The 56,096-nt window shown below is 66.7% G+C and carries 51 protein-coding genes (1 of these 51 running past the window's edge); 31 read left to right on the forward strand and 20 right to left on the reverse strand.

Annotation, left to right across the window (positions count from 1 at the left end):
- Positions 1–124 precede the first annotated feature (124 nt).
- The 5 genes from ACTJI4_RS17390 to ACTJI4_RS17410 all read right to left on the reverse strand — a co-directional run bounded on the left by ACTJI4_RS17390 (position 125) and on the right by ACTJI4_RS17410 (position 4,891).
- Positions 125–1,003, reverse strand: coding sequence for a polyprenyl synthetase family protein (locus tag ACTJI4_RS17390; protein WP_440870065.1), 879 nt, complete (start codon positions 1,001–1,003; stop codon positions 125–127).
- Positions 993–1,253, reverse strand: coding sequence for an exodeoxyribonuclease VII small subunit (locus ACTJI4_RS17395; RefSeq protein ID WP_392920181.1), 261 nt, complete (start codon positions 1,251–1,253; stop codon positions 993–995). Before ACTJI4_RS17395 ends, ACTJI4_RS17390 begins: the two co-directional genes overlap by 11 nt.
- A 36-nt stretch (positions 1,254–1,289) precedes the next feature.
- A complete protein-coding gene (gene tilS, locus ACTJI4_RS17400; RefSeq protein WP_440870066.1) occupies positions 1,290–2,576 on the reverse strand; it encodes a tRNA lysidine(34) synthetase TilS in 1,287 nt (428 codons plus the stop codon).
- Positions 2,577–2,642: 66 nt separating this feature from the next.
- Positions 2,643–3,179 (reverse strand): WG repeat-containing protein, encoded by a 537-nt coding sequence (locus ACTJI4_RS17405; RefSeq protein WP_440870067.1) that lies wholly within the window; start codon positions 3,177–3,179, stop codon positions 2,643–2,645.
- Complete coding sequence (locus ACTJI4_RS17410) at positions 3,179–4,891, reverse strand: alkaline phosphatase (RefSeq protein WP_440870068.1); 1,713 nt, start codon at positions 4,889–4,891, stop codon at positions 3,179–3,181. The genes ACTJI4_RS17405 and ACTJI4_RS17410 overlap by 1 nt, the downstream gene beginning before the upstream one ends.
- A gap of 150 nt (positions 4,892–5,041) precedes the next feature.
- On the opposite strand from ACTJI4_RS17410, the gene ACTJI4_RS17415 reads away from it, so the two are divergent.
- From ACTJI4_RS17415 to ACTJI4_RS17445, 7 genes are all read left to right on the forward strand, one after another.
- A complete protein-coding gene (locus ACTJI4_RS17415; protein ID WP_440870069.1) occupies positions 5,042–6,370 on the forward strand; it encodes a dicarboxylate/amino acid:cation symporter in 1,329 nt (442 codons plus the stop codon).
- Between the two features lie 301 nt (positions 6,371–6,671).
- On the forward strand, positions 6,672–7,214 hold the full coding sequence (locus ACTJI4_RS17420) for a hypothetical protein (RefSeq protein WP_440870070.1): 543 nt from the start codon (positions 6,672–6,674) through the stop codon (positions 7,212–7,214).
- Positions 7,211–7,849, forward strand: a complete 639-nt coding sequence (locus ACTJI4_RS17425; RefSeq protein WP_392920164.1) for a hypothetical protein — start codon at positions 7,211–7,213, stop codon at positions 7,847–7,849. Before ACTJI4_RS17420 ends, ACTJI4_RS17425 begins: the two co-directional genes overlap by 4 nt.
- Before the next feature lie 43 nt (positions 7,850–7,892).
- Positions 7,893–9,392: an adhesin gene (locus ACTJI4_RS17430; RefSeq protein ID WP_392920161.1), complete on the forward strand. Its 1,500-nt coding sequence runs from the start codon at positions 7,893–7,895 to the stop codon at positions 9,390–9,392.
- A 137-nt stretch (positions 9,393–9,529) separates the two neighbouring features.
- A complete protein-coding gene (locus tag ACTJI4_RS17435) occupies positions 9,530–10,231 on the forward strand; it encodes a C39 family peptidase (RefSeq protein ID WP_392920158.1) in 702 nt (233 codons plus the stop codon).
- A gap of 8 nt (positions 10,232–10,239) precedes the next feature.
- Positions 10,240–11,022 carry a hypothetical protein gene (locus ACTJI4_RS17440; protein ID WP_392920155.1) on the forward strand — a complete coding sequence of 261 codons (783 nt, stop codon included), beginning with the start codon at positions 10,240–10,242 and terminating at the stop codon, positions 11,020–11,022.
- Positions 11,023–11,067: 45 nt separating this feature from the next.
- Positions 11,068–12,378 carry a transporter gene (locus ACTJI4_RS17445; protein WP_392920152.1) on the forward strand — a complete coding sequence of 437 codons (1,311 nt, stop codon included), beginning with the start codon at positions 11,068–11,070 and terminating at the stop codon, positions 12,376–12,378.
- Positions 12,379–12,499: 121 nt separating this feature from the next.
- Here ACTJI4_RS17445 and ACTJI4_RS17450 read toward each other — a convergent pair whose 3' ends face one another.
- From ACTJI4_RS17450 to ACTJI4_RS17460, 3 genes are all read right to left on the reverse strand, one after another.
- Entirely contained in the window at positions 12,500–13,837 is a 1,338-nt protein-coding gene (locus ACTJI4_RS17450; RefSeq protein WP_392920149.1) for a sigma-54 interaction domain-containing protein, read from the reverse strand.
- Between the two features lie 243 nt (positions 13,838–14,080).
- On the reverse strand, positions 14,081–14,845 hold the full coding sequence (locus ACTJI4_RS17455; RefSeq protein ID WP_392920961.1) for a C40 family peptidase: 765 nt from the start codon (positions 14,843–14,845) through the stop codon (positions 14,081–14,083).
- A gap of 146 nt (positions 14,846–14,991) precedes the next feature.
- Positions 14,992–15,525, reverse strand: a complete 534-nt coding sequence (locus tag ACTJI4_RS17460; RefSeq protein WP_440870071.1) for a C40 family peptidase — start codon at positions 15,523–15,525, stop codon at positions 14,992–14,994.
- A 116-nt stretch (positions 15,526–15,641) separates the two neighbouring features.
- Between ACTJI4_RS17460 and ACTJI4_RS17465 the strand changes: the two genes are divergently transcribed.
- The 7 genes from ACTJI4_RS17465 (at position 15,642) to ACTJI4_RS17495 (ending at position 21,515) form a co-directional block, all read left to right on the forward strand.
- Positions 15,642–16,121, forward strand: coding sequence for an FKBP-type peptidyl-prolyl cis-trans isomerase (locus ACTJI4_RS17465; RefSeq protein ID WP_392920143.1), 480 nt, complete (start codon positions 15,642–15,644; stop codon positions 16,119–16,121).
- Positions 16,122–16,236: 115 nt separating this feature from the next.
- A complete protein-coding gene (locus tag ACTJI4_RS17470) occupies positions 16,237–17,436 on the forward strand; it encodes a DUF418 domain-containing protein (RefSeq protein ID WP_392920958.1) in 1,200 nt (399 codons plus the stop codon).
- Between the two features lie 59 nt (positions 17,437–17,495).
- The gene (gene gorA / locus ACTJI4_RS17475; RefSeq protein ID WP_440870072.1) at positions 17,496–18,851 is read left to right on the forward strand and encodes a glutathione-disulfide reductase; all 1,356 of its coding nucleotides are present in this window, start codon (positions 17,496–17,498) and stop codon (positions 18,849–18,851) included.
- Positions 18,852–18,914: 63 nt separating this feature from the next.
- Positions 18,915–19,835 carry a DMT family transporter gene (locus tag ACTJI4_RS17480; RefSeq protein ID WP_392920136.1) on the forward strand — a complete coding sequence of 307 codons (921 nt, stop codon included), beginning with the start codon at positions 18,915–18,917 and terminating at the stop codon, positions 19,833–19,835.
- 26 nt (positions 19,836–19,861) lie between these two features.
- Positions 19,862–20,200, forward strand: a complete 339-nt coding sequence (locus tag ACTJI4_RS17485) for an MGMT family protein (protein WP_440870135.1) — start codon at positions 19,862–19,864, stop codon at positions 20,198–20,200.
- Between the two features lie 85 nt (positions 20,201–20,285).
- Positions 20,286–20,957, forward strand: a complete 672-nt coding sequence (locus tag ACTJI4_RS17490; protein ID WP_068853500.1) for a rhomboid family intramembrane serine protease — start codon at positions 20,286–20,288, stop codon at positions 20,955–20,957.
- A 39-nt stretch (positions 20,958–20,996) separates the two neighbouring features.
- Positions 20,997–21,515 (forward strand): DUF4166 domain-containing protein, encoded by a 519-nt coding sequence (locus ACTJI4_RS17495; protein ID WP_440870073.1) that lies wholly within the window; start codon positions 20,997–20,999, stop codon positions 21,513–21,515.
- A 49-nt stretch (positions 21,516–21,564) separates the two neighbouring features.
- Here ACTJI4_RS17495 and ACTJI4_RS17500 read toward each other — a convergent pair whose 3' ends face one another.
- Both ACTJI4_RS17500 and ACTJI4_RS17505 read right to left on the reverse strand, forming a co-directional pair.
- On the reverse strand, positions 21,565–23,574 hold the full coding sequence (locus tag ACTJI4_RS17500; RefSeq protein WP_392920127.1) for a M13 family metallopeptidase: 2,010 nt from the start codon (positions 23,572–23,574) through the stop codon (positions 21,565–21,567).
- 188 nt (positions 23,575–23,762) lie between these two features.
- On the reverse strand, positions 23,763–25,877 hold the full coding sequence (locus tag ACTJI4_RS17505; RefSeq protein WP_440870136.1) for a M13 family metallopeptidase: 2,115 nt from the start codon (positions 25,875–25,877) through the stop codon (positions 23,763–23,765).
- 121 nt (positions 25,878–25,998) lie between these two features.
- Here ACTJI4_RS17505 and ACTJI4_RS17510 point away from each other — a divergent pair, with 121 nt between their 5' ends.
- Positions 25,999–27,594, forward strand: coding sequence for a phytoene desaturase family protein (locus ACTJI4_RS17510; RefSeq protein ID WP_440870074.1), 1,596 nt, complete (start codon positions 25,999–26,001; stop codon positions 27,592–27,594).
- Positions 27,595–27,666: 72 nt separating this feature from the next.
- Here the strand turns inward: ACTJI4_RS17510 and ACTJI4_RS17515 are convergent, their stop codons facing one another.
- Both ACTJI4_RS17515 and ACTJI4_RS17520 read right to left on the reverse strand, forming a co-directional pair.
- Positions 27,667–29,697, reverse strand: coding sequence for an alpha/beta hydrolase family protein (locus tag ACTJI4_RS17515; protein ID WP_392920122.1), 2,031 nt, complete (start codon positions 29,695–29,697; stop codon positions 27,667–27,669).
- 94 nt (positions 29,698–29,791) lie between these two features.
- Positions 29,792–32,767 carry a TonB-dependent receptor plug domain-containing protein gene (locus ACTJI4_RS17520; RefSeq protein WP_440870075.1) on the reverse strand — a complete coding sequence of 992 codons (2,976 nt, stop codon included), beginning with the start codon at positions 32,765–32,767 and terminating at the stop codon, positions 29,792–29,794.
- 470 nt (positions 32,768–33,237) lie between these two features.
- Here ACTJI4_RS17520 and apbC point away from each other — a divergent pair, with 470 nt between their 5' ends.
- The gene (gene apbC, locus ACTJI4_RS17525; protein ID WP_392920116.1) at positions 33,238–34,095 is read left to right on the forward strand and encodes an iron-sulfur cluster carrier protein ApbC; all 858 of its coding nucleotides are present in this window, start codon (positions 33,238–33,240) and stop codon (positions 34,093–34,095) included.
- Positions 34,096–34,134: 39 nt separating this feature from the next.
- Positions 34,135–34,707 carry a dCTP deaminase gene (gene dcd / locus ACTJI4_RS17530; RefSeq protein WP_070207643.1) on the forward strand — a complete coding sequence of 191 codons (573 nt, stop codon included), beginning with the start codon at positions 34,135–34,137 and terminating at the stop codon, positions 34,705–34,707.
- Between the two features lie 65 nt (positions 34,708–34,772).
- On the opposite strand, the gene ACTJI4_RS17535 is transcribed toward dcd, so the two are convergent.
- The 3 genes from ACTJI4_RS17535 to ACTJI4_RS17545 are packed head-to-tail and all read right to left on the reverse strand — an operon-like array spanning position 34,773 to position 36,047.
- Positions 34,773–34,940, reverse strand: a complete 168-nt coding sequence (locus ACTJI4_RS17535; RefSeq protein ID WP_392920112.1) for a LiaI-LiaF-like domain-containing protein — start codon at positions 34,938–34,940, stop codon at positions 34,773–34,775.
- Between the two features lie 16 nt (positions 34,941–34,956).
- Entirely contained in the window at positions 34,957–35,379 is a 423-nt protein-coding gene (locus tag ACTJI4_RS17540; protein ID WP_392920109.1) for an HIT domain-containing protein, read from the reverse strand.
- Complete coding sequence (locus ACTJI4_RS17545; RefSeq protein WP_440870076.1) at positions 35,376–36,047, reverse strand: dienelactone hydrolase family protein; 672 nt, start codon at positions 36,045–36,047, stop codon at positions 35,376–35,378. Before ACTJI4_RS17545 ends, ACTJI4_RS17540 begins: the two co-directional genes overlap by 4 nt.
- 145 nt (positions 36,048–36,192) lie before the next feature.
- Between ACTJI4_RS17545 and ACTJI4_RS17550 the strand changes: the two genes are divergently transcribed.
- From ACTJI4_RS17550 to ACTJI4_RS17560, 3 genes are all read left to right on the forward strand, one after another.
- Complete coding sequence (locus ACTJI4_RS17550) at positions 36,193–37,104, forward strand: hypothetical protein (protein WP_440870077.1); 912 nt, start codon at positions 36,193–36,195, stop codon at positions 37,102–37,104.
- Positions 37,105–37,737: 633 nt separating this feature from the next.
- The gene (gene rimO, locus ACTJI4_RS17555) at positions 37,738–39,105 is read left to right on the forward strand and encodes a 30S ribosomal protein S12 methylthiotransferase RimO (RefSeq protein ID WP_392920100.1); all 1,368 of its coding nucleotides are present in this window, start codon (positions 37,738–37,740) and stop codon (positions 39,103–39,105) included.
- Positions 39,102–39,929, forward strand: a complete 828-nt coding sequence (locus ACTJI4_RS17560; RefSeq protein WP_440870078.1) for a DUF3025 domain-containing protein — start codon at positions 39,102–39,104, stop codon at positions 39,927–39,929. The genes rimO and ACTJI4_RS17560 overlap by 4 nt, the downstream gene beginning before the upstream one ends.
- A gap of 260 nt (positions 39,930–40,189) precedes the next feature.
- Here the strand turns inward: ACTJI4_RS17560 and greB are convergent, their stop codons facing one another.
- Both greB and ACTJI4_RS17570 read right to left on the reverse strand, forming a co-directional pair.
- A complete protein-coding gene (gene greB, locus ACTJI4_RS17565) occupies positions 40,190–40,696 on the reverse strand; it encodes a transcription elongation factor GreB (protein WP_184126510.1) in 507 nt (168 codons plus the stop codon).
- Positions 40,697–40,698: 2 nt separating this feature from the next.
- Positions 40,699–42,204: a helicase HerA-like domain-containing protein gene (locus ACTJI4_RS17570; RefSeq protein ID WP_440870079.1), complete on the reverse strand. Its 1,506-nt coding sequence runs from the start codon at positions 42,202–42,204 to the stop codon at positions 40,699–40,701.
- 135 nt (positions 42,205–42,339) lie between these two features.
- Here ACTJI4_RS17570 and ACTJI4_RS17575 point away from each other — a divergent pair, with 135 nt between their 5' ends.
- Together ACTJI4_RS17575 and ACTJI4_RS17580 are read left to right on the forward strand one after the other, a co-directional pair.
- Entirely contained in the window at positions 42,340–43,950 is a 1,611-nt protein-coding gene (locus tag ACTJI4_RS17575; protein WP_392920092.1) for a transglycosylase SLT domain-containing protein, read from the forward strand.
- A gap of 15 nt (positions 43,951–43,965) precedes the next feature.
- Complete coding sequence (locus ACTJI4_RS17580) at positions 43,966–44,328, forward strand: ribonuclease E inhibitor RraB (RefSeq protein ID WP_392920089.1); 363 nt, start codon at positions 43,966–43,968, stop codon at positions 44,326–44,328.
- A gap of 91 nt (positions 44,329–44,419) precedes the next feature.
- Here ACTJI4_RS17580 and asd read toward each other — a convergent pair whose 3' ends face one another.
- Together asd and ACTJI4_RS17590 are read right to left on the reverse strand one after the other, a co-directional pair.
- Positions 44,420–45,262, reverse strand: a complete 843-nt coding sequence (asd, locus tag ACTJI4_RS17585) for an archaetidylserine decarboxylase (protein WP_440870080.1) — start codon at positions 45,260–45,262, stop codon at positions 44,420–44,422.
- Positions 45,259–45,909, reverse strand: coding sequence for an SCO family protein (locus ACTJI4_RS17590; protein ID WP_392920084.1), 651 nt, complete (start codon positions 45,907–45,909; stop codon positions 45,259–45,261). The genes asd and ACTJI4_RS17590 overlap by 4 nt, the downstream gene beginning before the upstream one ends.
- Positions 45,910–46,038: 129 nt before the next feature.
- Between ACTJI4_RS17590 and prmB the strand changes: the two genes are divergently transcribed.
- The 8 genes from prmB to ACTJI4_RS17630 all read left to right on the forward strand — a co-directional run bounded on the left by prmB (position 46,039) and on the right by ACTJI4_RS17630 (position 54,150).
- On the forward strand, positions 46,039–46,965 hold the full coding sequence (gene prmB, locus ACTJI4_RS17595) for a 50S ribosomal protein L3 N(5)-glutamine methyltransferase (RefSeq protein ID WP_440870081.1): 927 nt from the start codon (positions 46,039–46,041) through the stop codon (positions 46,963–46,965).
- Positions 46,955–47,467, forward strand: a complete 513-nt coding sequence (locus tag ACTJI4_RS17600) for a hypothetical protein (protein ID WP_440870082.1) — start codon at positions 46,955–46,957, stop codon at positions 47,465–47,467. Before prmB ends, ACTJI4_RS17600 begins: the two co-directional genes overlap by 11 nt.
- Positions 47,457–48,560: a chorismate synthase gene (gene aroC, locus ACTJI4_RS17605; RefSeq protein WP_392920074.1), complete on the forward strand. Its 1,104-nt coding sequence runs from the start codon at positions 47,457–47,459 to the stop codon at positions 48,558–48,560. The genes ACTJI4_RS17600 and aroC overlap by 11 nt, the downstream gene beginning before the upstream one ends.
- On the forward strand, positions 48,553–49,578 hold the full coding sequence (locus ACTJI4_RS17610; RefSeq protein ID WP_440870083.1) for a 2-hydroxyacid dehydrogenase: 1,026 nt from the start codon (positions 48,553–48,555) through the stop codon (positions 49,576–49,578). Before aroC ends, ACTJI4_RS17610 begins: the two co-directional genes overlap by 8 nt.
- A gap of 126 nt (positions 49,579–49,704) precedes the next feature.
- The gene (locus ACTJI4_RS17615; RefSeq protein ID WP_392920068.1) at positions 49,705–50,730 is read left to right on the forward strand and encodes an aspartate-semialdehyde dehydrogenase; all 1,026 of its coding nucleotides are present in this window, start codon (positions 49,705–49,707) and stop codon (positions 50,728–50,730) included.
- A gap of 51 nt (positions 50,731–50,781) precedes the next feature.
- Positions 50,782–52,680: a type IV pilus assembly protein FimV gene (locus tag ACTJI4_RS17620; RefSeq protein ID WP_440870084.1), complete on the forward strand. Its 1,899-nt coding sequence runs from the start codon at positions 50,782–50,784 to the stop codon at positions 52,678–52,680.
- Between the two features lie 43 nt (positions 52,681–52,723).
- A complete protein-coding gene (truA, locus tag ACTJI4_RS17625; RefSeq protein ID WP_440870085.1) occupies positions 52,724–53,497 on the forward strand; it encodes a tRNA pseudouridine(38-40) synthase TruA in 774 nt (257 codons plus the stop codon).
- Positions 53,494–54,150: a phosphoribosylanthranilate isomerase gene (locus ACTJI4_RS17630; RefSeq protein WP_145479878.1), complete on the forward strand. Its 657-nt coding sequence runs from the start codon at positions 53,494–53,496 to the stop codon at positions 54,148–54,150. The genes truA and ACTJI4_RS17630 overlap by 4 nt, the downstream gene beginning before the upstream one ends.
- 183 nt (positions 54,151–54,333) lie before the next feature.
- On the opposite strand, the gene ACTJI4_RS17635 is transcribed toward ACTJI4_RS17630, so the two are convergent.
- Entirely contained in the window at positions 54,334–55,221 is an 888-nt protein-coding gene (locus tag ACTJI4_RS17635) for a LysR family transcriptional regulator (protein ID WP_440870086.1), read from the reverse strand.
- A gap of 95 nt (positions 55,222–55,316) precedes the next feature.
- On the opposite strand from ACTJI4_RS17635, the gene trpB reads away from it, so the two are divergent.
- Positions 55,317–56,096, forward strand: the 5' portion of a protein-coding gene (trpB, locus tag ACTJI4_RS17640) for a tryptophan synthase subunit beta (RefSeq protein WP_440870087.1). Its footprint extends 447 nt past the window's final position; the window shows 780 of its 1,227 coding nt (coding positions 1–780); the start codon lies at positions 55,317–55,319; its stop codon lies beyond the right edge, outside the window.

A 56,096-nucleotide genomic window follows, 5' to 3' on the forward strand; every position in this document is an offset into this window, starting at 1 on the left:
AAGAGCCTCCACGGATGGATTCACGGCGCCCCCCGCAAACCCACACCCGCCGGCCCTGCGCAGTAACGTTCGCAGACCAAGGCTCTTGCCTGCAGCAGACGCGCACCGACCGAAGGCCGGTCCCTTAGTGATTGCGCTCTACAGCCAACCGCCCAAGCGCACGCAACGCATCAGCGCGTTCGTCATACCCGGCAAGGCTGTCGTGCATGCGCTCGCTGAGCGCCGCCAACTCGGCCTTTGCACCGTCCATCCCCAACAACGCCGGGAACGTGGACTTGGCCTGCGCCTGGTCCTTGCCCGCGGTCTTGCCGAGCTGTTCGGAGCTGGCTTCCACGTCCAGGATGTCATCGCGCACCTGGAACGCCAGGCCGAGGGCGTTGGCGAAATCGTCCAGCTGCAGCAGGTCCGCGTGCGGCGCATCGCCACACAGCGCGCCCATGCGGACCGCTGCGCGGATCAGCGCGCCGGTCTTCAATGCATGCATGTGCTGCAGGTCGGCCAGCGGCTGCGCATGGCCCGTTGCATCGATATCCAACGCCTGCCCACCGCACATGCCGGCCGCGCCCGAGGCGTGGGTCAGTGCCTGCAGGCAGTGCACCCGCAGCAGCGCCGGCAATGCCGCATCGGCCAGCAGGCCGAACGCGCGCGTCTGCAGCGCATCGCCGGCCAGGATCGCCGTGGCTTCGTCGAAGGCGATGTGCGTGGTCGGGCGGCCGCGACGCAACGCGTCGTCGTCCATCGCCGGCAGATCGTCGTGCACCAGCGAATAGGCGTGGATCAGCTCCACTGCCATCGCCGGCGCGTCCAGCGCGTGTTCGTCGGCGCCGAAGATCTGGCCGCTGGCGTACACCAGCAGCGGGCGCATGCGCTTGCCGCCGCCGAGCACGGCATGGCGCATCGCCTGGTGCAGGCGCTGGGGCGCCTGGTCGGGCGAGGGCAGGCTGGCGTCGAGCTGGCTTTCAATGCGGTCGCGCCAACGCGCGAACGTGGACTCAACCGTCATGGCTGGGCGGGTCGAACGGCTCGGCGGTTTCCGGGCGTGCCGGGTCGCTGAGCAGGCGCACGCGCAGCTCGGCCTGCTCCAGCGCCTGCTGGCACTGGCGGTACAGGCCGACGCCGCGCTCATAGGCGCTCAGCGACTGCTCCAGGCTCATGTCGCCGGTTTCCATCTTCTCCACCAGTTGCTCCAGTTCTTCCAGCGAATGCTCGAAGTGGGCGACCGGCGAGGTGTCAGTGGGGGATTTCTTGGCCATGCGGCAAGTGTGAGGCGCCAGCCCAAAGGGGTCAATTCATGCCGCGCCCGGCGTCCAGCGCAGGCGGGCGTGCTGTTCATCCAGCCACTGCTGCAACGGTGCGGCGATGATCTGGTCGCCGGCCGCCACCAGCGTCTGCTCTGCATACAGCAACGGCACCTGGCGGCGCTGCCACGGTGGCAACCCGCTCTGCTGCAGCAGGTCTTTCAGGGCATGCGAGTGACTGCGGCCGCGCAGCTGGATGCGCTCGCCGCCCCGTCGTGCGCTGACCTGCACCGGTTCACCCAGCCGCTTGGCGCCGATCAGCGCCAGTTCGCCACCGTCGGGCAGCGCCAGCGGGCTGGATCCATCCCAATGCACGCTCCAGTCCAGCGGCAGCGCCAGCGCCATCGGCAGCAGGTACAGGTGCCCTCGCCAACGGCGGATGCGGACCCCCTGCCAGGCAAACTGCGCATCGGCATCGTGCGCGGCAGGAAGCAGTTCGCGTTCGATGGCCTGCACGCCGGCGGCTGGCAATGGCGGCTGCCCCGCGCTGCGTACCCACTGCCGCATCAGCCGCGCGCGGCGCTCGCGCGGCTGCCGTTGCAGCTTGGCGCAGTCGAGTACGCCGGGCGACACCGTGCAGCGCCGCAGCGCCTCGTGGTCGGAGGCCTCGAGCAGGCGCTGCGCCTGCGCGCTCAGCTCGGCGCTGCGCGCCAATGCCGCATCGGCCTGCGGCCAGCGTTGTTGCAGCAGCGGCAGCACGTGCAGGCGCAGGAAGTTGCGGTCGGCCGCATCGTTGGCATTGCTGGGATCTTCAATCCACTGCAGTGCGTGCGCCTGCGCATGGGCCAGCAGGTCGCCGCGCGGGATCTGCAGCAGTGGCCGCCAGATCGATCCGGCGGCAAACGGAGCATGCGCGCGGATCGCCGCCAGGCCATCCACGCCGGAGCCACGCAGCGCCCGGAGCAGGAACGTTTCGGCCTGGTCGTCGCGGTGGTGCGCCAACGCCAGGTGTTCACCTTCGCGCAGGACGCGGCCGAACGCTTCGCGGCGGACATGCCGTGCCGCAGCTTCCAGGCCCGCACCGCTGTCGCGCGGCACCGCCACCCGGACCACCTGCAGCGGAATCGACCAGGCCGCGCAGATCGCTTCGCAGTGCACCGCCCACCGGTCGGCCTCGGGCTGCAGTCCGTGGTGCACGTGCACCGCATGCAGGCCGGCGGCGCGCTGCGCGGGTGACTGCGCCAGCCAGTGCAGCAACACCGTTGAATCCAGTCCGCCACTGAAACCCACCAGCACGGGGGCGGGGAGGTCGGGGGCAGGGGGCAGCGCAGTAGGCATCGAATGGGAAATGTCAGGCAGAGGGCCAGTATCGGCCCTGGCAGCACCGGCCGCCATCATCCAGGCTCATCGACCGGCGGGATCGCCCACGCGGCGGCCCTGGCGGTCGATGTGGAACCACTCGCCGCCTTCCATGGGAGTGTGTCCATCGCCATCCGGCGTGCCGCGCCGGCAGCCGTTGCAGACCTGGGCAGTTCCATCGGAAAACGGCCAGCCGAAATCGTAGGTGCCGGGTACTGCCTGGTCCAGCGTGGCATTGAAGTACGCGATGCGGTCGCCCACGCGGCCGCGCAGCAGGCCTTCTTCCACATGATCCGGGCCATTATCCCAGGTGATTACCGCCTGGGTGCGCCCCTGGCGGCTGACGTAGTGGAAGCTGTCCCCGGCGTACACCGCCGCCAGCCCTAGGTTGTCGTACTCCAGCCGGGCACGCGCCGACGCGTCGAGCGTCAGCCGGCCCTGTTCCAGGCGGCAGCCGGCCAGCGGCTGCAACCCGTCTTCCTCGGTAAGCCGCTGGCAGGCCGGCGGCTCGGCAACCCCGACCGCCGGTCCCAGCAGCAGCGCGGCCAGCATGCCGGCCCGCGCAACGCGGCGCGCCCGCATCAGTTACCGGCGTCCTTGCGCTCGAACGCGGCCGGCACCGGCAGTTCCACCGGCACGCCCTTGGCGTCGCACGTACCGGCTTCGCACAGGCGCTGGCGCAGGCGCGGAGTGGCCTGCACGATCATGTGGTAGATCGTGTTCTGTTCCATGGTGCCGCGTATCGCTCTGCTGCCAGGGCCACGGGCCCAGATGCCGACATCTTCGCCGCCGTGGCTTTCGCTCTTCATCGGCACCAGGGCTTCCTGCATGTAGTCAGGGTGCTCGGTATCCACGTGGGTCAGGTCCGGGCGGCCCTTGGCCGGATCGAAGCTGGTCGGGTTGTGCGGGTAGGCCTTGGGCCCCGCCGGCTGCTGGTTGGTGGCGCCGGCGTTGCCCGGGCCATTGGCGTAGCTGAGGGTGGTGTAGGGCAGGCCGAGGCCGTCACGGGCCAGGTCGAGCGCGCCGGCGCCGTCTTCGCCGCCCTTGTCCTTGACCTTGCCCAGGATCGGGTTGCCTCGCGCCGGGTAGCCCACGAAGTTGAGCGTGTGCGAGTGGTCGGCGGTGACGATGATCAGCGTGTCCTCGTCGGAGGTGGCCTCTGCCGCTGCACGGACCGCATCGGACAGCGCCACCGTATCGCTGAGCGCCCGGTAGGCGTTGCCGCTGTGGTTGGCGTGGTCGATGCGCGCACCTTCCACCATCAGCACGTAGCCTTCCTGGTGGCGCGACAGGTTGGCGATGGCGGCCTTGGTCAGTTCGGCCAGGCTGGGCTCGCCGGAGGGGTCGTCCTTGCGCTCGATCTCGTAGCGCATGTGGTCCGGCTCGAACAGGCCCAGCAGCGCCGGCGCGTTGGCGGCGGCCTGCAGCTGCTTCGCATTCCAGACATACGCGCCCTGCGGGTGGGCCTGCTTCCATTCGCCGACCAGGCTGCGGCCGTCCAGGCGCAGGCCGACCTTGTCGTCGTACTCCGGGTCGGTCTCTTCCACGGTGGTGAACTGGGCGCGGCCACCGCCGAGGGCGACCAGCGGGCCGCGCCCGTAGCGCGAGCTGCCCAGCAGCTGCTGGGCGATGTCCCTGCAGCCTGCCGCTTTCGCTGCTTCCGGGAGGTCGGCGTCGCTTTCCCAGTTGCGCTCGGGCGAATGGGCGTAGGTGGCGGCCGGGGTGGCATGGGTCAGGCGTGCGGTGGATACCACGCCGGTGGCCATGCCGGCGCTGTCGGCCAGCTGCAGCCAGGTCAGCAGACCCTTGCCCAGGCTGTCGGCGCAGTCGCTGCGGCTGCCCGCGCTGACCCCGATGGCGCCCATGTGGGTCTTTACGCCGGTGGTGATGGCGGTCATGGTGCCGGCCGAATCGGGGGTCTGCGAATCGGTGTTGTAGGTCTTGCTGAAGGCGGTGGCGGGGAAGCGCTCCCAGGAGAGCAGGTTCTCTTCGCCCGGGTTGCCGTTGCGCTGACCCTCGAAGATGCGTGCGGCCGCCACGGTGGTCAGGCTCATGCCATCGCCCAGGAACAGGATCACGTTCTTTGCCCGGCCGTTCATTGCACCACTGCCGGCGGCCCGGGCGGCGCCGCTGCGGTACCACCACTGCGGGGTTTCACCGGCCGGGTGGGACACCGAAGGTACCTCGACCTGAACGGAGCCGGCATTGGCACGGGAGGTGGGGGTGGACGTGGCGCAGGCGCCAAGCATCAGGATGGTGGCGACGGCCGCCACAAGAGGCGTGAAACGGGACATGGACGCGCGTATCTCAATGGTGAAACGGGCGTTCATTATGCAGAACGCCGCAAGGCACGCCGATGACACGCTGATTTGTTTCTGTGCGCCTCGTCCGCAGGCGCGCGTTGGGCTAAGGTGAGGGGCTGTCACTCTCTCCCTGGAATGCTCATGACGCTGGTGTCTGCCTGGCTGCGGATTCCGTTCTGGCAGCGCGTACTTGGCGGTTTCGTGCTGGGCGCGCTGGCTGGCTGGCTGCTTGGCCCCGCCGCCGAAACCTGGTTCGGCCCACTCGGCGACCTGTACGTCACGCTGATCAAGATGATCGCGGTGCCGCTGGTGTTCTTCGCGGTGATCAATGCCATTTCCTCGCTGCACGGGCAGAAATCCGTGGCCGCGCTGGGTGGGCGCACGTTCCTGTGGTTCATCATCACCGCCGCGCTGGCAGTGGGCATCGGCCTGGCCGTGGGCACCCTGATGCAGCCGGGGACCGGCAACCTCAGCCTGAGCATGGACCACGGCTACACGCCGCGCGAAGTGCCCAGCGTGGTCAAGGTGGTCATGGACGTGGTGCCGTCCAACGTGTTCTACGCGCTGACCGGCATCGGCACCAAGGTCAACGCGGCCGGTGAGACCGTGCTGGCGGCAGGCCGCGGTTCGATCCTGCCGGTGATCTTCTTCGCCGGCCTGCTCGGCTTTGCGATGGTCAAGCTGGGCGACAAGGTCGCCGAAGCGCGCAAGCTGACCGGGCAGATTAGCGACATCATGATCCAGGTCACCCGCTTCGTGCTGGAGATGACCCCGCTGGGTACGTTTGGCCTGATCGCCGGGCTGGTGGGCAGCTACGGCTTCGAAAAGCTGCTGCCGCTGGGCAGCTTCGTGCTGGCGCTCTACGTGGCCTGCGCGCTGCATATCGTGCTGGTGTACGGCAGCCTGCTGCTGGTGCATGGCCTGAACCCGTTGAAGTTCTTCCGGGGTGCCGCGCCGGGCATGCAGGTGGCCTTCGTCAGCTCCTCCAGCTTCGCAGCGATGCCGGCGGCAATGCGTTCGATCACCCATAACCTGGGGGTCAACAAGGACTACGCGTCCTTTGCCGTGCCGCTGGGCGCCAGCATCAAAATGGATGGCTGCGGTGCGATCTACCCGGCGTTGTGCGCGGTGTTCATCGCGCAGTACACCGGCGTACCCCTCTCCCCCGAGCAGTATGTGGTCGTGCTGATCGCCTCGGTGCTGGGCAGCTTCGGTACCGCTGGCGTGCCGGGCACGGCGGTGGTGATGGCCACGGTGGTGCTGAGCGCGGCCAACCTGCCACTTGAAACCATCGGCTACCTCTACGCGATCGACCGCATCCTGGACATGATGCGCACGATGACCAATGTCACCGGCCAGATGCTGGTGCCGGTGCTGGTGGCCAAGGAAACCGGCCTGCTCGACCGTGAGGTCTACGACAACCCGTCGACCAACCTGGGCGTGGACGAGGGCGAAGAGCGCAGCTCTTAGCACGATCGGCAAGGTCGTCATGCAGACGGGCCGGCTCCTGCCGGCCCGTCTGCATTTCATGACTGCGCGCTGTGACATCTGTATCGGAAGGTGTATCAACGCTGATACACCGAGGTGCGAGGCGAGTGTCATCCAGCGTCTTGGCGCATGCAGGCGCGCGTTCAGGATGGGTGAACCCCTGCAGGGTGTAACACCCGCGTTGCAATGACAGCGGTCGGCGGCGGCGAAATGCCCGCAAACCGGGCCCTTCGAACTTGGCACGATTGCTGCTCCATCCCTCCGCAGGTAACGGGAGGTCGCAATGGACAGCGTTCGCGTACGAAGCAGGGCAACGGCGGTGACGGGCCTGCTGCTGGTGTTGGTGCTGGCACCGGCGGCGACGCAGGCGTCAGGCGCACGGCAGGGAGTGAAGGCCCAGCCGGGTGAGATGGTGCTGCTGCGTGACGTATCCGCGCGGCCCGCGTACCGGCCAGCCCCTCCGGGCGTGGCGCTGATCGCTGATCCGTCCCCCAAGCGCGAGGTTGCTGGCGCCCTGGGCACGCCGGGCGGCATGGACGAACTGAGCGACGACGATTACGCCTCGCTGGGCTCCAATACCGGCATCGCTGCCGGCCACCAGCAGACTACCGTGGAGCGTGTCACCACGGGGACAATCAACAGCACCCTCGGCAAAGCCACCAGCAGCGGGGTGCTGTCGGGTAGTTCGCTTGGCCGCAGCATCGGTGGTCCGATGGGCGCGGTGGGCAACGCGACCCGCGGTATCGGCGACCAGGTGCGCGGTGCACTTGCGCAGTTCCCGCTCGGCCAGCCTGCAGGCGGCCCGTCCGGTGGGCCCGGCAAATGAAACGCGTCGCTGTCCTGCTCACATCGGGTCTGTTGTTCGCCCTGCCGCTGACGCTGTGCGCGCAGCAGGCTGACGACTACGCCGCCATGCTCGGCTACCTCAACCACACCCGTATCGATGGCAGTGCGCTGCGTGGCAGCGACGGTGCCATGGTGGTCAACATGGCCGCCGGCGACTTCAACCTGCAGGGCAACCTGCTGGGTATCGCCAGCGGCGAAACCGTAGAGATATCGGTCGACGCGCGCCAGCGCCACATCAACAACCGGGTGCGCGCCGACGGCGCACTGGACGCCAGCGCCAGCATCGGCGGCCTGGCATTCAACGGCGCCAGTGGCGTCGCCATGATCAATCAGGCCAGCGGTATCGGCAACGCGACGCTCAATGTCGTCACTGCCGCGCTGGCGCAACAGGGCATACGCGAGACGAACGATGAGGCCTTGGCCGCGTCGGGGGCACTCGCGTCAGCAGGGGGGCAGGGCACCGCACGCCGCGGTGGTTCCGCCGGACCCCGCAGCGTCGCCGTGGAGGACACCGCGCTGCAGGGATTCGACGGCGTTCTGCAACTCAACCAGATCGCGGGCTCCGGCAACACCACCGCCAACCAACTGGGCATCTCGGTGCAGTCCACCCCGTGAGTAGTTCCATCCACCCGATTGTCGTGAAGAGAGAGAGGGCACCATGAACACCATGAACAAGACGGTACTTGCACTGGCCATCGCAGTTGCGGCCACCGCATCTGCCTCCGCACAGGACAACCAGAACGCCAGCGCGTTCATCAACCACATCCACAATGTGTGGGAAACCCGCACCAATACCAACACGAACACCAACCTCAATACCGATGTTGATACCAACATCAATACCGATATCGACACCGATATCGATACCAATATCGATACCAACATCCGCAACGACTGGGACTCGCGTACCCGCGTACGCAACAACAGCACCACCAACACCAGCAGCGACACCAGCACCCGGACCACCACCAGGAGCTACAGTGACACCAGCGACGTGAACCACACGCGCAACGTCACCGTCAATGAAAACGTCCAGAAGAACAGCAACATCCAGGCCGACGAGCGCAAGGAAAAGAACAACCACGGCGTGGACGTGAACCTGGAATCGGACCTCCAGGTGGGTGCGGATGTGCAGTTCCGCGGCCGCCCGACCGTCTCGGGTGACCTGGAAGTGGACTCGGCTGCCATTGCGATCATCGACAACCGGCAGTCGATCACCGACAACGAGGGCGACAACCAGCTGCTGGAAAACAACGCGTCGATCAGCGAGAACGTGGCGCAGGACGCGTCGGGCAACCTCGGGTTCAACACCGCCGCAGGTGACAACAACGCCCAGGACAACGCCGCGTCGCTGTCTGCCGCTGACGCCTCGTTTACCTTCGGCATGTCCGACGCGCAGGTGTACGTGAACCAGTACGGCGCCGGCAACACCACCACCAACGAAGGCGTGGTCAACAACTCCAGCCTCAGTGGCAACGCGTTCCGTGGCGCCACCGGCAACATCGGCGTAAACAGCGCTGCTGGCAACAACAACGAGCAGAAGAACGCCCTGGCTGCGTCGGTGTCCACCGCCCGCATGGCGACGGCAAGCATCAGTTCGAACCAGGTCTCCACCGGCAACAGCGTGTCCAACGAGGGCTACGTGAAGGCCATGCGTGACACCACCGAGGTCACCCTGCGCGGCACGGTCCGTGGCGGTACGGCGGCCATCGGTGCGGGTGGCTACGCCGGTCGCGGCAACGCCTACCAGAAGGAAAACTTCTACCCGGATACCTGGTCCGGCGCGTCGCACACCGGTGGCAACCAGACCGGGCACATCGATCTGGATGCTGACGCCCAAGGCGCAACCGACAACCCGTACAACGAGGGTGCAGGTGGCATCGCGTTCGATACCGACGAGCGCGGCGTGCTCGCCTACGGCGAAGTCGGCTATGCCGATCTGCGTGCCAGCCTGAGCGGAACCGTCCAGAGCACCCGTTGGGTGGTGGAACGTGCCGAGAACAACGCCTCGCTGTCAGGTGATTCGTTCCGTAGTGCCAGCGGCAACATTGGCGTGAACGTTGCCGCCGGCACCGGCAACCTGCAGGCCAACAGCCTGGCCCTGGCCGTGGCCCAGCCGTCCACCGGCGGCAACCCGGGCGGTGGTGGCGGCGAGTAACCGTGTCCGTTTTCGCAGGCAACACGCGTTGAGCGCAACAAACCCGGCCATCCGCCAATGGCCGGGCTCCCCGGGAGCCCCTGTTCCATCCTCCCCCTTTGGGGCAGGGGCTCCTTCCTTCTTCCGGAGCCATGCCGATGTGGTCGAGCCGAGCCCTGTGCTGCGCGTTGTCGCTGTCGATCCTGCCGGCGGGCGCCCTGCGCGCCGGTGACGTGTCCTTCAGCGGGGTGCTGCCCAACGGCGCGGTGTACTCCCAGCGCGTGGAGAGCATGCAGGAGCGGCGCTTCCGCAACGTAGTGCGCCAACATACCGATTACAGCTGCGGCGCGGCCGCATTGGCCACGATCCTGCGTTATGCCTACCACCTGGACGCCGACGAAGGCACGGTGATCGAAGGAATGATGGGGGTCTCAGACCCGGAACTGGTCCACCAGCGCGGGTTTTCACTGTTGGACATCAAGCGATACGTGGAATCGATGGGCATGCGTGGACGTGGCTACCGCGTCAACGAAGAGCGCCTGCGCTCGCTGCGCGTGCCCGGGCTGGTGTTGATGGACGTGCGCGGCTTCCGCCACTTCGTGGTCCTCAAGCAGGTCCGCGGTGACGTGGTGGACGTGGCGGACCCGATCCTGGGCAACCGCAGCATCCCCGTCAACGAATTTCTCGAATCATGGCCGTCGCGCGCCGTGTTCGTCGTGATCGGTACCGATTTCGACAGGAACACCGTGTTGCTGCAGCCCGGCGAACAGCCCAGTGCGCGTTCGCTGTATGCACGGCAGGGCCCGATCACCGACGCGGAACTGGTGGATTTCGGGTTCACCCATGCCGATCTGTTCTAGGAGGCACCATGAATATCGCAAACTGGACGCACAGTGCATTGATCGTCGCAGCGCTCGGGATCGCCCCCGTACACGCCGCCGATGCACCCAAGGCGCAGGAGCAGGGACGCCCCGGCAAGGGATTGAGCGAAATACCCGACCCGGAACTGAAACTGATGCGTGGCCGCTACACCGTCAACGGCAATGCCGTGGCCTGGTTCGGCGTGACCATGGTTTCGCAATGGCAGGCTGGCAACCAGTCCGCACAGAGCGCACTGACCCTGGGCATGGATTTCAGCCATGGCGGCAACACGCCCAAGGTGAGCTTCACGCCCAGCGTCACCGTCACCGCGGCCGACGCGCCGCTGCCGGAAACCCCGGGGCGCAGCGTGGATTCCAGCGGCCTGCAGAACGTGGCCGGGCTCACCCAGAGCATCCAGGTGGCCGGTGACAACAACGTGGCCAGCAACGCCACCCAGTTGAACGTGCGCGAAGGCACCGCACCCACCACCACCGAACAGAGCGCCCCCCAGGCCAGCGCGCAGCAGGGCGGCGTGAGCGCCGTGGCCCAGCAGGACGGCAACAGCGCCAGCGTGCAGCTGCAGATCCAGGGCGTGGGCCAGGTCCAGCAATGGATCCGCAATGGCAGCGTCGGCCAGAGCATCGCCGTTGCCAGCGACGGGCAATCGGCCAGCAACCGCATGCAGATCGACCTGGTGCGGCAGACGTTGGCCAATGGTGGATCGCTGAACCAGAACGTGGCCCAGGCGATGAACCTGGTACGCGGTGTAGGCATGGGGCCCGGCCAGTAACACCGGCCGGGTGGGGGGCACGACACCAGAACGCAGGGCAGGGAAATGCACACCTCGATCCGCATTACACCGCTGGCGCTGGCGGCGCTGGCACTGATCGCGCCAGCTGCAGCCAACGCGCAGGACGCACCGGCCACCTCGGCCGACGACGCCGACGTCAAGGCACTCATCCAACAGCTGGAAACGCTCAAGGCCAACTATGCCCAGGAAGTGCGCCGGTTGCGCGAACTGGACATGCAGGTACAGGCCATGCAGGCCCGCCTGAGCGGCAAGACCGCGCCGCTGGCCGGCGCCGCGCCACCCGAACCGCTGCCCGCGAGCACCCCCGCCGCACCGCCCACCGGTGACGGCTACGCCAGCACCGCCGCCGAAGCGCAGCAGGCCAAAGAGGCCTCGCGCCGCAGCGTCGACGACGTCAAACAACAGACTTCGACCCTGTTCACCCGGCGCTTCACCCTGGAAAACAGCCTGAGCTACGCCCGCTACGACCGCAAGCAACTCACCCTCAACGGCTTCCTCGCCCTCGACGCGATCTTCCTCGGCAACATCGCCATCGAAAACGTCGAGTCCGACACCCTCACCTACAACCTGGCCGCACGCTGGGGCCTCACCCCGCGCCTGGCCCTGAACCTGGACGTGCCCTACCTGGCCCGCAAGACCGTCTTCCAGAAGGGCGGCGCCGGCGGTTCGGCCGCTGCCATCGCCCAGGAAGAAACCACCGGCAACGGCCTCGGCGACATCAGCCTGAGCGCCAACTACAAACTGTTCGCCGAAAAAGGCCGCTGGCCCGAAACCGTGTTGACCGTGGGTGCCACCGCCCCCACCGGCCGCGAACCCTACGGCCTCAGCTGGAAAGTGCTCGAGCGCGACGACGACGACTTCATCCGCTTCGCCGTGCCCGAACAGCAGCCCACCGGCAACGGCGTCTGGCAGGCCAACGTCGGCCTCTCGGCGGTCAAGACCGCCGACCCGGCCATCCTGTTTGCCAACATCGGCTACATCCACTCGTTCGAAAACAGCTTCGACGACCTCGACGCCAACCCCGACACCGTCAACCCCGGTGACGTCAAACTCGGCGGGTCGTACTACTTCGGCGCCGGCGTGGCGTTCGCCTTCAACGAACGCACCAGCCTGAGCATCTCCTTCAGCGACAAGCTCAGCGCCCGCGCCTCCACCCGCTTCAAGGGCGGCCAGTGGGTCAAGATCGTCGGCAGCGATGCCAACGCGGCCACGCTCAACCTGGGCATCACCTACGCACTCAATCAGAACACCACGATCGTGAGTCTGCTGGGTATCGGCCTGACGCCGGATTCGCCGGACTTTACCTTGGCGTTCAAGGTGCCCTATATCCTGTAACGCGCGTATCGACCAACGGTCGATACCTACCGCGTTGCGCAATCGCGCGATGTCGGCTTCATGAGGGCCGGCCAACGGCCGGCCCCAAGCCCGTACGCTCGCAAACCAGGGCTTTTCGCTCTTAGCGCAACTCCGGCAGAGCGAGTTGATGCTTGCGGCACAAGCGGTACACGGTAACGCGAGACACCTGCATGGTGCGGGCACATGCGGTGATGTTGAACGCGTTATCGCGCAGGGCCTGCAGCAAGGCGTCGCGCTCGGCCGCCTGGCGTGCATCGTGCAGCAGCCGCTGCGGCATCTCCACCTGCGGTGGCAGCAGCTCCAGGTCGGCCACGTTGATCAGTTCGGCCTCGCTGACGATCGCCGCCCGCTGCACCCGGTTCAACAGCTCGCGCACGTTGCCCGGCCAGTTGAACCGCTGCATCGCCTGCGCCGCCTCCGTCGTGAAGCCGCGTGCACGCGTCACGTGCCGGCGGCGGAAACTGGCCAGGAAGTGCTCCGCCAGCAGCAGGATGTCGCTGCCCCGGTCACGCAGCGGCGGCATCGGCAAACGCAGCACATTGAGCCGGTAGAACAGATCGCGGCGGAACTGCCCGCGCTCTACCGCCTGCTCCAGGTCGATGTGCGTTGCCGCCACCACCCGTACATCCACCGCCAGCGGATGGTTGCTCCCCACCCGCTCGATCGTGCCTTCCTGCAGGACGCGCAACAGGTTCGTCTGCGCATCCAGCGGCAGGTCGCCGATCTCGTCAAGGAACACCGTACCCCCGCTGGCCGTTTCGAACAGGCCCAGCCGACGCGTCGCTGCACCGGTGAACGCCCCGCGCTCATGCCCGAACAGCTCCGATTGCACCAGCGCCGCCGGAATCGCCCCGCAGTTCACCGCCAGGAACGGCCGCGAATGGCGCGGCGACAGCGCATGCAGCGCCTGCGCCGCCAGTTCCTTGCCCGTTCCCGTTTCTCCCGTGATCAGCACCGGCAGTTCCACCGGCGCGAACTTGCGCAGGGCGGCCCGTGCAACCTGCAGCACCGCACTGTTGCCGACCAGCGCCTGCACGCCGGGCGACGAACGCGTCTCGTCGCCCTCTGCCAGACGCTGCAGCCGCTCGACCAGGCTGGACAGGTCCAGTGGCGCGGTAAACGTCTCCACGCAGCCGGCCAACAGCGACTGCAGCGGTGGCGGGGTGGGGTAGGGGCCAGGGGGCAGGATCGCCAGCACGCGCATGTGCCGGTGCTGTTCCAGCAGTGCCTGCAGGTGCTCAAGATGGCCAGGTACGGCCCCGCGCAGGTCCAGCACGCCGACCACCAGGTCGTTGCCGCGCATGCCGATGGCCACGCACGCATCGCTGGCCACCCCGCGCACCTGCCACCCTTCCGCCGCCAATGCGGCACGCTCGGCCGCGTGTGGTTGCCCAAACCAGATTACACACCGGGCTGGAAATTCAGGGACTGCCGCCATGCGTCACCTTTACTGGAAAGATCGCGGGCGGTGTCTGCGGGTCGGCGTGACCCCGGCGAGCCGCCCCACGCCGGAGTCAACAACCCCTGCCGAATCCGGCCGGGGCTGGTCGCACGCACTTGGATCTGCTCGAACGACAGTAGGAACAACGCGGGTTGCCTCCGTCAGCGGCCACCGGGTCCCCAAACGAAAAAGGCCGCTGCACGGGGCAGCGGCCTTCAGGCGGCGCGGTGGGAGGCCGGTTCAGAGTTCGACGCGGCGGGCCTGCATGAACTTGCCGCTCCAGTAGCCCGAAACCAGGCTGTCCACGCGGACGTCCTTGCCGGTGCTCGGGGCATGCAGGAAGCGGCCTTCCCCCACGTAGATGCCCACATGGTCGACCCGGCCCCTGCGGCCGAAGAACACCAGGTCACCGGCCGCCAGCGCGTTGCGGTCATTGATCAGCTCGGCTTCGCCGTCATGGGCCATTTCACGCGAAACGCGCGGCAGCTCGATGCCAAGCGCGGTCTTGAACACATAGCCGACCAGGCCGCTGCAGTCGAAACCGCTGTCCGGCGAGGTGCCGCCCCAACGGTACGGGGTGCCCAGCAGGGTCATGGCACGGCGCAGCAGCGACTGCACCTTGCCGTTGTCGGCGGCCCCACCCACCACGACGCCGTTGGCGCCGGAGCTGGCATCGTAGTTGGCCAGCAGGCGGCTGAGATCGCCGGCAAACATCGCCGAACGGTCCATGAGCGGAATGGTGTCGTTGGCCGCCAGGTGCGGAAGCAGAGCGGCGAGGGTGGCACTGGCAGCGGCATCGGCCTTGCTGCGGGCCGGCGCATCCGCCTTGGGCTTGGCGGCGGCGGGAATCTCGGGGGCGGCTGCGGTGGCAACCGGCGCGGCATCGACGGGGAGTGTCGGTGCCGTCTGCGCCCAGGCCGGAAGGCTGGCAACGCACAGGGCGAAAGCGAGAAGAGCGGGGCGGGCAGTGCGCCGGAAAGCGGCGGTCTGGCCTTGGCACGTCAGGTCGGCTGTCGTCACGCGGCGGTCACTGAATAAAAACGATGGGTGATGATGCCGTGTAAGACGTGTGATTTGGTACAAATTCCGTTAAATTTTCGTTCACATCATTGTGATGGGCGTCGCATTTTTAGACCTTCCCCCTGTTCATTTCAGTGAAGGACCCGTTTCGCCCCCGTGTAGTGCTGCTTCCAGTAGCTGCCGCCCAGCGAATCCAGCCGGACCGTTCCGCCCGTGCTGGGAGCATGCACGAAGCGCCCTTCACCCACATAGATGCCGACATGGAACACGTTGCCGCGGTCACCGAAGAACACCAGGTCGCCCGGTGCCAGCCGCTGCGGATCGATCTTCGGGCCCTGCACCGCCGCCAGGTCGCGCGAGGTCCGCGGCAGCTTCAGGTCGAGCATTTCCCGGTAGACGTAGGCCACAAGCCCACTGCAATCAAAGCCCGATTCGGGGGTGTTGCCGCCGTAGCGGTAGGGGGTGCCGACCAGCCCGATGGCGCGCATCAGCACCGCATTGGCCGCCTGGGGGTCCTTGGGCACCACCGTCGGCCAGACCTGGGTTGAGGCGGGCGGCGCACTGGGCCGGGTGGCCTTGCCACCGCCGCAGGCGGCCAGAAGGGCCAGCGTGAGCAGGGCGGCGACCCGGGCAACAGAGCGGTTCAAGCGCGGAACTGGCGTCATGTGCGTGATGTCCGGATAATGCGCGGCCTCAGAAGGCCGTCATGATGGCGGCGTACTTGGCGGGCGACAACCCGTCCCACCCGTCTGCCCTGGCAGCCTCAGCACAAGAGTTCCGCATGAAGATCGAAAAAGACCGCGTCGTCCGCTTCCATTACACCGTTGCCGAGCAGGGCCAGGAGCCGATCGAAAGCTCCAGGGACCGGGATCCGCTGGCGATCCTGATCGGCCACGGCAACATCATTCCGGGCCTGGAAGCGGCGATGCTCGACAAGGAAGCCGGCGCCACCTTCGACGTCGACGTCAAGGCGGCCGACGCCTACGGCGAGCGCAAGGAAGGCCTGACCCAGCGCGTGCCGAAGAAGCACTTCGGTGACACCCGCCTGGTGAAGGGGCAGCAGGTGGTGCTGCAGACCAACTTCGGCCCGCGCGCGGTGACCGTTGAGAAGGTCGGCATGAGCGTTGTCGATGTGGACCTCAACCACCCGATGGCCGGCAAGGATCTGCACTTCTCCGTGGAGATCGTCGACGTGCGTGAAGCCGCCGCCGAGGAACTCGAGCACGGCCACGTGCACGGTGACGGCGGCCACCAGCACTGAGTGCGGATGTCCCCGGCAGCCACGCAGGGCGTGGTGTTGCCGGGGTCATGCAGCCACGCAGGGCGTGGCTCTACCCGCCCTGCCAAGCGAGTCGCCCGTGAAGCCTGTTTCCCCCATGCTGCAGCCGGTGGCCGTCAGCGACCGCATCGAAGTCATCGACATCCTGCGCGGGGTCGCGCTGCTCGGCATCCTGCTGATGAACATGGAAGCGCTGAGCGGCCCGCTCGACCTGGCCTTCACCGGTATCGATCCGCATTGGCAGGGGCTGGACTACTGGGCCGACGCGGCCATCTACGTGCTGGTACAGGGCAAGTTCTTCACGTTGTTCTCGCTGCTGTTCGGCGCCGGCTTTGCGATCATGGCGCAACGTGCCGAAGCGGCGCGCCGCGACTTCACCACCTTCTACCTTCGCCGCAGCGGTGGCCTGCTGCTGATCGGCCTGTGTCATGCGCTGCTGGTCTGGTCCGGCGACATCCTGGTGATCTACGCACTGGTGTCGCTGCCGCTGCTGGCCACGCGCGAAGCGCCGCAGCGCTGGCTGCCGGCGATGGGGGTGATCACCTACCTGTGTGCGGCGGCGATGATGTTGCTGCTGGGCGCGATGCTGGGCCTGGTCGGGCAGGTCGAGGGTGATGGCGGCAGCCTGGGCTCGGCCATCGCAGCGGGCCAGCAGACGGTTGAACTGCAACGCCAGGCCTACGGCCATGGCAGCTTCGGCCAGGCGGTGGCGCAACGGGCCAGTGATCTGGGCACGTCGCTGTCCGGGGCGCTGATCATCGGCCCGGAAGTGCTGGGCATGTTCCTGCTGGGCAGCTGGTTCGCGCGCAGTGGCGCGCTTGCCGAGCCGACGCGCTTCGAGCGCCTGTACCGCTGGCTGCGCCGCGGCGCGTTGCCGTCTGGACTGCTGTTGATGCTCATCAGCGCGAGCTGGGTGCCGTACCTGGCGCCAGGCACATTCACGCCCACCACCGGCGCGGCGTATGCATTGTCTTCGCTGGCCAGCCTGCTGATGTGCCTGGGTTACCTGGCCTGGGTCGTGCACTGGCGGCAACGCCTGCGCATGCTGGCGCCCATGGGGCGGATGGCGCTGACCCAGTACATCCTGCAGTCGCTGGTCTGTACCTGGTTGTTCTACGGCTACGGGTTGGGTGCGTTCGAGACGATGCCGCGCGTCTGGCAGATTCCGTTCGCGGTGGCGTTGTTCGCAGCACAGGTGCTGCTCAGCCATGCATGGCTGCGCCACTTCCGGTTCGGTCCGCTGGAATGGGTCTGGCGCGCAATGACCTATGGGCATTGGCCGGCGTTGCGCCGATGAAACGATTCAAGCCGCGTCGTCACGTCTGAATCGCGGCCTGGCGTGGCATGCTGACGCCCATGACAACGCAATACGACTACGATCTGATCGTGCTGGGCGGTGGCTCCGGCGGCTTGGCCGCAGCCTTCCGCGCGGCCCAGCATGGCAAGCGGGTGGCGATGCTGGAACCGGGCGAACTGGGCGGCACCTGCGTCAACGTGGGCTGCGTGCCGAAGAAGGCGATGTGGCTGGCAGCCGACCTTTCCGGGCGCATCGGGCTGGCCGCGGCGATGGGCTTCGATGTGCCGGCGCGAGCGGCGCTGGACTGGAAGGAGCTGGTGGTGCATCGCCAGGCCTACATCGCCAATATCCATGCCAGCTACCTCAAGCGCCTCAACGACAACAACGTGGTGCGCGTGCCGCGCAGGGGCCGGCTGCTGGATGCGCACACGGTGGAGTGCAGCGATGGCATCCGCATCAGCGCCGAACATGTGCTGCTGGCCACCGGTGCGTACCCACAACGGCCCGACATTCCCGGCGCGGAGCTTGGTTCGGTGTCGGACGACTTCTTCAACCTGTGCGGTGCCCCCGGTCGCGTAGCGATCGTGGGCGGCGGCTACATCGCCGTGGAACTGGCCGGCCTGCTGCAGGCGCTCGGCAGCCGGGTAACGCTGCTGGTGCGGGGCGCGCGGCTGCTGGAGCGCTTCGATGCCGAACTCACCGCGCAGCTGGCCGAGAACCTGCGCCATCAGGGCGTGCAGCTGTACTTCAACTACCGGCTGCGGGAATTGCGGCGCGATGGCGATGACCTCGTTGCGTACGGTCACGACGGTCCGACCGAGCCGCGCTTCGACCAGGTGTTTTTCGCCACCGGCCGGCGCGGCAACAGCGCCGGGCTGGGCCTGGAGGCGCTCGGTATCGGGATTGGCGGGAAAGGGGAGGTCGAGGTCGATGAGTGGCAGACCACCGCGGTGCCCAGCGTGCACGCGGTGGGCGACATCGCTGGCAAGGTCGGCCTGACCCCGGTGGCGATCGCCGCTGCGCGCAGATTGATGGACCGCCTGTTCGGCGGGCAGCCGCAGGCGAAGATGGATTACCGCAACATTGCCAGTGTGGTGTTCTCCCACCCTGCGTTGGGCGCGGTGGGCATGAGTGAGGAAGAAGCACGTGCCTGCCACGGCGATGTGCGCGTATACCGCAGCAACTTCCGGCCGATGCTGCAGGCGCTGGCCGACGGTACGCAGCGCAGCGTTTTCAAACTGGTGTGTGTGGGCGAAGATGAGCGCGTAGTGGGGGTGCACCTGCTGGGCGAGTCGGCCGACGAGATCCTGCAGGGTTTCGCGGTGGCGGTGAAGATGGGCGTCACCAAGGCCCAGCTCGACGAGACTGTCGCCATCCATCCCACATCGTCGGAAGAGGTGGTGTTGATGCGCTGAGGCGTATCACCCCCACCTTGGCAGCTGCCGACCGTTGCTTGGTAGGCATCAGCGGATGCGACAATGCGTGGGATGTCGCACGCCCTTCCCACTTCCTCCCCGCGCCTTGCCACCTCCGGCATCCTGCTCGCCGCTGTCGGCGCGGTCGCCGCCTCGGGCAAGGCCGTGATCGTCAAGCTCGCGTATCGCCATGGCGTGGATGCCACCACGCTGCTGGCGCTGCGCATGCTGATGGCGTTGCCGCTGTTCGCCGTGCTTGCGGTGTGGTCGGCGCGCCGCGCCACCGCGCTGTCCTGGGCCGACCGTGGCCGGGTGGCGTGGCTGGGCTTCACCGGCTATTACCTTTCCAGCCTGCTCGACTTCCAGGGACTGCAGTACATCAGTGTGACTCTGGAACGGCTGATCCTGTACCTCAATCCCACGCTGGTGCTGCTGATCAGCCTGGTGCTGCTGAAGAAGCGGCCCGGGCGCTGGCAGGTGGCGGCGCTCGTGCTGAGCTATCTCGGCGTGCTGCTCGCCTTCGGCCACGACCTGCAGCTGGAAGGCGGGCGCATCGTGCTGGGCAGCGCGCTGGTGTTCGCCAGTGCGCTCAGCTACGCGCTGTACCTGTTCGGCAGCGGCCAGGTGGTGGCGCGGATCGGCGCGATCCGGCTCACTGCCTATGCCAGCTGCGTGGCCTGCGTGCTGTGCGTGCTGCACTTCGCGGTGCTGCACCCGCTGCCGGTGCTGTTCCAGCAACCGGGGCCGGTGTACTGGCTGTCGCTGGTCAATGCGACGGTCTGCACCGTGCTGCCGGTGCTGGCGATCATGCTGGCAGTGAAGCGGATCGGCTCGTCGCTGGCCGCGCAGGTAGGTATGCTCGGGCCGGTATCCACCATCGTGATGAGTCTATGGCTGCTCGACGAACCCATGGGCCCCTGGCAGGTCCTGGGGACGGCGCTGGTACTGGTCGGCGTGCTGCTGGTCAGCCGCGTGCGCGCGTGAAGAAACCCGCGTCGCCGGCCGACGCGGTGGACGCTGCCGCCCAGGCGCGCGCGCGCATCCTGGCGGTGATCCGGGCCATCCCGCGCGGGCAGGTGATGGGGTACGGCCAGGTGGCCGCCCGGGCCGGGCTGCCGGGACGGGCGCGACTCACCGCCCGGGTGCTGGGCATGAACGATGATCCGGACCTGCCCTGGCACCGGGTGCTGCGCTCGGACGGGCGCATCGCGATGCCGGAAGGCTCGCGTGGCTGGCGCGAGCAGAACCAGCGGCTGCGCGCCGAAGGGGTGCTGATGGAGCGGGGCCGGGTCAGGCACATGCCGCGCGGGGACGATGATCTGGACGCTGTCTTGTGGGGGCCCGTGTAGAGCGTCGGAAGCCGGCCAACGGCCGGGGCTACCACGCCGTGCCGTAGGCGCGGCTATGATGGGCGCGGTTCCAAAGGATGCCCCCATGTTTCCGCGACTGCCCACTGTCACCAAAGCACTGTTGATTGCCAATATCGTGCTGTTCCTGCTGCAGCAGCCGTTCCTGCTCGGCAACGGCACGTTCGAGCCGTTCATGCTGCAACCGCTGCGCGGTGGCTTCGACCCGTTCTCGCCCGGCGGCAACTTCCAGCCGTGGCAGCTGCTGACCTATGGGTTCCTGCACGGCAGCTTCGGGCACCTGTTCTTCAACATGCTGGCGCTCTTCATGTTCGGTGCGCCGCTGGAGCAGACCTGGGGCGAGAAGCGCTTCCTGACCTATTACCTGGTGTGCGTGGCCGGTGCCGGCCTGTGCCAGCTGGCCGTAGGCGCGATGATCGCCGACCCGGCCACGGTGCTGGGCGCATCCGGTGGCGTGTTCGGCCTGTTGCTGGCCTACGGCATGCTGTTCCCCAACCAGCGCGTGATGCTGTTGTTCCCGCCCATTCCGATGAAGGCGCGCACCTTCGTGATCGTGTTCGGCGTAATGGAACTGGTGCTCGGCGCCACCGGCTGGCAACCGGGCGTGGCCCACTTCGCCCACCTGGGTGGCATGCTGTTCGGCTGGCTGCTGATCCGCTATTGGCGGGGGCAGCCCCCATTCAACCGGCGCCCGCCGGGTGGCCCGAAACGGCCCAACCACCTGCGCAGCGTGAAGTAACTGAGAGAGGATCGCGCCGCCGTCAGCCTGTACCGGCGAGTGCTGGGCAGCGCGTTCGATGCGCTGCCTGCGCAGGTGCAGGCGCTGCACGATACGTCCGGTCCGCACCGCTGGAGCGGCAGGGCGCAGGTCCGTCGTGGCACCGGGCTGTTGTCACGCCTGGTTGCGGCGGTGATCGGCTTTCCGAAGGCGCACACCGATGTGCCGGTCACCGTGACCTTCACGCCGGACCGCGGCATCGAGCGCTGGACGCGTGATTTTGGCGGACGCCGGTTTACCTCATGGCAAAGACGCGGGGCAGGGCGCAACGATGCGCTGCTGGTCGAGCGCTTTGGGTTGATCGAGGTCGCGTTGGCGCTGGTGGTGGCGGACGATCGGTTGATGCTGGTGCCACGCCGCTGGTCGTGCCTGGGCGTGCCGCTGCCGAACGCGTTGTTGCCCAGGGGCACCACCTTCGAGACCGAAGTGGATGGCCGGTTTGTGTTCAACGTGGAGATCGCCGCACTTGGGGTGGGGTTGATCGTTGCGTATCGCGGATCCCTGCAACCGGCGGGGTAAAAAAAGGGCGCCCATGGGGCGCCCTTCTTTCAATCCATCATCGCCCCGCTCAGCGCCAGACCTTGATCTGGTCGGCGTCCACGCGCTGCATCGGCTGGCCCGGCTTGCAGCTGAAGGTGGCACCGAAGGCAGGCAGGTTGGACAGCGGCACGTTGGTGCGCCACTTGCCCGGGGCCAGCGTGTCGGCGGTCAGCCTCTGCGCGGCTTCGCTTGGCGACAGCTGCTGTGGCCACAGCGCGGCCCAGGCACGGAAGAAGCCCTGCTGCGTCGCCGGCTTGGCGTCCGGTTCGGCCGACTTGTAAGCCGCCCACGCCAGTTCCACGCCTGCCAGGTCGGCCAGGTTCTCTTCGCGGGTCAGCTCGCCATTGACCTTGGCACCCTTGACGCCGGGGAAGTCGAGGCTGCTGTATTGCGCGGCCACGCGGTTGCCCAGCAGGTTCCAGGCGGTCTTGTCGGCCGGGGTCCACCAGCTGCGCAGCTCGCCCTTGGAATCCACCAGCGACCCCTTGGCATCGATCGCACGGGTCAGTTCGTGGGCGACCAGCGCACCGTAGCTGCCGTACCGGTCTGCGGTATCGGCCTTGGCATTGAACACCGGGCCCTGCAGCACGGCGGCGGTGACGATCAGGCGGTTCTGCGCGATGTCATAGGCCAGCGCCGGCTGCTGCGGCAGCACGTCCCAGCGCCGGTCGGCGTTGCCCTTGCCGATACGCTTCATTTCCTCGCGGTGGCGCCAGGTGGAGGCGATCAGCATGTTGCCGCCGAAGCTGCCACGGCCCATAGGCTGCACGCTGTAGTCCAGGTCGCGCAGGGGTGTGCCGATCTCGATCTTCAGCGCAGCCAGCTTGGCCTGGGCTTCGGTCTTGGCGTCCGGGCTCAACCAGCCGCTGGCCTTGACCGCCTCGATCTGGGTCTCGCGGATCTTGTCGACGATCACGGCGGCCTGGCGGCGGTCATCGGCCGAGAGGTAACGCGCGGCGTACTCGCGGCCGACCATCGGGCCGGCGGCCACGTTCATGGCATTGAGCACCTGTTCCCAGCGTGCCGGGGCGATGGTTTCACCACGGATCACGCGGCCACGGAACTCAAACTCCGCATCGCGGTAGGCCTTGGACAGGTAGGGGGCCATGGCATCGCCCACGCGCCAGCGCAGGTACGCCTTCCACTGGTCCGGTTTGATCCGGGTGACCATGCCGTCAAGGGCCTTGAACAGCTCCGGGTCGGACAGCGAGACCAGATCGTCGTTGACGCCCTGTGCCTTCAGGAAGGCATCCAGCTGCAGATTGCGGTAACGGCTGTTGAGTTCCTTGGTGGAAATCGGCGCGTAGTTGTTGAAGGGATTGTTGATGCCTGCCAGCGACTGCGCATTGCGCGCCAGTTCGGTTTCCAGCGCGATCACCGCCTGCGACTCGGCGTCCAGTTTGTCGGCCGCAGTGCCGGTCAAGGTCAGGATCTGCTTGACGTAGGTGCGGTAGCGGCCCATCAGCGCCACGGTGTCGGCGTCGGTGCGGGTGTAGAAGGCCGGGTCGGGCAGGCCCATCCCACCCTGCATGAAGTAGCCGATGTGACGATCCAGCGCCTTCAGGTCCACGTCCGGGGCGAAGTTGAAGGCCACCGGGATGCCGACCTGGTGCAGCGCGGCAATCGAGGCCGGCACATCCTTGGCCTTCTTGATGGCGTTGATGCGGGTCAGCAGTGGCGCGATCGGGGCGCTGCCGTCTGCTTCCACGGCCGCTTCATCCAGGCCGCTGGCCCAGAAGTCGCCCAGCAGCTTCTGCACGTTGCCCTGCGGTGCCTTCATCGCGCCGTCCAGCAGCTCGCGCTGCTGCACGCGGGTGCGCTCGGCAAGCTGGCCGATGGCGGTGGTGGCACCGGTCTGCGGCACCGGGTTGGACTTCAGCCAGCTGGCGTTGGTGGCGTCGTAGAAGTCGCTGCACTGCGCGCTCACGGCGGGCGCACGGCCGGCGGCCTTTTTCTTCGGGGCGGCGGAGGCGTCGGTGACGACCAGGGTGGCCAGGCCCAGGCCGAGGGCGATGGCAAGCGGACGAAGGTTGGGCATGCGAAGCAAATCCAGAAGGATTGAAGACCGGCGCACTATAGCAAGACCGTATGGGAACACGGCATTCACCAGCGCCCCGGGTAGCACCGGCCGTTGGGAGGCAACCGGTAAAAAAGGCCGGCAGCCAATCAAACAAAAAGGCCCGGGACAATCCCGGGCCTTCGTGCGTCACGCCAAGGCGTGAACGATTACCAGATCACGACCTGCTTGTCGCCGGCGCGCACCATCGGCGACCCGGGCTTGCATTCGAACGCGGCCGCGAAGCTCGGCAGGTTCGACGGGGCACCCATGGCCCGGAACGCGGCCGGGGCGTGCGGGTCGGTGGCCAGGCGGACCTTGGCGTTTTCCGGGGTGTACTTGGTGCGCCACACGGTGGCCCAGTTGAAGAAGAAGCGCTGGTCGCGGCTGAAGCCATCCACCTTCGGGTCTTCCTTGCCGGCGCTGGCCTTCTGCAGGGCGTCGTAGGCGGTGGCCAGGCCGCCCAGGTCGGCGATGTTCTCGCCCAGGGTGAGCTTGCCGTTGACCGCCTGGTCGCCGACCTTGTAGCCGTCGAACTGGTTCACCAGCTTGCCGGTCAGCCCGCTGAAGTTCTTGGTGTCCGCATCGGTCCACCAGTTCTCGAAGTTGCCGGTCGGCCCGAAGCGGCTGCCCTGGTCGTCGTAACCGTGGGTCATTTCGTGGCCGATCACCGCACCGATGCCGCCGTAGTTCAGCGCGTCGTCGGCCTTCGGGTCGAAGAACGGCGGCTGCAGGATGGCCGCCGGGAACACGATCTCGTTCTGCAGCGGGTTGTAGTAGGCGTTGACCGTCTGCGGGGTCATGCCCCACTCGGTCTTGTCCACCGGCTTGCCGATCTTGCTCAGCGCGAACTTGTAGTTGAATTCGTTGGCCGCGCGCACGTTGCCGAAGTAGCTGTCACGGCCGGTGCTCAGGCCGCTCCAGTCGCGCCACTTGTCCGGGTAGCCGATCTTCGGGGTGAAGGTCTCCCACTTGGCGATCGCCTTGGCCTTGGTCTCATCGCTCATCCAGGTCAGGCCCTGGATACGCTCCTTGAGCGCCGCGGCCAGGTTCTTGACGAGTTCTTCCATCTTGGCCTTCGACTCGGGCGAGAAGGCGACCTTGACGTACAGCTGGCCGAAGGCTTCGCCGGCATCGTTTTCGATGGTGCCCAGCACGCGCTTCCAGCGCGGCTTCATTTCCTTCTGGCCGTTGAGGGTTTTGCCGTAGAACGCGTAGTTTTCCTGGGCGAAGGTGTCAGCCAGGAACGGCGATGCCGCATCCACGGTGTGGAAGCGCAGGTACGAACGCCACACCGACGGGTCGGTGTCGCCCAGCGCCTTGCTCACTTCCTGATGGAAGCTGGGGATGGCCAGCGAGAACTTCTCCGGTGCGGCAATGCCCTGCGCTTCGAAGAACCTGCTCCAGCTGAAGTTCGGGGTCAGCTTGTCGGCATCGGCCACGGTGACCGGGTTGTAGTACAGCGAGACATCGCGCGAGAGCTGTTCGCTGGACTTGGAGGCCTTGGCCAGGCGGGTTTCGAACTTGACCACGTCCGCCGCCTGCTTGGCGGCGTCGGCAGCGGCCACGCCGGACAGTTCCAGTACCTTGGCCACGTGCGCCTGGTAGGCCTTGAGCTTGTCGGCGTTCTTGGCGTCGGTGTAATAGGTGGTGTCCGGCAGGCCCAGGCCGCCCTGGCTGGCGTAGGCCATGTTCATGCTGGAGTTCTTGAAGTCCGCTTCCGGACCGAACCCGAACAGCACGTTCTGGCCCTTGGCGGCAGTGGTACGCAGGTAGTTGGCAATGGCGTCCTTGTCCTGCAGGCCGTCGATGGCGGCGAGATCGGCCTTGATCGGCTCGATGCCCTGCGCATTGATCTTGGCTTCGTCCATGCCGGTGGCCCAGAAGTCACCGACGATCTTCTCGATGCCGGTCGGGTTCTTCACCGCCGCGACCTGTTCGGCCAGCTGGTGCTGCACGGCGACCGAGCGCTCGTCCAGGATGGTGAAGGCACCCCAGCTGGTGCGGTCGCCCGGGATTTCATTGGCGGCCAGCCACTTGCTGTTCACGTAATCGCCGAAGGCGGTGCAGGCATCCAGGCTCTTGTCCAGGTCGGACGGGTGGAAGGCGTTGTAGGCCGGCAGCTTGGCTTCGTCGAGCTTGAACTCGGTGGCAGCCGGGGCGGCAGTGTTCGGGGTGGCGGTGGAGGCCGCGCTGTCCGTAGCCGAGGTTTCATTCTTGCCGCAGCCGACAAGCGCGGCAGTGACGGCCAGGGTCAGCAGAACAATCTTGGGAGTACGAGGGATCACTGGTAAGGCCTCCAGGCCGAAGAATCTTTCAGGAAGGCCCCCTTGGTGGGGCCGTGGGCCAGACGATACGCCGCTGGCCCGGCCTGCAAGGGTGTCGAAGGTCATGTATACAGGCTGCATGGGCACTTCAACGACGCGTACGTGGGATGCGGTCATCATCGGTGGCGGGCACAACGGCCTGGTCTGCGCGGCCTACCTGGCCCGAGCCGGGCAGCGGGTGCTGGTGCTGGAACGGCGGTCGGTGGTCGGCGGGGCGGCGGTGACCGAGGAGTTCCATCCCGGTTTCCGCAATTCGGTGGCTTCCTATACGGTGTCGCTGCTGCAGCCGCGCATCATCCAGGCGTTGGCGCTGGCCGAGCACGGGCTGCAGGTGGTGCCGCGGCGGATCAACAACTTCCTGCCGCTGGAGGGAGATTACCTGTTGGCCGGTGCCGGGCTGACCCGTTCGGAGGTGGCGCGCTTTTCCGCACGCGATGCCGAGCGCCTGCCGGCCTTCGAGCAGCGCCTGGAGGCTTTCGCCGATGTGCTGCGCGATCTCTCGCTGCAGGCGCCGCCGAACGTGGGCGAAGGCCATTGGCTGACCCAGCTGCCGGCACTCTGGCAGGCGGGCCAGCTGGGACGGCGGCTGCATGGGCTGGCGCCGGCGCTGCGCCAGGAACTGCTGGACCTGTTCACCATCTCGGCCTCGGAATACCTGGACCGCTGGTTCGAGAGCGAGCCGATCAAGGCCCTGTACGGGTTCGACGGCATCGTGGGCAACTACGCCAGCCCGGAAGCGCCAGGTTCGGCCTACGTTCTGCTTCACCACGCCTTTGGCGAGAGCAATGGAGTGAAGGGTGCCTGGGGCCACGCCATCGGTGGCATGGGCGCCATCACCCAGGCGATGGCGCGCTCGGCCATCGCCGCAGGGGCTGACATCCGTACCGACAGCGGTGTGCGCAGGGTCGTCGTCGAGCAGGGGCGCGCGGTAGGGGTGGAAACGCTGCAGGGCGATGTCATCCGCGCCCGCAGGGTGGTGGCCAACGTCAATCCCAAGCTGTTGTACGAACAGCTGCTGGCGCCTGATGAAGTGCCATTGGCCACCCGCGAGCGCATGACGAACTGGCGCTGTGGCTCCGGCACGTTCCGCATGAACGTCGCGCTGTCCGGCCTGCCCTCGTTTTCCGTGCTGCCTGGGGCAGGGGACCACCTCACGGCCGGCATCATCATGGCGCCCACGCTGGCCTACATGGAACGCGCCTACAACGATGCGCGCCAGCACGGCTGGTCACGCGAACCGATCGTGGAGATGCTGATCCCCAGCACGCTGGACGACTCGCTGGCGCCGCCCGGCCAGCATGTGGCCAGCCTGTTCTGCCAGCACGTGGCGCCGGTGCTGTCCGGTGGGCGCAGCTGGGACGACCACCGCGATGAAGTGGCCGATCTGATGATCGCAACGGTCGAGAAGCACGCGCCGGGATTCAGCGCATTGGTGCTGGGCCGGCAGGTGCTGAGTCCGTTGGACCTGGAACGTACCTTCGGGCTGATCGGTGGCGACATCTTCCACGGCGCGCTCAGCCTCAACCAGCTGTTCAGCGCCCGGCCGATGCTGGGCCAGGCCGACTATCGGGGTGCATTGCCGGGCCTGTACCTGTGCGGTTCGGGTACGCACCCTGGCGGTGGCGTCACCGGCGCGCCCGGGCACAATGCGGCGCAGGTCATCCTGCGCGGGTAAAAAAAGGCCACCCGAAGGTGGCCGATAATCATGGGAGCAGCCCACCGGAGGTGGGGTGCCCTCCAGCGGCGGTTACAGGCCGCCGCCACCACACCCCTTGCCCAGGTAATCATCGATCAGCCGCAGCTGGTCGCCCATGATCGCGCGCGTCCAGGCCGGGCCGTGCGCGTAGTCGGCGATGGCGTGGTATTCCACCGGCTGGCCGGAGTTCTTTGCCTTGGCCACGAACCATTCGGACTGTTCGATCGGCACGGTGCGGTCGCGGTCGCCGTGGTAGACCATCAGCGGGATTTTCATCTCGCCGGCCTTGTCCAGCGGGTTAAGGCCGTCCACCGTCTTGGCCTGGGCCTGGCGGAAGAACGGGTTGGTGTAGAACCGCGACCAGATCTTCTTGATGTCCGACACGCCGGCACCGGCAATGGCGCACTTGTACAGCCCGTTGGGGCGTACCGAGGCGGCGAATGCCGAATAGCCGCCGTAGGAGAAGCCGAACATGGCGATGTGGCCGGGCTGGGCGATCTTCTGGTCGATCATCCACTTGGCGCCATCATCCTTGTCGTCCTGCATCTTCTGGCCCCACTCGGCATCGCCGGCCATCCACAGCTTGCGGCTCCAGTCGGCCGAGCCGCGGAACTGCGGGCGCAGCACCGCCATGCAGCGCGATGCCATCAGTGGCACCCACATGGAACCGTCGAAGTCCATGCCATCGCGCGCCCACGGGCCGCCGTGCGGGTGGACGACAGCCTTCCACGGACCGGCGCCGCACAGTTCGGTGTTCGGCGTGGTCAGGAAAGCGGGGATGTCCAGGCCGTCACGGGCCTTGTAATAGACCAGCCTGGTCGTGCCCAGCGCGGCCGGGTCGATCTGCGGGTACGACTTGGCCAACTCGGTCAGCTGGCCGTTGTTGAACAGGTAGTAGGTGGGCGGGTCGGACGGGCCCGACACCACCACCAGGAACGTCTTGAGGTTGGCGCTGTAGTCCAGCAGGCGGATGGATCTGCCGCCATCAAGCTGGGTGGTGGCGCGCTGGCCGGTAGCCGGATCGACCAGGGTGACCTCGCTGGCCTGGATGCCCAGGGCCTGGCGCAGCCCCTGTTCGAGTGCCTTGAAGGTCGGGTCCGTCCACTGGATCTCGTTTTCGCGCGGCCCGCTGTAGCCCACGCCGAGCAGCGCGCCGAACGGGACGCCCTCGACGTTCCTGTAGCGGTTCATCACCACGTTGCCGGCATTGAAGAACTTGTGCTCGAACAGCACTTCCTTCTGCTTGCGCGCGGCGATGTCGTATTCGTAGATGACCGTCTTGTCGCGGCCCACGTTGCTCTGGATGAAGGCAATGTTCGGGTCGTCGGCGAAACCCACCACCTGGGTGATGTCCCGATCCTTCACGTGCGAGCGGAAGTGTTCCTCCCATGAATTGGTGGCCGGGTTGCGGAATTCGGTAGCAATGTATGCGCCGGTGCCATCCACGTCCTGGCGCAGGCGCGCGCGCAGTTCGCTGTTGAGGTCGGTGACATAACCGGCCACGCGCTCTTCGGTTTTCTGTATGCGCTGGGAGGTGAAGCTGCGCAGGTTGACCTTGTACACGTCACCGGAATTGCTGCCCGAGCCGTTGACCACCAGGATGTGGTCCGGGTCGCTGGGCAGGGTATCGAGCACGGTGGAGTTGGACAGGGCCTGCTCCAGTTCTTCATTGCGGCTGGTGGCGCGCGCCGGGCTGATCGGCTCCTTCCACTGCTTGCCTTCGATGTCGGTGATGAAGAACTTGCTGATGAAGGTCTTGTTGACCCGGTCGGTACGCAGGTCGTACGGCTGCCACAGGGTGACGGCCAGCAGGCCGTTCTTGATGAAACTCACGCTCTGGAACTTCATGCGGCCGGCACCGATGACGGTGGGCGCCTTGTCCAGGGCGTTGGTTTCCCAGACCACGATGACGCGCTCTTCGCCGTTGGCGCGCAGGCCGGCGATGTGCTTGCCATCGGGCGAGAGCGAAAGGCTGGAAATGGCCGGGAAGGCGGCCATCTGCTCGATGGTCGGCGCCACCGGCTTGGCGTGCAGCAGCGAGGAAGCACTGGCCAGGGCGGCCAGCAGAAGAATCCGTTTCATTGATGACCTCTGTTCATGGAGCGGGCCGACCAGCGGTTTAGCTGGGCCGGAAACGAGACCGCCGCCCCGAAGGGCGGCGGCTCGCGAAGCGGAATCAGAACGAGTAGGTGACGTTTGCGAAGTACTGGCGGCCCCAGTAATCGAAGCCGCTGTACAGCAACGCGTTGCCGACGGTGTTGTACACACCCTGGGAAATGGTCGGCGGTTCCTTGTCCGCCAGGTTGCGCACGCCGACGGTGGCCGACCACTTGTCTGCTTCGTACTGCACCGAGAACGACTGCAGGAAGTAGTTCGGGGTGTAGATCTTGTACGGCGAGGTGTCCGGCTCGAACAGACCCGGGTTGCGTTCTTCGTAGTAGGCGTAGCTGTCCATCTTGTCGGTCCAGTCGATACCGTAGCGGACCTGCCATTCCTTCCACTTGTACGCCAGGTCCATCGTGGCGGTGTTCTTCGGGCTGCGCAGCATGCCCGCGTAGTTCACCAGCGGATCGTCCGGGAAGATCTTGCTGGACTGTTCGATGTAGTGGGTGAACTGGGTGGTGGTGCGGAATTCACCCGGGCCGATGTCGCGGACATAGCGCAGAGTGAAGTCCAGGCCGCGCACCTTGTCGGTGGAGACGTTGATGAAGCCGTTGGTGACCGTCAGCGCGTTGGTCAGCGGGTTGCGGTCGACCAGGCGGCACAGGCCGTTGCCGGCGCTGAAGTCGGCGGTGGAGCTGCCGTAGCACGCTGCCAGGATGCCGGCGCCGCCTGCGTCCTGCACGCCGTTTTCGACCTTGATGTCGAAGTAATCGACAGCGAAGGACAGATCACCGAAGCCATTGCCGAACTCGGGCTGCAGCACCATGCCCAGAGTCTTGGCCGTGGAGGTTTCCGCCTTCAGGCCGGTGTCCGCACCCCCCTGGGTGATCACGGTGACGCCAGAGGTGGCGGTGAAGTCCGGCGGCAGCCCGAGCGAGGCGCAGTTCTGGTAACGCAGCGACGACGGGTCGCGGTCACCATACTCGTTGCAGGGATCGGAGGTGCTGCCCAGGAAGCCGGTGGTGCCACCCAGGAACTGTTCGTACAGCGCCGGGGCGCGGTAGGACGTGCCGTAGGACGCGCGGAACGAGAGCCACTTCACCGGGGTCCAGAGGCCACCGATCTTATAGGTCTCATCCGAGCCGTAGGACTTGTAATCGGTGTAACGGCCGGACAGGTTGACCGTCAGTTCTTCGGCAGCGGTGACGCCCGACAGCAGCGGCAGTTCCAGTTCGCCGTAGGCTTCGAACACCGAGTCGCTGCCGCGGGTCGGGGCGGCCGAGGTCAGGTTGAACAGGTCGCCGTCGATCGAGTACTGCGACGGACTGTCGTCGATCTTCGCCTTGCGGTATTCCACGCCGAATGCACCGGCTGCGGTGCCCTGCGGCATGTCGAACAACGGGCCGTTGACGTTGAAGTTGACCGTGTCTTCCTTGTACTTGGTGTTACCGGTGACCGGCACGAACACCCAGTTTTTCCAGTCGGAGGGCAGGTTGCCACCAATGGTGTTGGTGTTCAGCGGCGGGGCCGCGATGCAGCCGTTGGACGGGTCAACGCACGAGTAGCCACCGGCGCCGTTGGACACCACGTTCAGGCTCTGTGCCAGGCGGCTGGTCAGGAAGCTCTGGAAGGTGTAATCGGCATCGTTGTCCGAGTGCATGACGTTGAAGTCGTACTTCCACTCCGAGCCCAGGTTGCCACGCAGGCCGGCATTGAAGCGGTAGTAGTCGACGTTCTGCTTGCTCTGGTCATTGCCGAAGCCGATGAAGGCGCGCACGCCCATCGGCTGGCCGTTGGTCAGGTTGGTCGCCGGGCCGGCCACGCTGTCGCGGAGGTTGGCCGGGATCAGCGGGTTGCCCACCGCGTAGTCCAGTGACAGCTGGCGGTAGCCGGTCTGGGTGGACTTGCGCTTGTTGCCGAGGAACTCGTAATACAGCTCGGCATCACCCAGCACGCCGATGTCCACGCCGCCCTGGAAGAACAGGGTGTGGGTCTTGGCCGGCGAGATCAGCGACTGGTTCAGCATCGCATCGTCGAAGGTATCGCGGGTATAAGTGTCCACGCCTTCATAGCCGACCAGGCCGGTGGTGATGGCCGCATTCGGGCGCCAGCGGTTGAAGCGCGTGCCGGCACCGCCCGGGGCGGCAACGCCGGTACGGGTGTTGGTGGCGATGGTGTTGATGGTGACGCCACCGGCATCGAGCGTGTAGCACTTGGACTTGCCGGTCAGCGGGTCGATGAAGTCGCCGCTGCCCCAGTAGTCGCCTGCGTCGATGTCGCGGTACTTGTCGGTGGCGCAACGGGTCCAGTCGCGGTCGCGCAGGTTCAGGTCGTTGCGGATGTAGTACTCATACGAACCGGAGAAGTGCGAACGCTCGCCGGTGGTGCCGAACATGATCGAATAACGGCGCTGGTCACCGCCGCCGCCGTCGGTGGCGTTGTGCTGGGCTTCGAACGAAACGCCGTCGACCTTGGTCTTGGTGATGATATTGATGACGCCGGCCACCGCGTCGGAGCCGTAAATCGACGACGCGCCGTCCTTCAGGATTTCGATCCGGTCCACGATCGAGTTCGGCAGCACGTTGAGGTCGGCCGAGCCGACTGCACCACGCGAGCCGGCCGGCGCCACGCGGCGGCCGTTCAGCAGGATCAGGGTACGGGTCGGACCGAGGCCGCGCAGGCCGAGGGTGTTGGCACCCGGGCCGCCGTCGGTGACGTAGCCGCCATACGCGTTGTTGATCTGCGACGAGCCGGCAGTGACCGCGTTGCTCTGCAGGACGTCCGTAGTCGAGTTGAAGCCGGCCAGCACCGATTCCTGGCGGGTGACGACCTGTACCGGCGACACCGAGTTGAACGTGTCCTTGCTGATGCGCGAACCGGTGACGGTCACGGTGTCGAAGTTCGTGGTGGTCTTGGCTTTGGCGGCTTCTTCGGCCGTCTGGGTCGACGAGTTGTCCTGTGCGAACACCGGTGCCGACGCCGCGAACACCATCGCGGTGGCCAGGGCGAAGCTCAGCGGATTCCGGCTGAGCGACTTGCGATTCATCATCTTTGGATCCCCTTGGAACGATCGATTGCGTCAAACACCGGTGACATGGACCAGCAGGCGTCTCCGTGTGCCCTCGGATCAGGTCTTGGCAGTGACTGCCCCCCTGTTCACCAGCTTCACGAGCTGATGATTCGAGGTTAACACGGCCTTAACGCGCCCTGTCAACTGTTCATCAAGAGGTCATAAAGACAAGATAGGCACAGGGGAACTTTCGTTCTCATTGTCCTTTCAAGTTATTGAAAAGTAAAAACATTACAATGGTTTATGATGAAACCATTGCATCCGTACTGTGACGGATGCACGGTTCATTTTTTGGCCGCACCGCACCATGGAATCCGTTCCTGGCGTCGGGGTGACGTCAAAGTCGGTTCCGGGACAGCGCCAGGACAGGGCAGGACAACGGCCTGGCAGTACAGGGACGCCCTGTATAGTGGCGGGCTGTCCCATTCGGCTTTTCCGGAGTTCCTGCAGTGAGTGCCAGCCCCTCTCGACGTCCCCACGCCAGCCAGGTGCAGAAGGGCCTGACCCTTCATCCGCGCGTCCGCAACGTCATTGCGGTCGGGTCAGGCAAGGGCGGGGTGGGCAAATCCACCACGGCGGTGAACCTGGCCGTGGCGCTGGCCCGCCTGGGCGCGCGGGTGGGGCTGCTGGATGCCGACATCTACGGCCCCAGCGTGCCGATGATGCTGGGCCTGAGCGGCCGCCCGGAAAGCCCGGACAACAAGTCGATCGAGCCGCTGCGCGCGTTCGGCGTGGAAACCATGTCGATCGGCTACCTGATCGAGGACGAGACGCCGATGATCTGGCGCGGTCCGATGGCGACCTCGGCCATGACCCAGTTCTTCAACGACACCCTCTGGGACGACCTGGACTACCTGCTGATCGACCTGCCGCCGGGCACCGGCGACATCCAGCTGACCCTGACCCAGAAGATTCCGCTGGCCGGCGCGGTCATCGTGACCACCCCGCAGGACATCGCCACGCTGGATGCGAAGAAGGCACTGAAGATGTTCGAAAAGGTCGAGGTGCCGGTGCTGGGCATCGTCGAGAACATGGCGGTGCATACCTGCAGCAACTGCGGTCACATCGAACACCTGTTCGGTGATGGCGGAGGCGAACGCATGGCCGCGCAGTACGGCGTGCCCCTGCTGGGCTCGCTGCCGCTGGATATCGGCATCCGCGAACAGGGCGATGCCGGCACTCCAATCACTGCCGCCGCGCCGGACTCGCCGGCCGCCCAGGCTTACCTGCGTGCCGCCGAACGGCTGGTGGAGGAAGTGGCCAAGCGCCCGCGCGCCAGCATTCCGATCCTGTCTTCGCTGCTTTGATCGTTTTAGAATCGTCCATTCCCGCTTCCAGGACCCCCCATGAGCATCAAGAGTGACCGCTGGATCCGCCGCATGTCCGAGCAGCACGGCATGATCGAGCCGTTCGAAGCCGGCCAGGTCAAGCAGGCCAACGGCCAGCGCATCGTCAGCTATGGCACGTCCAGCTACGGCTACGACGTGCGATGCTCGCGCGAGTTCAAGGTGTTCACCAACATCAACTCCACCATCGTCGATCCCAAGCACTTCGACCCGGGCAGCTTCGTGGACATCGTGGGCGACGAGTGCATCATCCCGCCCAACAGCTTCGCGCTGGCGCGCACCGTGGAGTACTTCCGCATTCCGCGCGACACCCTGGTGGTGTGCCTGGGCAAGAGCACCTACGCGCGCTGCGGCATCATCGTCAACGTGACCCCGCTGGAGCCGGAATGGGAAGGCCACGTGACCCTGGAATTCAGCAATACCACGCCGCTGCCGGCGCGCATCTACGCCAACGAAGGCGTGGCCCAGATGCTGTTCTTCCAGGCTGACAGTGACGACGTCTGCGAGACCTCGTACAAGGACCGCGGCGGCAAGTACCAGGGCCAGACCGGCGTCACCCTGCCGCGGACCTGAAGCGGTCGGCTGCTCTTGGCGGGCAATAAAAAGCGCGGATCGCTCCGCGCTTTTTTTTGGGGGGCCTATTTCCCGCGTCCGAACAACAACCCGATTCCCACTGCCACCAGGATCACCGGCCACCAGGTAAGGATCAGGCGACCCATGTTCATGTTGGTCCAGCCCAGGTTGCTGGCGAGCAGGAACAGGCCGACGAGGATCAGGACGATGGCGGCGACGAGGTTGGAGCGCATCAGGGGCAGGGTCCGCTTAGGGCTGGGGCGAATATCCTAGCCGTTCCTTCCACATCGCGACACGCTCCTGCAGCACGGCCTCATCGAACGGATGGGCCTGGCCGTGGCCCCACACCGGTGCCGGCCACGCCGGATCGCCGACATGCCGGCCAACGACATGGAAGTGCAGCTGCGGCACGATGTTGCCCAGCGTGGCGAAGTTGATCTTCTGGACCCCGTCTGTGCCCTTGAGCGCCTTGCAGCATCGATTCAATTCGGTGCGCAGCTGGTCCTGCTGGTGGCCGTCAAGCTCCAGCCATTCAGTGATGCCGGTCACGCGCGGCACCAGCACCAGCCAGGGGAAACGTTCGTCGTTCATCAACCGCACTTGCGACAGCGGGCCTTGGTCCACCAGCACACTGTTGGCGGCCAGGCGTGAATCCAGTTCAAAATCGCTCATCCAAGATGCTCCGAAAAGAAGTCCAGGGTGCGTGTCAGCGCCAATGCGGCGCTGTCCGGATCATACGCATGTCCGACGCTCCGGTTAAAGGCATGGTCGGCCGGATACACGAAGGTCTGCATCTTGGGCAGCTTCTCGCGGTGGGCCGCGATGGCTTCCGGCGGGATGCTCTTGTCCTGCGCCCCGAAGTGGAACATGACCGGTGCCTTGGGCGTCTCATCCAGGAACTGCACGTTGCGCGCGCCGTAGTAGCTCACCGAGGGCAGGCCCAGGCGCAATGCCGAGAGCAGGGCGATGCTGCCACCCCAGCAGTAGCCCACCGTGCCGACCTTGCCGGCCGGCGCCAGCCGGGAGGCGGCCGCGCGGACCACTTCCAGCGCCTTCTCCACCCCCAGTGCATTGACGTGTTCCAACCCCTGCTTCACCCCGTCCGGATCGTAGGGCAGGGCATCGGTTTCGGCCCCGGTGCCGTCGATCAGGTCGAAGAAGGAGGGCGCCAGCACGTCGTAACCCTCTGCGGCGAAGCCTTCGGCCACCTCGCGGATGTGCGCGTTGGTACCGAAGATCTCCTGGATGACCACCAGGCCCCCGCGCGGCTTGGCGTCCGGCCTGGCCTGCCAGGCACGGACAGGACCGTGATGCGTATCAAGCGTGACCCACTCACCCATTGCCAGACTCCTGTTGGTTCAGGGCAGCATTATCCTCGCGGCGGGGGTTATCGGGGTGTCAGTAATTGGCGGGGCTTCAAGGCGCAGTTGCCCGACATGGGACCAAGGCGAATGCCGATGACCTCAAGTCGCTGCGTGCCGGAATATGAAGTTCTTCGGCGCGGGTTCGCGCAACACGTGGATTTTCGCTTTGTCTCCCAGGATTTTTGCATGTGCGGTCTTGCTGTTGGCGATCCCCACCGTGGTCATGCGTATACGGTCCGCTCCTTCTCCCGATGGCCACGTTCGCGAGAGGAGCTCTGTGGAAGGCCCGCCCGTCACCCTTGGCCTATCCGATTCAGTTGTCTTGCAGGCCGCCCGCCAACATTGGGTCCTCGACGAAACGGTCAAAACTGAACTGGGTGGAAGGGCGTTCCGTGTGAACCGTACAAGCCCGCTGAGGCCAGCAGGAGACGCGCTGGAGTTCGTCCAGTCACTTTTACCTGCATCGGATGCGGGAGACGCAGTGGCAACGTTCAGCATCTTTCTCGCTGTTCTCGATTGCCGCCGGGCGCTCGGCGGACCACCTCGTGCATCTTCGGACAATGGCGACGTCCTGCGACGGATGACCGAGTGCACCGCCCTGTTTGAAACGCCGTCGTGGATGACACGCGACTGGCTGACGCTTGCTGCAGACCAGGGAAGCATTGAGGCAATGCTCAACTATCCAAACGATCCTGCCTACGTTCTTGGCGACAACGACGCTGTCGCGTACCAGGCGCCGGAGCGGGTCGCTGAGTGGCGGCAACGCGCCCGGGGGTATCTCGAGACTGCGTCCCGTGCTGGAAGCCAGGACGCAATGCTGGAGCTGTCGAGTGCGTACGGCGCTGGTGTGTACGTCGACAAGGATGCCTGCCTTCAGCATGCCTACGCTCTTGTCGCGCAGAGGATGTATCCGATACCCGGGTTGGATCATCTGATTGGCTCCTACGAACGCGAGCTCACACCGGCACAAAAGGTGCGTTCCAGGGAGATTGCTCGCGACCTTTATCGAACCTGTTGTGAGGGAGGAAACTGAAATGAAGTGGAAGATTGTGACGGCAGGAGTCGTGGTCGTGGCCGGGCTTGGATGGGGGCTATGCGTCGCCACTGCAGATGGCTCACGACTTCTCGGTACCGTGGAATGTAACAACTGCGGTTTGGGCAGGCCTGCGCCGGACGTAGGGACGAAAGCATTCCTCCTGCACTATGAGTCTCAATTGCGTCTCAGTATTGGCCCGCTTACCGACTAAGTGCCGCGCACGGGGGACGTTCTGGTCGTCTGTAATGCGCAAGGGTGTGTGGACTATCGCAGGACTGTCTCAGGCTACGTTGGTGAGAATTTCAGGCCGCAAGAGACCACGCCCTCGACAGGTGGAGGAGGCATCGGCAGCGGAAATGGAAATCCCGGGGCCGGCCGGGGCGACGGCGGTGGACCGGTTGCAGGTGGCGGAGGCGGGTCCGGTTCCGGCTCCGTGACGGTGGGGAAGCCCGATCACGTGAGGCCGCCGACCAACGAGGACTGAAATAGAACCTGATAACGCATTCAGGTTGTCATCCCGTCGCAGGAATTCTGTCCCTCAGCCCAACGCCGGTATACTTGCCGCCGTTTCCGGCCCCAGGTCCCCGCGCCATTCCGGCGTGGGCCCAGGCCATCAGAGTCCCGCGATCCATGTCCCAGCTGAACCCCAAAGTCGGCTTCGTCAGCCTTGGCTGCCCGAAGGCCCTCGTCGATTCCGAGCGCATCCTCACCCAGCTGCGGGCAGAGGGTTACGACATCGTTCCTTCCTACGATTCGGCCGACGTGGTGGTGGTCAACACCTGCGGTTTCATCGATTCTGCGGTGACCGAGTCGCTGGACGCGATCGGCGAGGCGATGAACGCCAACGGCAAGGTGATCGTCACCGGCTGCCTGGGCAAGCGCCCGGAAGAGATCCGCAAGGCGTATCCGGACGTGCTGGCGGTGTCCGGCCCGCAGGACTACACCAGCGTGATGGAGGCGGTGCACGCCGCGCTGCCGCCCAAGCATGACCCGTTCGTGGACCTGGTCCCGGACTACGGGATCAAGCTGACCCCGCGCCACTACGCCTACCTGAAGATTTCCGAAGGCTGCAACCACCATTGCAGCTTCTGCATCATTCCCTCGATGCGCGGCAAGCTGGTCTCGCGCCCGGTCGATGAGGTGCTGCGTGAAGCCGAGCGGCTGGTGCGTGGCGGCGTGAAGGAACTGCTGGTGGTGTCGCAGGACACCTCGGCCTATGGCGTGGACGTCAAGTACGCCGAGCGCATGTGGCGCGACAAGGCCTACCAGACCCGCATGAAATCGCTGTGCGAAGGCTTGTCCGAGCTCGATGCCTGGACACGCATGCACTACGTGTACCCGTACCCGCATGTGGACGACGTGGTCCCGCTGATGGCCGAGAACCGCATCCTGCCGTACCTGGACATTCCGTTCCAGCACGCCAGCCCGCGCATCCTCAAGCTGATGAAGCGGCCCGGGGCGGTCGACAAGACCCTGGAGCGCGTGCAGCGCTGGCGGCAGCTGTGCCCGGACATCACCGTGCGCTCGACCTTCATCGTCGGCTTCCCGGGCGAGACCGAGGCCGAGTTCGAGGAGCTGCTGTCGTTCCTGGATGAGGCGCAGCTGGATCGCGTGGGCGCGTTCGCCTACTCGCCGGTGACCGGCGCCACCGCCAACGACCTGCCCGGCGCGGTGCCCGAAGAAGTGAAGCAGGAGCGCCTGGCCCGCTTCATGGCCCGCCAGGCCGAAATTTCCGCTGCACGCCTGGAAGCCAAGATCGGCACGGTGCAGCAGTGCCTGGTCGATGCGATCGAAGACGGCATCGCCGTGGCCCGTTCCAAGGCCGATGCGCCGGAGATCGACGGCCTGGTGCATATCCAGAACGCCGATGAAGCCAGGCTGCGCGTGGGCCAGTTCGTGGACGTGGAAATCACCGAGAGCGACGACCACGACCTCTACGGCGACGCGTTGATCGACGAGAGCGCGGCAAAGAAGCTGCTCGACCTCAAGGTGCTGTGACCGGCGCGGCCGCCCCCGGGGCGGTCGGCCGCCGGCGTTTCATCGCGCCGGCGCGCGCGGGCGTGGATCGTGCGTGCTTCGCCCATCCGCTGTTTGCTGCGTTCGGCGCCTACCAGGACCTGATGGGTGCTGCAGAGTGGCCGGATATCGGTGCGCTGGACCAACGCCTGCGCGTGCCGGGCAAACAGCTGGTCGAACAGAACGATGCCCTGCTGGCCGATGGCCTGCACTACGAGCAGCGCATCGCACGCGGGCAGATCGCCACGCGCCCGTGCAACTGGCATGACCTGTTCAATGCGATGGTGTGGGCGCGTTACCCGGCATTGAAGGGCGTGCTCAATGCACGCCAGTGCCAGGACATCAAGCGCAACCCGCGCGGGCAGCGCACGCGCGCGCAGGCCGCGTTGACCCAGTTCGACGAAACCGGTGTGATCGTGCGGGTGCGCGATGCGTCGTTGTTGCAGGCATGGGATCGGCACGACTGGAGTGCGCTGTTTGTCGAAGGCGCAACGCACTGGCGCAACGGCAGCATCGCCGTGTCTGCCGTGTTCGGTCACGCGTTGATGGAGCAGGCGTTGCTGCCGTCGCGATTGCTGGTGGGGAAGTGTTTGGTGGTGCAGGGCGCGGATGACACGCAGGCGCTGGAGCAGGTAGCGCAGGCGATCGCGCGTGCCGACGTGCTCAATGATCCTTTGGAGCTGCGCCCGCTGCCCTTGATGGGCATTCCAGGCTGGCAGGGCGATCAGGGAGAGGCGTTTTACCAGCAGGTGGAGTATTTCCGCCCAGCAAGGGCGGGCAGGGAGTATCCGGCCCCCGCCCGGTAACCCATTGCAATCAACGTCAAATGCCCTCTACGCCGACGTTCATGCCATCACCGAACGCGGCGCGGTTCACTGCAGTCGATTGGGATGCGACCCTACCGCGCATGCCCGGTCGGTCCGTGGGATGCGACAGGCGCCGCGCATGCCCGGTCGGCGCGTGCGATGCGATGCACGCTGCGCACGCTCTGGTAGGGTTGGTTCCCAAACAACCGCCGATAGTGGTTCAACGCCCGGTAACGCGTTGCAACGAACGGCGTAATGTCTCACCCGACCGGATACTCCACTGCCAGGATCGCAAACCCCGTCCGCCCGCTCGGCAACTCCACCTCGAACTCATCATCCACGCGCTTCTTCAGCAACGCGCGCGCCAACGGCGAATCGATGCTGATCCACCCGGCGCCCGCATCGGTCTCGTCCGGCCCCACGATGCGATACCGGCTGACATCGCCGCTGTCGACGTTCTCCAGCTCCACCCACGCGCCAAAAAACACCGCCTGCGGGTCGGTCGGCACGGTATCCACCACCCGCAGCGACTCCAGCCGTTTGGTCAGGTAACGCACGCGCCGGTCAATCTCGCCCAGCTGCTTCTTTCGGTAGGTGTACTCGGCATTCTCCGAGCGATCGCCTTCCGCCGCGGCCGCGGCCAACGCCTTGACCACTTCCGGCCGGCGCACGCGCCACAGCTCATCCAGCTCGCTCTTCAAGCGCTGGTGGCCCTGTGCGGTGATCAGGGCCGTGCTCTTTTCCGCAGGGGGACGCCAACGCGACATCGTCAGCGCTTGCCGCCGAAAATGCCGCCCAGGATGCCGCGCACGATCTGGTTGCCCAGCTTGGTGCCCACGGTGCGGGTGGTCTGCTTGGCCATCGTTTCGATCATGCCCTGGCGGCGCCGGGTGCCGAAGATCGCATCCTTGATCGACTGGCCGAAGCCGCCTTCCTGCTGCTCATCCTGCTCGCGGGTACGCGCCTTGGGCGCGTCGGGCTGTTCCACCGCCTTGGCCGCGCGCTGGGCCAGCAGCTCCGCTGCCGATTCGCGGTTCACTGCGGTGTCGTAGCGGCTGCCGACCGGGCTGCCGGCACGCACCTGCGCGCGTTCGGCCTCCGTGATCGCGCCCATCCGGCAACGCGGCGGGGCGATCTGGGTCTGCTGCACGGGCGAGGGAATGCCCTTGTCCTGCAGCGTGGACACCAGCGCCTCGCCGGTGCCCAGCTGGGAGAGGGCTGCCGCCACGTCCAGTTTCGGGTTGGGTACGAAGGTTTCGGCGGCGATCCTCACCGCCTTCTGGTCGCGCGGGGTGAACGCACGCAGCGCGTGCTGCACCCGGTTGCCGAGCTGGCCCAGGATGTTGGCTGGTACGTCGTCGGGGAACTGCGAGCAGAAGTACACGCCCACGCCCTTGGAGCGGATCAGCCGCACCACCTGCTCGATGCGCTGCACCAGCGCGGCCGGCGCGTCGTCGAACAGCAGGTGCGCCTCGTCGAAGATGAAGACCAGCTTGGGCTTGTCCAGGTCACCCACCTCGGGCAGCGTTTCGAACAGCTCCGACAGCAGCCACAACAGGAAGGTCGAGTACAGGCGCGGCTTGAGCACCAGCTGGTCGGCTGCCAGGATGCCGATCACGCCACGGCCGTCGTGATTGACCCGCATCAGGTCCGCCAGCTCCAGCGCCGGCTCGCCAAAGAAGGATTCGCCGCCGTCCTGCGACAGCCGCAGCAGCGAGCGCTGGATGGACGCCACGGTCTGCGCGCTGACCAGCCCGTACTCGGTGGAGATGTCCTTGCGTTCGTCGGCCACCAGGCCGAGCAGGGCGCGCAGGTCGTCCAGGTCGAGCAGCAGCAGGCCGCGGTCGTCGGCCAGCTTGAACACGATATCCAGCACCCCGGACTGGGTGTCGTTGAGCTCCAGGATGCGCGCCAGCAGGGTCGGGCCCATTTCGCTCACGGTGGTGCGCACCGGGTGACCCAGCTTGCCGTACAGGTCCCAGAAGATCGCAGGGCTGCCGGCCGGCGCGTAGTCGGCAATACCGATGTCCTTCGCGCGCTGCAAGAGTGCCTCCACACCGGTGCCGGGCACGGCGAGACCGGAGACGTCGCCCTTCACGTCGGCGAGAAACACCGGCACGCCGATGCGCGAGAAGCCTTCGGCGAGGGTCATCAGGGTCACGGTCTTGCCCGTGCCGGTCGCGCCGGCCACGAGGCCATGGCGGTTGCCCAGTTTCGGTTGCAGGGTGACGGGGACATCGTCGGTGATGCCTTTGCCGAGCAGGATCGGATCCATGGTCAACTCGCTCTGTGGACGGGCTATGTGAATGGGCAGGATTCTAAACGTCGCCGGGTATCGGCCACCTGACCGGGTTGCTCCGATACGAGTGGCGCGGCTACTCTGCCCTGTCTTTCGCCCACAGTGCCAAAAATGCCCGTTCCTGTCCTGCTTTCCCGTGGTTGGCCGTTGTTGGCACTCGCTTCCCTCCTGTCGTTCGTGCCCGAGGCCCATGCCCAGCGGGTCTCTGCCCGCGACAAGGTCAAGATCGAGGCCCTGGAGCAGCGCATGGCTGCGGCCGAGAAGCGCTATGCCGATGCGCTGGTGCTGGTCAACAACGCCGACCCCAAGGGCAAGAATGAAGGCGATGCCGCGCTGGAGGACATGGAGGACGTGATCAGCGCCTGCGTGGCCCAGAAGGGCTGCCAGGTCAGCAACCTGCTGGTGACCTACAAGCGCCTGCTCAAGAACAACGCTGACGCGCGCGATGGCGATGACAGCGACGCGATCGTCGTCGACGGCGGCCTGCTCGAAGCCGACCCGGACCACGTGGGCCCGCTGACCGCCGACGTGCCCGAAGCCGCGCGCGCGGCCGCGCTGCTCAACGACAAGCGCCATGCCTTCGACAACATGGTCGAATACAACCCGGCCGTGCAGGCCGGCATCCGCCGTTGGCTGACCGACATGCGCCCGGCGTTGATGAACACCTACGAGAACTACCAGACCCTGCGCGCGGTGATGTGGCCGGAGTGGGAGAAGCGCGGCCTGCCCGAGGCGCTGCTGTTCGGGATCATGGCCAAGGAATCCAACGGCCGCGTGCACGCCTCTTCGCGCGCCGGCGCCGCCGGGCTGATGCAGTTCATGCCGGCCACCGGCCGTCGCTTCGGGCTGGGCCCGGACGGTACCGGCTTCGACACCCGCTTCGACGCGCGCAGCGCCGCTGAAGCCAGTGCCAGCTACCTCAACGAGCGCATGCGCGAGCTCAACAACAACGTGGAACTGTCGCTGGCCGGCTACAACGGTGGCGAAGGCCGTGCCGGACGGGTGTATCGACAGAACGTGGGGCAGAGCTTCTGGGTGGACAACGTCTACAACCAGTTCCCGGCCGAAACCAAGGATTACGTGCCGATGGTGATCGCCGCGGCGTGGATCTTCCTGCACCCCCAGCAGTACGGCGTGGACTTCCCCAAGGTCAGTGCGCAGCCGGCCACGATCCGCCTGGCCAAGTCCACCACCATCTATGAGCTGACCATCTGCCTGGGCAGCACCGGCACCCGCGACGGCTACATGCGCGCGCTGCGCAACCTCAACCCGCGTTATGAAGCCGACGGCTGGATTCCGGCCGGCACGCTCATCAACGCCACCACCCGCATTGCCGGGCTGTACAACCGTTACTGCGTCAGCGGCCCGCGCGCGGACCTGGCGCGTACGTTGATCACCGCCGATCTCAATGCGGCCATCGTGCGCCCGACCGTGGCCAGCTACACCGGCAACGTCGCAGTGGGCAGCGTAGTGCCGGTGGCCGGCCTGCAGGCCAGTACGCCGGTGGCGACGGCGCCGGCTGCACCGGTGGCAGTGCCGGCGCCCAAGCCGAAGGCCAAGCCGGTGCGCAGCCACAAGGTGGGCAAGGGCGAGACCCTGGGCCGGATCGCCGACAAATTCGATTGCGATGTGCGTGAGCTGGCGAAGGCCAATGGGCTCAAGGCGCCTGCGTATGCACTGCGCCAGGGCCAGTCGATCAGGCTGCAGGGCTGCGGTAAATAACTACGGGAAACACTGATGGATATCACCGCAATCAACGAGATGTTCGCCAACATCCGGGAAAACACCGACTGGGACCTCAACGGTCCGCTGGTGTGGGGGTACTTCTTCGTCAACACCACGCCGGAGCCGCTGCACGGGCTGGCCAGGGTGCTGGAAGGGGAAGGCTACACCGTGGTCGAAGTGTTCGAGCCGGAGCTGGAAGAAGGCGAGGCGGCGTACCACGTCCTGCACGTAGAGCGGGTGGAGACCCACAGCGAAGCGTCGCTGGACAAGCGCAACCACGAGCTCCAGGCGCTGGCCGAAGCCAACGGGGTCGAGGATTACGACGGGATGGATGTAGGGCCCGTAGAGTTCGCGCATGATCCGGGCAACGCCTGACGACAGAACGCCCCGTGGATGCGGGGCGTTTTTTTATTGCGCCTTTACGTGCGCAGGCTCATGGCTTTGACACGCCATGCGTGTCCGCTCTTCAACGAAGGGTGGCCAATGCCTGGCCGAGCTGGACGGCATGTTCGGCGTCCAGGTGCGGGGCGAAATCGGCCACGCCCGGCGGCAGCAGCACGATCACCGTCGAGCCGTAATTGAAGCGTGCCATTTCGGCGAAACGCTCCAGGGTGATGCCCTTGCCGCGGTAATCCTTGCGGGTGATGGTGTCGCCATAGGCTGGAATCTCTTCGCCGCCCCACACGGTTTCCACGCCCGACACCAGCAGCGCGCCTACCATCACCTGCACCATCGGGCCGAAGTCGGTATCGAAGTGGCAGACCAGCCGCTCGTTGCGGGCGAACAGACCCGGGACCTTGTTCACTGCCGCCGGACCCACGCTGAACAGACGGCCGGGCACGTGCACGGTTTCGCGCAGGGTGCCGGTCCACGGCATGTGCACGCGGTGGTAGTCCTTCGGCGACAGGTACACGGTAGCGAACAGGCCGTGGTGGAACACCTCGGCATCGGACGCATCGCCCAACAGCTCGGCGGCAGTGAACGACTGGCCCTTGGCCTGGAAGATGCGGCCGTCCTCAATGGCGCCCAGCTGGCTGATCCGGCCGTCGGCCGGCATTACCAGGGTGCGGGCACCAGCGTCGGGCACGCGCGCGCCGGGCTTCAACGCGCGGGTGAAGAACTGGTTGAAGGTGGTGTAGCTGCGCGGGTCCGGGTTGGCGGCCTCGGCCAGGTTCACCCCGAATTTCTCGGTCACCGTGTCGATCAGCCAGCGCGAGATCCGCGGGTTGCTGGAATACGCCAGGCGCCGCGCCATCGACGACAGCAGGCGGTGGGGCAGGGCGTAGCTCAGCGTGGTCGTCAGGCTCATGGGGCGGATTTCTCGGTCAACAGGTTCAGGTCGCGGGCAATGGCCTGCGGGTTGAAAGGGGGGCGGATCAGGCCGGCCAGCTTGCCGTCCGGGTCCAGCACGGCCAGGCTGGCCGAGTGTTCCAGGGTGTAATCCTGGGGGTTCTCATCGAAGTCCTTGCCCGGCACCTTCTGGAACACGAAGCCCAGCGCGGTGGCGAAGCGCTCCAGCGAGGGCACGTCGGCGGTGGCGGCCAGGGTGTCCTTGTGGAAGGCATGCACGTATTCGCCCAGCCGCGCCGGCGTGTCGCGCTCGGGGTCCACCGAGACGAACACCAGCCGCGGGCGCAGGCTCTCGGGCAGGGTTTCCCACTGTTTCTGGGCCTGGGCCAGGTCGGCCAGCGTGGTCGGGCAGATGTCGGGGCAGGACAGGAAGCCCAGGAACACCAGGGTCCAGTGGCCCTTGAGCTCGCCGGGAATCAGCCGGGTGCCGTCGGACTGGCCAAGGTTGAAGTCCGGCAGCGCGCGCGGCTGCGGATAGAACGTGATCGATTCGGTGGCCGGGCGGTTGCCGGCCGGCGAGGGCGCGAACACCTTCTGGGCAACGACCAGGCCGAGCCCAGCGGCCAGCGCGATGAGCAGGATGATGCCGACATTGCGATTGAACATGAAAGGCCCGTACCCGAAGGGGACTCCATGATAGGGGATGGGGGGCGGCGGTTTCCGTTTCGGGTGCAACGGATGCCGTGCTGCGCCGCAGCGCCTATAATCTGGGGCCACTTTGTCTGTTGCCTTGCCATGACTGCCGAAACGGCCGCCGAACTCCACACGATCATCGACCTGATCCGCTACGGCACCAGCCGTTTCAACGCCGCCGGGCTGACCTTCGGGCACAGCTACGACAACGCCCTGGACGAGGCCACCCAGCTGGTCCTGCACGCGCTGCACCTGCCGCACGACCTGGGCCCGGCCTATGGCGCGGCCCGGGTGACCACCCCGGAGAAGGCCGAGGTGCTGGCCCTGTTCGAGCGCCGCATCGACGAGCGCCTGCCTGCCGCCTACCTCACCGGCGAAGCGTGGTTTGCCGGGCTGAGCTTCAAGAGCGACCGCCGTGCCCTGGTGCCGCGTTCGCCGATCGCCGAACTGATCGAAACCGGCTTCGAGCCGTGGCTGGCCGGCCGTGACGTGCACCGCGCGCTCGACCTGTGCACCGGCTCGGGCTGCATCGCCATTGCGATGGGTCACTACTATCCGAACTGGGAAGTGGACGGCGTTGACCTCAGCGATGAGGCCCTGTCGTTGGCCGAAGAGAACAAGGAGCGCCTGCAGGCGCACAATGTCACCCTGCTCAAGTCGGACCTGTTCAACGGCCTCACGGGCCGCCACTACGACCTGATCGTGACCAACCCGCCGTACGTCACCAACGACGAAACCGACGCACTGCCGAAGGAATACTCGTACGAGCCGGAAATGGGCCTGCGTGCCGGCGATGACGGCCTGGACCTGGTGCTGAAGATCCTGCGCGACGCCCCGCTGCACCTGAGCGAAGACGGCCTGCTGATCTGCGAAGTGGGCGAATCCGAACAGCACCTGGTCAAGCTGCTGCCGGAAGTCGATTTTGCGTGGGTTGAATTCAAGGTCGGCCAGATGGGCATCTTCGCGGTCGAGTGCCGCGAGCTGATCGCCCACAGCGCCCGCATCACCGAGCTGGCCAATGCCCGATAGTCCTGCCCGCGCCGTACGTACCCGCTGGGCCGAACTGGCTTTGCTGGGGCCGTTGGCCGTGCTGCTGCCGTTTGCCGCCGTCATTGTGGTGATGTCCCTGCAGAGCGGTGTTGCCTGCCATGTGGGTGACAGCCTGCATTGCCGCTACGCCGCCGAACCCGCCGAGCAGCTCTGGTACCACCTCAAGGGTTTCGCCTACGGTGCGGCCGGCCTGCTCGGCGGCCTGGGCGTGGTCGCTGCCGTGCTGGTGGATGGCGCGCTTCTGCAGCGCCGCCGCCTGTTGTCGCGCGGCCTGTTCGCGGCGCTGGCGCTGGGCCTGGTGGTGGCGGTGGCCACCGTTGCATCGAGCATCGCCAGCGACCCAGCCGCCTGGCGTGACGGCTGGGGCCGCCCGGTCTTCATCCTCAGCTTCACCCTGCTGCCGGCCATCGTTGCCGTCCGCCACCTGCCGCGCGTGCTGCGTGCCGCCTTCCCACGTCCTGCGGTATCCCATGTCCAGTAATACCTTCGGCAAGCTGCTTTCGGTCACCACCTTCGGCGAATCGCACGGCCCGGCGATCGGCTGCGTGATCGACGGCTGCCCGCCGGGGCTGGAGATCAGTGCCGACGAATTTGCCCACGACCTGCAGCGTCGCGCCACCGGCAAGAGCCGGCACACCTCGGCGCGGCGCGAAGCCGATGAGGTCGAGATCCTTTCGGGCGTGTACGAAGGCCGCACCACCGGTACGCCCATTGCGCTGCTGATCCGCAACACCGACCAGCGCAGCAAGGATTACAGCACCATCGCCCTGCAGTTCCGCCCGGGGCATGCCGACTACAGCTACTGGCAGAAGTACGGCATCCGCGACCCGCGCGGTGGCGGCCGCTCGTCCGCGCGCGAAACCACCATGCGCGTGGCCGCCGGCGTAATCGCGAAGAAGTGGCTGCTGCAGCGCTTCGGGGTGACCGTGCGCGGTTACCTGTCGCAGCTGGGCGAGATCACCCCGACCGGCCATGACTGGTCGGCGGTGGAAGACAACCCGTTCTTCTGGCCGGTGGCCGAACAGGTCCCCGCGCTGGAAAGCTACATGGACGCGCTGCGCAAGTCCGGCGATTCGGTCGGCGCGCGGGTCAACGTGGTGGCCGATGGCGTGCCGCCGGGCTGGGGCGAGCCGATCTACGGCAAGCTCGATGGCGAACTCGCTTCGGCGCTGATGAGCATCAACGCGGTCAAGGGCGTGGAGATCGGCGACGGCTTCGCCAGCGCCGCGCAGAAGGGCACCGAACACCGTGACCTGATCACCCCCGAAGGCTTCGCCAGCAACCATGCAGGCGGCATCCTCGGCGGTATTTCCACCGGCCAGCAGGTCACCGCCTCGATCGTGCTCAAGCCCACCTCCAGCCTGCGCTTGCCCGGTGCCACGGTGGATGCCAGTGGTGCGGCCGTCGATGTGATCACCACCGGCCGCCACGATCCGTGCGTCGGCATCCGTGCCACCCCCATCGCCGAGGCGATGATGGCGCTGGTGCTGATGGACCAGGCGCTGCGCCACCGCGCCCAGTGCGGTGACGTGGGCGAGATCACGCCACGCATTCCCGGGTCCATCGATGGCTGAGACGCGCCCCCGGGTCTGGGTCAGCCAACCGCTGTTCGATGACGTCATCGAACAGCTCGGGCAGCATGTCGAGCTCGCGATGACCCACGAGGTCACCCGTTACACGCCCGCGATGCTGGCTGAACAGTTGGCCCAGGTCGACGGCGCGCTGATCACCCTCAACGAACGCGTCGGTCCGGCCGAGATCGCCAACGCGCCGCAGCTGCGCGCGATCGCCAACGTCGGCGTGGGGTACAACAACCTGGATGTGGATGCGCTCAGCGCGGCCGGCATCCTGGCCAGCAACACCCCGGATGTGCTGACCGAAACCACCGCAGACCTCGGGTTTGCGTTGCTGATGGCCACCGCGCGCCGCATCACCGAATCCGAACGCTGGCTGCGCGACGGCCAGTGGGGCCAGTGGTCGTTCCAGACCATGCTGGGTGCCGACATCCATGGCAGCACGCTGGGCATCCTCGGCATGGGCCGGATCGGGCAGGGCATCGCCCGCCGTGGCGCGCTCGGCTTCGGCATGCGCGTGCTGTACCACAACCGCTCGCGACTGCCCGAAGCGACCGAAGCCGAGGTGGCCGCGCAGTACGTCGAGCTGGACACGCTGCTGGCCCAGGCCGACCACCTGGTGCTGGTACTGCCTTACAGCGCGTCCTCGCACCACATCATCGACGCCGCCGCACTGGCGAAGATGAAGCCCACCGCCACCCTGGTGAACATCGCCCGGGGCGGGATCGTTGACGAACTGGCCCTGGCCGATGCGCTGGCCCATGGCCGGCTGGCCGCCGCCGGGCTGGACGTGTTCGAAGGCGAACCGACCGTGCGCCCCGAATTGCTGGCCCTGCACAACATCGTGCTTACCCCGCATATCGGCAGCGCCAGCCAGGCCACGCGCCGCGCGATGGTGCAGCTGGCCGTGGACAACCTGCTGGCCGCGCTCGGCCTGGGCGCGAACGCCGGCCACCCGCCGAGCGCGATCAACGCCGACGCCGTGGCCGCCAAAAAGATCGACGACGCAAAACGATAGGGAATCTCCGCGCCTGTTGCGCGAGGTTCCCCGAGCCCAAAAGTCTCCGGTAGGTACCGACCGTTGGTCGGTACCCCCACATCACGGTAGGTACCGACCGTTGGTCGGTACACAAATGAGGTTCCCATGAGCAATCAAGATCGTCGCTTCCACGTCGCAGTCGTAGGTGCCACCGGCGCCGTCGGCGAAACCATGCTGGCCATCCTGGCCGAACGCAACTTCCCGATCGCCACCCTGAGCCTGCTCGCGTCCTCGCGTTCGGCCGGTGGCGAAATCGAGTTCGACGGCAAGAAGATCAAGGTCCAGGACCTGGCCACGTTCGACCCGGCTGGCGTGGATATCGCGCTGTTCTCCGCAGGTGGCAGCGTCTCCAAGGAGTTCGGCCCGAAGTTCGCCGCCGCCGGTGCGGTGGTGATCGACAATTCCTCGGCCTTCCGTTACGACGATGACGTGCCGCTGGTGGTGTCCGAAGTGAACCCCGAGGCGCTGAAGAACCGCCCGCGCGGCATCATCGCCAACCCGAACTGCTCGACCATGCAGATGCTGGTCGCGCTGGCGCCGCTGCACCGCCAGTACGGCATCCAGCGCATCAACGTGGCCACCTACCAGTCGGTGTCCGGCGGTGGTCGCTCGGCGCTGGAAGAACTGGGCAAGCAGACCGGCCAGCTGCTCAGCTTCCAGGAAATCGACCCGCAGCGCTTCCCGGTGCAGATCGCGTTCAACCTGATCCCGCACATCGACGACTTCCAGGACAATGGCTTCACCAAGGAAGAGATGAAGCTGGTCTGGGAAACCCGCAAGATCCTCGGCGATGACAGCATCCTGGTGAACCCGACGGCGGTGCGCGTGCCGGTGTTCTACGGGCATTCCGAAGCGGTCACCATCGAAACCCGCGACAAGGTGACCCCGGATGCGGCGCGCGAGCTGCTGTCGCGTTCGCCGGGCGTGGAAGTGGTCGACAAGCACGAAGCCGGCGGTTACCCGACCCCGGTTACCCACGCATCGGGCACCGATGCAGTGTATGTCGGCCGGATCCGTGAAGACCTGTCGCACCCACGCGGTCTGAACCTGTGGATCGTGTCGGACAACATCCGCAAGGGTGCAGCACTCAATGCAGTGCAGCTGGCCGAGCTGGTTGCGGCTGAGGGCTGACCGCTACATTCCTGCGTGGCTGGATTGACCGGGAATCGCTATATTGCCCGCATGAAGAACCGGGTTCCGGGCGCATCGCGCCCGCTCAAGTATGTCTCGACCCTGCTGCTGGCCCTGGCCAGCAGCTCCGCCATGGCCCTCGGGCTGGGCGACATCCGGGTGCTGTCCAAGCCCGGGCAGCCCCTGCTGGCGGAAATCCCGGTCATTTCCGCCGACCCGGCCGAGCTTGAAAACCTGCGCGTGGCGCTGGCCTCGCCGGTGACCTTTGCGCGCGTCGGGCTGGAACGGCCGACCGGGCTGGTCAGCGAGCTGCAGTTCGAGCTGACCCGCGATGCCAATGGCCGTGCCGTGGTGCGGGTGAGCTCGCAGGCGCCGGTGACCACGCCGTCGCTGAACTTTCTGATTGAAGCCGACTGGGGGCAGGGCCGCCTGGTCCGTGAGTATTCGGCGCTGGTCGATGCGCCGGACAGTGCGCTGGCCGTGGCCGAGCCGGAGATCGTCGCGCCGGCCGGTGCAATGTCCAACGCCATCGTGCGCGAACCCGAGGCCGCACCCGTGCAGGCACCGGTGGCCGCTGCCGAGCCCGCGCCGTCGCGGACCAGTCCGGTGCCGGCACGCAGTGCCGCGCCGTCCTCGCGGGCCGCCAGCGCGCCCGCGCCGACCGTCAGTGCTGACGGCAGCATCACCGTGCAGCGTGGCCAGACCCTGTCGCAGATTGCCGGTGCCGTTGCCCGCGAGCAGGGCATCAATCGCGACCAGGCGATGATCGCGTTGTTGCGTGCCAATCCCGAAGCCTTCATCCGTGGCAACGTGAACCTGCTCAAGCAGGGCGCGGTGCTGCGCAGTCCAGGTACCGAAGCGCCGGTCGATGCCGCCCAGGCGGCCGCGATGGTCCGCGAGCACGCGGCGCAGTGGCGGCAGTCGCGCTCGGCCATTCCGCAGCCGGCCGCCAGTGGCGTTGCGGCCACGCCTGCAGCCCCGGCTGCGTCTGCTTCGGTCGCCCCCGCAGCCGCTGCGGGTGGACGTCTGGAAATCGCTCCGGCGGTCGCCGCAACCGACAACAATGCAGGTACAACCACCGGCACCGCTGCCGGCAGCGAGGGTGACATGCTGGGCAACGAACAACTGCGGCAGGCCAAGGAAGACGTGGCCACCCGCGATGCGGAGATCCAGGAACTGCGCAACCGCGTGGCTGAGCTGGAAAAGCTCAAGCAGCAGCAGGCATCGCTGATTGCCATGAAAGACACCGACCTTGCCGCTGCGCAGCAGCGCCTGAGCGAGGCCCCGGCCACGCGCGAAACGGGCAGTGGTGGCTGGGCCTGGCTGGGCCTGGCTGTACTGCTGCTGGTGGTGGCCGGCTGGGCGGTGGCGCGTCGGCGCAAACCTTCGCCGTTGCCGCCGTTGCGCCGCGAGGGACTGGACGCGGCCAGCCTGGCCGCTGCCGTTCCCGCCGCCGATTACGTGGACGAACTGGCGGCCCAGCAGGACGCGTCGGCCGACGGGCCGGACCTGCGCGACGCGCCGGATTACGTCCTGGCCGAGCCGGGGGTGCTGGACGGGGGCCGCCGCGAGCCGGCATTCACCCTGGAACCGGAACCGGGCCACGTGGTGCATGACGCCGTGCCGGTGGTTGCCAACCCGGTGCCGGTACCCGCCGCGCCTGCCGATGACGTGGTTCCGCCGCATGCGCGTGACGCCGCGGCCCAGCCGAGCTATCGCGGCGTGTTCGAATTCCCGGAGGAGACGGGGGCAGCAGCTGAGCAGGTCGCCGCGCCGATCCACGACACCGCCCCGCTCGGTGCCCCCGGGCGCGACCGCCTTGAACTGGCGATCGCCTATCTCGACCTGGGCGATGCCGAAACCGCCCGCATCCTGCTGCTGGAGGTTGCCCAGGCAGGCGACCCGCACAGCCAGCAGCAGGCGCACGAGCTGCTGTCGCGGCTCGGATGATCGGCGTCGGCCGCCCTTCTGCAATCGAGGCGAAGTTCTGAACATGCGTTACGCATTGGGCGTGGAATACGACGGCAGCGAGTACAAAGGCTGGCAGCAGCTCGGCGAGAGCGGCTGCCCCAGCGTGCAGGCCAGCCTGCAGGACGCGCTGTCGTCGGTGGCCGATGCGCCGATCCAGGTGGTCTGCGCCGGGCGCACCGATGCTGGCGTGCATGGCGAATGCCAGGTGGTGCACTTCGACACCGACGTGGTGCGCGACCCGCGCGGCTGGACCCTGGGCACCACCACCCGGCTGCCACGCTCCATCGCGGTGCGCTGGTGCGTGCCGGTGGCGGATGATTTCCACGCGCGGTTTTCGGCGCGGGCCCGGCGTTACCGGTATCGGCTGCTCAACCGGCAGATCCGCCCGGCGCTGTACCGCCAGACCCTGAGCTGGGAGCGGCGGCCGCTCGATGCCGGCCTGATGCACGAGGCGGGGCAGGCCCTGCTCGGCGAGAACGACTTCAGCGCGTTCCGCAGTGTCCAGTGCGAGGCCCTGCATGCCCGGCGCGACCTGCAGGCAATCAGCGTGACCCGACAGGATGAGATCGTGGAGGTCTGCGTTCAGGCCAATGCATTCCTTCATCACATGGTGCGCAATATCGTCGGCTCATTGATCCTGATTGGCTGTGGGGAAAAGCCGGTGTCGTGGATGGCCGAGCTGCTCGCCGGCCAGGACCGCACTGTGGCCGGCCCGACCGCACCGCCCCAGGGCCTTGTATTCATTGGCCCGTTGTACCCCGACAACTGGCACCTGCCCGCCGAGGTCACCCTATGAGCCGCTCCTTTTACCGCACCCGCATCAAGTTCTGCGGCATGACACGGGCCGGCGACGTGCGCCTGGCCGGCGAACTGGGCGTGGATGCAGTCGGGTTCATCTTCGCCCGTGAAAGCCGGCGCCGGGTGGCGCCGGCCGAAGCCCGTGCCATGCGCCAGGCAATCGCGCCGATGGTCGACGTGGTCGCGCTGTTCCGCGACAACAGCAAGGAGGAGGTGCGTGAGGTGTTGCGCACGGTGCGACCGACCCTGCTGCAGTTCCATGGCGACGAAGACGAATCCTTCTGCCGCAGCTTCAACATGCCCTATCTGAAGGCGGTGGCCATGGGCGGCCGCGAAGAGGTCAATGCGCGCCAGCTGCAGCTGCGCTACCCGAGCGCGGCCGGCTTTCTGTTCGACAGCCACGCCCCGGGCGGCGGTGGTGGCACCGGCGTGGCGTTCGACTGGACCCGTCTGCCGACCGGCCTGCACCGGCCGTTCCTGCTGGCCGGGGGCATTACCCCGGACAACGTGTTCGACGCCATCGTCGCCACCCTGCCGTGGGGTGTGGACGTCTCCAGCGGCATCGAAACCGAGCCGGGCATCAAGGACGGCTACAAGATGCGCAAGTTCGTCGAAGAAGTCCGCCGCGCGGACTGTCACGAAGCCGATTAGCGCCGAACACGGTCGCGAACACGCCGGTGTTGCGAACACGCCGGTAGGGTCGCACCCCAGTCGACTGCCGATGCACCGTCATCGCCCGGGAAGGCATTGCAACTGAGCGAAGGCGCGTGCCGGGCCGACGTCCATGCCCCAAAGCACTGATCACCGCTATCGGCGGTCGACTGGGGTGCGACACTACCGCAGCTGTTCGGTCAGCCATTCCGAAAGGGATTCTATCCGCGCATCCTGCGCGCCCTCTGGCGTGGCCAGCACCCAGAACCCGCCGGTCGCAGCAAATCCCCACGGCGCCAGCAGGCGCCCCGCCGCCAGCTCATCGGCCACCAGCGGCTCCGGCGCGATCGCCACGCCCAGTCCGGCCACGGCCGCTTCCAGCAGATAGTAGAGGTGGTCGAATGCGGTGCCCAGCCGCAGCTGCGCCGGATCCAGATGATGCGACAACGCCCAGTCCGGCCACGCCTGCGGGCGCGAGGTGGTGTGCAGCAGCGGTTCGCGCAGCAGCGCCTGCGGGGGCTGCTGGCGCAGGCGCGCCGCAGCCGGATGCTGTGGGCTGACCACCACGCCAACCCGTTCCGGGGCCAGTTCGCGCACCTGCCAGCCACGCGGCCACGGCGGCTGCGCCAGCAGCAGCACCGCATCCAGCGCCTGCTGCTGTTCGGTGAAGCTGCCGTCCTGCGCCGACCAGTGCAGCGGCACCTGCGGCAGGTCGGCCTGCAGGGCGGGCAGGCGTGGAATCATCCAACGCGCCAGGATGCTGCCGCTGCAACCGAGCACCAGCGCCTCCGGCCGCTGCCGGCGCTGCAGGGTGTCTACCGCCTCGCGGATCTGGGTGAACGCCCCGGCGCAGGCAACCTGCAGCGCCTGGCCGGCGGCGGTCAGGCGCAACCCACGCCCGGCGCGCTCGAACAACGCCAGCCCCAGGTGCTCCTCGAGCAGCCGCAGCTGGCGGCTGATCGCCCCGTGGGTGACATGCAGCGCTTCTGCGGCGCGTGCCACGCCGCCCAGCCGGGCGGTGGCTTCAAAGCTGCGCAGCGCGTTGAGGGGCGGCAGTGGCGTCTGGCTCATGTGAGTTTTCCTGACGTGTACGTGCAGATAATATCGATATTCCGGTCATCACATGTGCGCTAAATTGTCAGCCTGTCTCCAACGGCTGTCGCGTCATGTCCGTATTGCCCGTTCCGCCCATCACCGATTTCCACGCCTATCCCGACGCCAACGGCCATTTCGGCCGCTATGGCGGCAGTTTCGTTGCCGAAACGCTCATCGGGCCACTGCAGGAGCTGGCGGCGGCCTATGACGAAGCGCGCCGTGACCCCGCATTCATCGCCGCCTACGACAAGGACCTCACCCACTACGTGGGCCGGCCCAGCCCGATCTACCACGCCGAGCGACTGAGCCGGCAGGTCGGCGGCGCGCAGATCCTGCTCAAGCGCGAAGACCTGAACCACACCGGCGCGCACAAGATCAACAACACCATCGGCCAGGCCCTGCTGGCGGCGCGGATGGGCAAGAAGCGCATCATCGCCGAGACCGGGGCCGGCCAGCACGGCGTGGCCAGCGCCACCGTGGCGGCACGGCTGGGGTTGGAATGCGTGGTGTACATGGGCGCCACCGACATCGAGCGGCAGAAGATCAACGTGTACCGCATGAAACTGCTCGGCGCGACCGTGGTCCCGGTCACCTCCGGCTCGGCCACGCTCAAGGACGCGCTCAACGAAGCCATGCGCGACTGGGTCACCAACGTACGCGACACCTTCTACATCATCGGCACCGTGGCCGGCCCGGACCCGTACCCGCGCATGGTGCGCGACTTCAACGCCATCGTCGGCCGTGAAGCCCGCGCACAGATGCTCACCGATTACGGCCGCCTGCCCGATGCGATCACTGCCTGCGTCGGCGGCGGCAGCAATGCCATCGGCCTGTTCCATGCCTTCCTCAAC

Source organism: Stenotrophomonas sp. 22385, assembly GCF_052045085.1.
GTDB lineage: Bacteria > Pseudomonadota > Gammaproteobacteria > Xanthomonadales > Xanthomonadaceae > Stenotrophomonas.

Excerpts from the sequence above, each read along its gene's own strand:
- ACTJI4_RS17590 (WP_392920084.1), bottom strand. The coding sequence starts at position 45,909 with ATGTTCAATCGCAATGTCGGCATCATCCTGCTCATCGCGCTGGCCGCT.
- greB (WP_184126510.1), bottom strand. The coding sequence starts at position 40,696 with ATGTCGCGTTGGCGTCCCCCTGCGGAAAAGAGCACGGCCCTGATCACC.
- ACTJI4_RS17405 (WP_440870067.1), bottom strand. The coding sequence starts at position 3,179 with ATGCGGGCGCGCCGCGTTGCGCGGGCCGGCATGCTGGCCGCGCTGCTG.
- ACTJI4_RS17545 (WP_440870076.1), bottom strand. The coding sequence starts at position 36,047 with ATGGGTGAGTGGGTCACGCTTGATACGCATCACGGTCCTGTCCGTGCC.
- ACTJI4_RS17630 (WP_145479878.1), top strand. The coding sequence starts at position 53,494 with ATGAGCCGCTCCTTTTACCGCACCCGCATCAAGTTCTGCGGCATGACA.
- asd (WP_440870080.1), bottom strand. The coding sequence starts at position 45,262 with ATGAGCCTGACGACCACGCTGAGCTACGCCCTGCCCCACCGCCTGCTG.
- ACTJI4_RS17490 (WP_068853500.1), top strand. The coding sequence starts at position 20,286 with ATGTTTCCGCGACTGCCCACTGTCACCAAAGCACTGTTGATTGCCAAT.
- ACTJI4_RS17515 (WP_392920122.1), bottom strand. The coding sequence starts at position 29,697 with ATGAAACGGATTCTTCTGCTGGCCGCCCTGGCCAGTGCTTCCTCGCTG.
- dcd (WP_070207643.1), top strand. The coding sequence starts at position 34,135 with ATGAGCATCAAGAGTGACCGCTGGATCCGCCGCATGTCCGAGCAGCAC.
- ACTJI4_RS17500 (WP_392920127.1), bottom strand. The coding sequence starts at position 23,574 with ATGCCCAACCTTCGTCCGCTTGCCATCGCCCTCGGCCTGGGCCTGGCC.
- ACTJI4_RS17580 (WP_392920089.1), top strand. The coding sequence starts at position 43,966 with ATGGATATCACCGCAATCAACGAGATGTTCGCCAACATCCGGGAAAAC.
- gorA (WP_440870072.1), top strand. The coding sequence starts at position 17,496 with ATGACAACGCAATACGACTACGATCTGATCGTGCTGGGCGGTGGCTCC.
- ACTJI4_RS17540 (WP_392920109.1), bottom strand. The coding sequence starts at position 35,379 with ATGAGCGATTTTGAACTGGATTCACGCCTGGCCGCCAACAGTGTGCTG.
- ACTJI4_RS17435 (WP_392920158.1), top strand. The coding sequence starts at position 9,530 with ATGTGGTCGAGCCGAGCCCTGTGCTGCGCGTTGTCGCTGTCGATCCTG.
- ACTJI4_RS17600 (WP_440870082.1), top strand. The coding sequence starts at position 46,955 with ATGCCCGATAGTCCTGCCCGCGCCGTACGTACCCGCTGGGCCGAACTG.
- ACTJI4_RS17570 (WP_440870079.1), bottom strand. The coding sequence starts at position 42,204 with ATGGATCCGATCCTGCTCGGCAAAGGCATCACCGACGATGTCCCCGTC.
- aroC (WP_392920074.1), top strand. The coding sequence starts at position 47,457 with ATGTCCAGTAATACCTTCGGCAAGCTGCTTTCGGTCACCACCTTCGGC.
- ACTJI4_RS17480 (WP_392920136.1), top strand. The coding sequence starts at position 18,915 with ATGCGTGGGATGTCGCACGCCCTTCCCACTTCCTCCCCGCGCCTTGCC.
- ACTJI4_RS17425 (WP_392920164.1), top strand. The coding sequence starts at position 7,211 with ATGAAACGCGTCGCTGTCCTGCTCACATCGGGTCTGTTGTTCGCCCTG.
- ACTJI4_RS17535 (WP_392920112.1), bottom strand. The coding sequence starts at position 34,940 with ATGCGCTCCAACCTCGTCGCCGCCATCGTCCTGATCCTCGTCGGCCTG.
- ACTJI4_RS17460 (WP_440870071.1), bottom strand. The coding sequence starts at position 15,525 with ATGACGCCAGTTCCGCGCTTGAACCGCTCTGTTGCCCGGGTCGCCGCC.
- ACTJI4_RS17415 (WP_440870069.1), top strand. The coding sequence starts at position 5,042 with ATGACGCTGGTGTCTGCCTGGCTGCGGATTCCGTTCTGGCAGCGCGTA.
- ACTJI4_RS17510 (WP_440870074.1), top strand. The coding sequence starts at position 25,999 with ATGGGCACTTCAACGACGCGTACGTGGGATGCGGTCATCATCGGTGGC.
- ACTJI4_RS17445 (WP_392920152.1), top strand. The coding sequence starts at position 11,068 with ATGCACACCTCGATCCGCATTACACCGCTGGCGCTGGCGGCGCTGGCA.
- ACTJI4_RS17430 (WP_392920161.1), top strand. The coding sequence starts at position 7,893 with ATGAACACCATGAACAAGACGGTACTTGCACTGGCCATCGCAGTTGCG.
- ACTJI4_RS17420 (WP_440870070.1), top strand. The coding sequence starts at position 6,672 with ATGGACAGCGTTCGCGTACGAAGCAGGGCAACGGCGGTGACGGGCCTG.
- ACTJI4_RS17620 (WP_440870084.1), top strand. The coding sequence starts at position 50,782 with ATGAAGAACCGGGTTCCGGGCGCATCGCGCCCGCTCAAGTATGTCTCG.
- ACTJI4_RS17465 (WP_392920143.1), top strand. The coding sequence starts at position 15,642 with ATGAAGATCGAAAAAGACCGCGTCGTCCGCTTCCATTACACCGTTGCC.
- ACTJI4_RS17470 (WP_392920958.1), top strand. The coding sequence starts at position 16,237 with ATGCTGCAGCCGGTGGCCGTCAGCGACCGCATCGAAGTCATCGACATC.
- tilS (WP_440870066.1), bottom strand. The coding sequence starts at position 2,576 with ATGCCTACTGCGCTGCCCCCTGCCCCCGACCTCCCCGCCCCCGTGCTG.
- ACTJI4_RS17395 (WP_392920181.1), bottom strand. The coding sequence starts at position 1,253 with ATGGCCAAGAAATCCCCCACTGACACCTCGCCGGTCGCCCACTTCGAG.
- ACTJI4_RS17575 (WP_392920092.1), top strand. The coding sequence starts at position 42,340 with ATGCCCGTTCCTGTCCTGCTTTCCCGTGGTTGGCCGTTGTTGGCACTC.
- ACTJI4_RS17615 (WP_392920068.1), top strand. The coding sequence starts at position 49,705 with ATGAGCAATCAAGATCGTCGCTTCCACGTCGCAGTCGTAGGTGCCACC.
- ACTJI4_RS17550 (WP_440870077.1), top strand. The coding sequence starts at position 36,193 with ATGAAGTTCTTCGGCGCGGGTTCGCGCAACACGTGGATTTTCGCTTTG.
- ACTJI4_RS17610 (WP_440870083.1), top strand. The coding sequence starts at position 48,553 with ATGGCTGAGACGCGCCCCCGGGTCTGGGTCAGCCAACCGCTGTTCGAT.
- rimO (WP_392920100.1), top strand. The coding sequence starts at position 37,738 with ATGTCCCAGCTGAACCCCAAAGTCGGCTTCGTCAGCCTTGGCTGCCCG.
- truA (WP_440870085.1), top strand. The coding sequence starts at position 52,724 with ATGCGTTACGCATTGGGCGTGGAATACGACGGCAGCGAGTACAAAGGC.
- prmB (WP_440870081.1), top strand. The coding sequence starts at position 46,039 with ATGACTGCCGAAACGGCCGCCGAACTCCACACGATCATCGACCTGATC.
- ACTJI4_RS17520 (WP_440870075.1), bottom strand. The coding sequence starts at position 32,767 with ATGATGAATCGCAAGTCGCTCAGCCGGAATCCGCTGAGCTTCGCCCTG.
- ACTJI4_RS17440 (WP_392920155.1), top strand. The coding sequence starts at position 10,240 with ATGAATATCGCAAACTGGACGCACAGTGCATTGATCGTCGCAGCGCTC.
- ACTJI4_RS17410 (WP_440870068.1), bottom strand. The coding sequence starts at position 4,891 with ATGTCCCGTTTCACGCCTCTTGTGGCGGCCGTCGCCACCATCCTGATG.
- ACTJI4_RS17390 (WP_440870065.1), bottom strand. The coding sequence starts at position 1,003 with ATGACGGTTGAGTCCACGTTCGCGCGTTGGCGCGACCGCATTGAAAGC.
- ACTJI4_RS17450 (WP_392920149.1), bottom strand. The coding sequence starts at position 13,837 with ATGGCGGCAGTCCCTGAATTTCCAGCCCGGTGTGTAATCTGGTTTGGG.
- ACTJI4_RS17635 (WP_440870086.1), bottom strand. The coding sequence starts at position 55,221 with ATGAGCCAGACGCCACTGCCGCCCCTCAACGCGCTGCGCAGCTTTGAA.